Raw genomic sequence first — 57,671 nt, 5'->3', positions numbered from 1 at the left:
ATTTGGCCGGAATTGACAGCTTCTGCTGCATCTGCAGTATGAATTTTTTGTCTGCCCTGTGCTGCAGATAAGGCCCGGCTATAAAATAGACGGGAGAATCTGTCCCCGGCAGCCGCATTACCGTGTGATGACAGTTAAAGCAGTCTTTTGAAAAATACATCACATGCTCTCTGCTGTTCCTGATAAAATGCAGTGCATTATCCCTGGAGGTACTGTCAACCGCAATTTTTTTCCTCAGGCCCAAATCCAGATCTAAACTTTCAAGCTCATCTTCAGTTAGAATGCTGCTGTGAAAATTAAAATTTTTAAGTACCTTTTGAGTAAATTTTAAAACAGAGTCATATGACGCCATACATCTGCCTCCCCATACTATTTTTAATTATTATCATACAATTTTATGAAATGTTCAAGTCCTAAGTAAAAAAATGCGAATAAAGCTAAAAAAAGTGAGAATGCCGCCGGCAAAAAACTGTTAGAATCTAGCCATACAAGGTACGAGGAGGAAAAATAAATGTTACAGTATTCAATGTTATACCCAAGGCAGTCCGTATCCAGAAGAACCGTGAGCATGGATGGAATGTGGAAATTCCGTCTGGACCCGGAAGGAAAGGGAACAGAGAACGGATGGACAGACGGAATCCCGGAGGCGGATCTGATCCCGGTGCCGGCCAGCTTCCAGGATTTTTACACAGACAAGGATACAAGAGAGTATGCTGGAGATTTTTGGTATGAGACAGAAGTATTTGTCCCGGAAGAATATGCCGGTAAAAATGTGGCGATCCGTTTCGGCTGTGCAACCCACAGAGCAGAGGTGTATTTAAACGGCGTCCATGTGGCATCCCATGTGGGTGGATTCCTTCCCTTCATGGCAGACATTACAAGTGTGGCTAGATACAACGCAGTGAACCGGGTAGTTGTCAAGATCAACAATGAACTCAGTGAAACAAATATTCCGTGCGGCAAGACGAAAGTCCTGAGTAACGGAAAGAAGATGAATAATCCGTATTTTGATTTCTTTAACTACTCCGGACTGCAGCGTCCCGTAAAATTAGTTGCATTTCCTAAGGAATATGTGTTTGATCTGACTGTGGATCACAGTATTAATGGTTCGGACGCAGACGTGTCCTACAGTGTTGTGACAACAGGGAAACATCCTGTAGAGATCACAGTATACGACCAGGACGGTAGAGAGGCAGCGTCAGCCAAGGGCAAAGAGGGAACTCTTCATATTAAAAATGCCCATCTGTGGCAGGTGCGGAACGCATATCTCTATACCTTTACCGTGCGCATCAAAGATGAAGAGGAAGTGCTGGATGAATACAGCGAGGAAATCGGTATCCGTACAGTGGAGGTAAAAGGAAAGGACATTCTGGTGAACGGCTCTCCTGTTTACCTGAAGGGATTTGGAAAACACGAGGACAGTGACATTGTAGGACGTGGATTTAGCATTGGTATTATGAAGAGGGATTTTGAGTGTATGAAGTGGATCGGGGCCAACTCCTTCCGTACTTCCCATTATCCATACAGCGATGAGATTTACCAGATGGCAGACCGCGAAGGCTTTCTGGTCATTGATGAAGTTCCCGCTGTGGGGCTTTTTGAAAGTCTGATGAACTTTATGGAGGCATCCACCGGCAAAAAGACAGCGTTCTTTGCAAAAGATACGATCCCAGAACTTCTGGAAAACCATCTGCAGGCAGTGGAGGAGATGATCACCCGGGACAAGAATCATGCCTGTGTCATTGCCTGGTCCCTGCTGAATGAACCTGAGACTACAGATGAGGCAGCGGTTCCCTATTTTGAAAAAGTATTTGCCCGCGCCCATGAACTGGATGTACAGAAACGCCCCAGAACCTTTGCACTTATCATGAATTCCCTGCCGGATACCTGCAAATGCTATCACCTGGCAGACATCATCTGCATGAACCGGTACTATGGCTGGTATCTGATGGGCGGATATGAAATGTGCGACGCAGAGGCGACCTTCAGAGTAGAGATGGACAGATGGGCGGAGAAAAACCTGGACAGACCCTTTATCTTCACCGAATACGGCGCCGACACATATGCTGCGGAGCATAAACTGCCCTCTGTTATGTGGAGTCAGGAATATCAGAAGGAGTATCTGGAAATGTGTCACCGTGTATTTGATTCCTATGATTTCATCAGAGGCGAACAGGTATGGAACTTTGCTGATTTCCAGACCACAGAAGGAATCATGCGTGTAAATGGAAATAAAAAAGGAATCTTCACCAGACAGAGACAGCCCAAAGACGCAGCATTTTATTTCAAAGACCGCTGGGAAAAGCTTCCATTAGATCATAAAAGCAACTGAGGATAAAGGAAACTATTTTTGCATGGATTTTTACTCGTAACTGAAAGGGGACTGAACAGTTACGGATAAAGATAAATTTCAGGGAGATAATCATGAATGAGAATAACAAAGTAAGACCCTTTGGAATGCGGGATAAGATTGGCTATATGTTCGGGGATTTCGGGAATGATTTTACCTTTATATTTGCCAGCTCCTTCCTTATGGTGTTTTATACAAAAGTGCTTGGGATCAGCGGAGCCATGGTGGGAACCCTGTTCCTATTAGCCAGGGTGGTGGATGCATTTACTGATATCACCATGGGACGCATCGTTGACTCCGTCAAACCAGCAAGAGACGGAAGATTCCGCTGCTGGGTCAGAAGAATGTGCGGGCCTGTTGCCATAGCCAGCTTCCTTATGTATCAGAGTGCCATGGCAGGAGCGCCCATGGCGCTGAAGGTGGTCTATATGTATGTGACCTATCTGCTGTGGGGAAGTGTTTTTTACACATCCATCAATATTCCTTACGGTTCCATGGCGTCAGCTATCACAGACAAGCCGGATGAGAGGACTGCACTCTCAACATTCCGAACAGTAGGCGCAACACTGGCCGGACTGATCATCGGTACAGTCACACCGCTGCTGATCTATACAAAGGATGCAGACGGGAACCAGATAGTCAGAGGCGGTTCCACATTTACCATTATTGCCGGTGTGTTTGCTCTGTGTGCAGTGCTCTGCTATGTTATCTGTTACAAACTCACTACAGAGCGTGTCAAAGTAGAACCGGATCCGGATGCAAAAAAAGTCACACTGGGACAGACCTTTGCCGCTATTTTCAGAAGCCGTGCCCTGCTTGGGATCATCGGCGCAGCAATCTTTCTTTTGCTGAGTCAGCTCCTGATACAGGCTATGAACAATTATCTGTACACAGAATATTTCGGCTCCGCAGGCGCCATTTCCATTATGACCATCTTAAATACAGTTCTCATGCTGGTGGTGGTGGCCCCGCTCAGTGTACCGATCAGCCGCAGATTTGGTAAAAAAGAGGCATCCACAGTAGGAGCGCTTCTGGCCGGTACTGTCTTCCTTCTTCTGTTCTTCCTGAAAGTGAAGAATGTAGCGGTGTACATTGTGCTTGCCAATATCGGTATGCTGGGGCTTGGATTCTTCAACACAGTGATCTGGGCCAATATCACAGATGTTATAGACGACCAGGAGGTCAAGACAGGACAGAGAGAGGACGGCACCGTGTATGCGGTATATTCCTTTGCGAGAAAGCTTGGTCAGGCACTGGCCGGAGGCGCAGGCGGCTGGGCGCTGTCCATTATCGGATATGACCAGCTTGCAAAAGTTCAGACAGAAGCCGTGATCAATGGACTGTACACAACTTCCACTCTGATTCCAGCAGTATGCTTCTTCATTGTAGCCCTGTTCCTATGGTTCATTTACCCTCTTGGCAAAAAGAACGTGGAGGCAAATGTAGAGGAACTGAAACGCAGACGTGAGAATGCCTGATATTCTTCCACAACAAAAGCCATCGCCCGGACATATCCAAACCGGGCGATGGCTTTTTCTATAAATATTAAAGGAAGGAGAGCCGGTCTTGCGACCGACATATGAAAAAGAAAATATAAAAATAATGTTTGTTTTGAATTATTTTTATGATATAAGTATATTCCCCAAATATGTGCAAATCATGTTTAAGTTGTGAAGAATTCATGAACGAAAACCGAATCTTTTATGAATGTAAAAAATTATCGTAAATTGTCACTAAACGGCACCCGTATTTTCAAATGTTTGATGTCGAGAAAGCCCTCAGCGCTGAGGCGTATTCCTCCCATAAGCCCGGACGTATCCTGAAGCCGGGAGGGGATAATGCGGCAGTCCCTATTTTGATGGCGGGCCAGATAGGCTACGATCCTCTGGTTTATATCAGGGATATAGTTTGAGAAAGAGCTGTTTAATACGATCAGGTCAATGTTAAAGGTATTGATAATATTGTTAATGCCAATGGACATATATTTTACAAACAGATCCATCATTTCCAATGCCTCCGGTTTTTGTTCCTGATAGGCCCGAAGAAAGCTGTCGATGGTTACTGTGTCCTGTTGGGTGCGCGCAGCGTACTCTTTCAGAATGGCACGCTCTGAGGCATACAGCTCAAAACAGCCGTTATTGCCGCAGGGACAGGGTTTTCCGTCAGGAAACAGGATTGTGTGGCCGAACTCCCCGGCATAGCCGTCACGGCCCTTATAGAGCTGTTCATCAATGAGGATACCCATTCCCACACCGTCGTGTATATTCAGATGGATCATATTCCTGTAATTATAGTGAAAAGCGGATTCTCCCAGTACAGACAGGTTGGATTCATTTTCCACAGTGACGGGGATGCCGAATTCCTCAGCCAGGATTTTCCCCAGATGGGGCTGGGGAAGGGGGTAGTAAGGGGTAAATATGATTTCGTTCTCCCTCACAACACCATATATGCCGATGGAAATGCCCACGATTCCGTAGGGCGCATTCTGACACCGGGGAAGAGTCTCCTTTATAATACTGCGCAGAAGCTCCAGAAGGCAGTCCTCCTCCTGAAAGGGGTACTCCTTTAAGTGACAGTCCTCACCCTTCAGATCAGAGATCAGCGTGATGATCTGCCTGGGATGCACATCAATAGAAAAAGCATACCCGCATTTTTTCTGGAATTCCAGCAAAATCGGCTTTCTGCCCAGTGCGGTCTGGGCACTTCCTATTTCCGCCACAAGGTTCTGTTCCATAAGATCCTGTACAATATTGGATATGGTTGCCTTTGTCAGATGCAGCTCCTTTGCCAGCGCGGCGCGGGAGACGGGCGGATTGTTTACGATATATTCCAGGACCTGACGCCGGTTGTTGTCTCTTATCATTTCTTGGTTAGCGATTGCCATAAAAACCTCCGTGATACGGTATAGTATCTTTTCTGTAAAGTAATCATACCACTTTTTCGGTGTTGGGGGCAAGTTGTTTGTTTACCCGCTATACAAATTGTACTTCCCAAATTGTTAAGAGAAACTTTAGATGCAGGATTTGACGATTTGTGCTATTCTAATAGCAGGCAGGGGTATCCTGCGAGCTATAAGGGGATATAAGAAAGGAGTTATGATCATGATGAAAAGAGGACTTGCATTTCTCATTGCGGGAATCATGCTGCTGGCATCACCTGTCAGTGTACTGGCAGACCGTGAGGACGCAAAGCTGGAAAAACCATATGTATCATTGGGCGCGGATCTGAATGCTCAGGAGCGTGCCACTGTGCTGGAGCTTTTGGGTGTGACAGAAGAGGACCTGAAAAATTATACGGTAGCCACCATCACCAACCAGGATGAGCACGACTATCTGGACGCATACCTGGACAAGAGCGTCATCGGTTCCAGAGCGCTTTCCTCCGTACTGGTAGAAGGCAAGACGGACGGGAACGGGATCAAGGTTACCACCCATAACATTTCCTATTGTACCACAGGTATGTATCAGAATGCTCTGGTCACAGCAGGTATCAAGGATGCGGACATTGTAGTTGCGGGACCGTTTAAAATATCAGGAACAGCGGCGCTTGTAGGCGCCATCAAATCCTACGAAAACATGACCGGAGAGAAGGTAGAGCAGGAGAATGTGGATACTGCCACCAACGAGCTGGTCATCACAGGAAAGCTGGCCGAGAACGTGGGCAACAGTGAGAAGGCAGAGCAGCTTGTAGGCGCGGTCAAGGAGAAAGTAGTAGAAGCCCAGAACATGTCAGAGGAGGAAATCGGTGACGTGGTGGACCAGGCAGCGGATGAGATGGAAATCAAACTCTCGGCGGAGGACAGGCAGGCGATCGTGGATCTGATGGAGAAGATCAAAGGCTTGGACCTGGATGTTGACAGTTTGAAAGAGCAGGCAAAGGATTTGTATAATAAGATTGAGGACTTGGGGCTGAAGCTGGATATCAACCAGGAAAAGGTACAGGGATTCTTTGACAAGATCATCCAGTTCTTTAAAAATCTGTTCAGTTGATAATAAAATAACAGCAGTGGTTTCCGTTCCCCCCAAAGTTATGGATAAATCCATACAGAGCCGTTTGTGGCGGAAGGGACTGACTCCACAGTAAAAATAAGACCCCGAACGCACAGAATATCTGTAGTTCGGGGTCTATTCTCGTAATTCTCAATGGCCGGAATTTTATGTAAACCGGCTCGGACGTCTAATCTTTTTCATAACCGGCGCTGCATTTCTGGATTGCCTCGTTCAAAGACAACATGCGGCGGTCAAGCTGAGATGCTATTTTAGCACATTCCTGTAATTCACTGCTTATATATGCCGGAGCGTTTCCTTCAAATTTATAATAAATCTTGTGCTCCAGGCTTGCCCAGAAGTCCTGGGCAATGGTGCGTATCTGTATTTCTACTTTTGTTTCCACCACACCATCTGACAGGAAGATGGGTACGGTTACGATCATATGATAACTCTGATAACCGCTTTCCTTGGGGGTCTTAATATAATCCTTCAGGGAAAGTATCTTCAAATCAGTCTGTTTCGCAATCATATCGGCTATGCGGTAGATATCTGAAGTGAAAGAACAGATGATTCGGATACCCGCAATATCGTTGACATATTTGACCATATTTTCGATATTGGAATCATATCCGTTCTTTCTCAGCTTCTTTACAATACTCTCAGGTGTTTTAATCCTGGACTTCACATGTTCGATGGGATTATAACGGTGGATGTGCTGAAATTCTTCATTCAGAATATCAATTTTGGTCCCCACTTCCTTCAGTGCGGCATTGTACAGGAACATCAGGGTTTCCCAGCTATTTACGTCCTCGTAGTTGGTAATATGAAGGGCGCTGCTCATCTTTTTACATCCTCTTTCGTGATTCATGACAGTTTTCCAATACCCTATCAGGTGTGTTTTACTGCCGGCAGGAACATTTCCCACTTTTATCAAGTATATCACAAAAGCGATATATTGTCACATTTTTGACGATTGTTAATGAAAATTTTATAGGATTGCATATATTTGCCATTGTATGAAAGTTTTAAACTTCCAGCTTCATATCACCATTTTTGATCCAGTTTAGTTTCCGCATACAGTTGCAGAAGAACAGGGCTAAAAGTCCCGGCAGCAGAAAATGGAGCAGTATGATCTTCAGCATTACGATCACAGCGCCTTCTGCGGGGACCATGGTCTGCCAGGTCATGATCTGCCCTACCAGTCCGGCGGTTCCCATTCCGGAGCCAGTGGCATTGTTGGTCATCTTAAACACCATGGTGCCGATCGGTCCTAAAATCGCGCTGGACAGAATAACCGGCAGCCAGATGATGGGTTTTCTTACTATGTTGGGCACCTGAAGCATGGAAGTACCGATACCCTGAGCAAGAAGACCGGAAACTCCGTTTTCCTTAAAGCTTGCCACGGCAAATCCTACCATGTTGCAGCAGCATCCCACAGTTGCGGCACCGGCAGCAAGGCCGGACAGATTCAGGATCACACCCAGAGCAGCGGAACTTATGGGCAGTGTCAGGATCATTCCCATAAGTACGGATACTATGATTCCCATAAGAAAAGGCTGCTGTTCGGTTCCCCAGTTGATCAGAGAGCCTAATTGTGTCATCATGCGGCTGATGGGCGGACCCACCAGTATGCCCACGGCAGAGCCGGAAAGAATGCCTACAAGTGGTGCCAGGATGATATCCAGGCGTGTTTTTCCTGCGACCAGGCGTGCCAGTTCTATAGCCACATAAGCGGCAACAAAGGCACCGAGAGGTTCACCGGGGCCTGCCAGGACCACAGAGCCGTCCTGGACAAATACGGCGCCGGCAGTGATCTTGCCTGCGAAACCGCCTACCATACCTGCAGTGGCGGCAGAGAGCACAACCAACGGGGATTCCTTAAACCGGCAGGCCACTCCAACACCGATTCCGGCGCTTGTCATGGCAGCTGCCATCTTGCCGAACTGATACAGCAGAGTCCCCACGTTTCCGCCAATGAGATTTCCTATCTGCTGGATGATCGTGCCGATGATCAGTGTGGCAAAAAGTCCGGAAGCCATGCCGCTCAAACCGTCCACGAAAATCCGGTTCAGTAATTTTTTCAATGTTATGTACTCCTGTCTTAATCCAATTTGATATTTTTAAACAGGGAGCCAAGGGATGTTGTCAGCTCTTCGCTTTTGGGGATTTCGATATCCTCAAACTCGTCTTTTTCTTCAGGTACTTCCTGGAGTGCTTTCATGCTGAGGCTGATCTTTCCATCTTCGTTCTTGATGACTTTGACGTTTACCTTATCGCCTACAGATAATACAGCTTTCGGGGATTTGATCCTCTTCTGGCTGATCTGAGATACATGGACCAGGCCGGAGATGCCGTCACCCAGGTCAACGAAAGCGCCGTAGTTCTGCAGAGTCTCAACAGTACCTTCCAGAACTGTGCCCACTTTGATGTCAGCGATTTTTTCACGCCTTTCAGCGTCTCTTTTTTCTCTCAGGACTTCTCTTGCTGAGAGGACCAGATTGTTTTCCTCCTCGTTTACATCGAAGACACGGACCGTCAGAGTCTTTTTCAGGAACTCTTCAGGATCTTCCACGTACTGCAGGGACAGTTTAGATACCGGTATGAAAGCGCGGATGCCTTCCACGTAAGCGATAGCTCCGCCCTTTACGATACCTTCGATGGTCACTTCAAATTCGGTCTTGTCCTCTTTCATCTTCTCCAGTTTTTCCCAGATGTCCATATCCGCGTCTCTGAAGCTTTCAAAAGAAGCATCGATCTCTTTTGCGAAATCGTCCATAGTTTCCTGGTTTTTCATTTCTTCTGCCATTATTTTTCCCTCCTGTGTCGGTTAGCAAATTCTTTTGCCTTCGATTATATCACAGAAAGGGGAGGGTTCGCAATGTCCGTGTTTAGAAAATGGGGGATAGAATGGGGACGGAGAGGTATGGGAGAGGACCGGGGGAGAGAGCTGCGTGGGAGCGAAGAGTTCCGCTGCCATGGAGCTAACCTGCTCCCATTCACTAAATTCATCGGCAGAGGCCTCTTCATTAAGTGACTGGGGCAGGTGGATCTCCCCGGCGCTCCACCGAACATCGCTCCCACGCAGCTCTCTCCCCCGGTCCTCTCCCATACCTCTCCTGGTTTTCTCTGCCCGCAGGGGAGGAAGAAAAGCAAAAAAATAGAAAAAAGAAAGGTTACTGTTCACATATATTATCCCGCGAGGCGTTTTGCGTAGCAAAATCCCGAGTTAGCCAGCGCCAAAATGCAGTTCATTGCATTTTGTGTGCATCGCGAAGCGTGTTACTGTACAAAAACTACACTTTTAGTATACTATGAACAGTAACAAAGAAAGTAAAAAGGGAGGGAATGGAAGGAGGGGAAATTGATATTCTTTGGAAAGTATGGTAGGATGTAACTAGTCAGCGGGTCTGTGTATTTACTGCGCTGACTGGGAGATGACTGAATAGATGCGGGAAGATTTGCAGAAAATGATTATTATATAGAAGTAAGGGAAAGGACGCAGAGAATGGCAAAACAAGGGAAAATCTATATTATGGGCCATAAAAACCCGGATACGGATTCCATCTGCTCAGCTATTGCCTATGCGGATATCAAGAACCGCTCCGGTGACGGAAGAAGGTATATGGCGAAAAGGGCAGGACAGATCAACAGTGAGACGGAGTATGTGCTGAAGCGTTTCGGTATGGAGGCGCCTGGCTATCTGGCAGATGTGGGAACACAGGTGAAAGACATGGAGATCAGGGAGACGCCCGGCGTTTCCAGCAGTATTTCCATAAAGGACGCCTGGGCGATCATGAAAGAGAGTAATGCCGTGACACTGCCTATTACTAAAGAAGACGGTCAGTTAGAGGGGCTTATCACCACGGGAGATATTGCAAAATCCTATATGGATGCCCATGACAATTACTTTCTGTCAAACGCTAGAACACAGTACAGAAGTATTGCCAACACTGTGGATGGCACTGTTGTGACGGGAAATCCCCATGGATATTTTGTCAGGGGGAAAGTGGTGATCGGCGCGGCACATCCTGATAAGCTGGGTGAGTTTCTGGAGGAGGATGACTTGGTGATCCTGGGGGACAGGCATGAGGACCATCTGTGCGCCATACGGGAGAACGTGAGCTGTGTCATTGTCTGCAACAGCGCCGAGGTGGCGGAGAATATCAAGGACGCGGCTTTGAAAAATGATTGTGTGATCATCCGCTCACCTCTGGACACCTTTACTGTGGCAAGACTTATCAATCAGAGTATCCCTGTCAAACACATCATGAAGAAGGACAACCTGATCACCTTCCAGACGGATGATTTTACAGATGATATCAAGGATGTGATGGTCAAGAACAGGCACAGGGCATTCCCTGTAGTGAACAAGCATGGAAAGTATATCGGGACTGTGTCCAGACGTAACCTGCTGGGTATGAAGAAGAAAGAGCTGATCTTGGTGGATCACAATGAAAAGTCCCAGGCAGTGGACAATATTGACGCAGCGGATATTCTGGAGATCATTGACCATCACAGGCTGGGTTCGTTGGAAACCATCTCGCCGATCATGTTCCGAAATCAGCCTGTGGGATGTACAGCTACCATTATGTATCAGATTTATACGGAGAAAGCAATGGAAATACAGCCTAATATCGCAGGACTTCTCTGTGCGGCTATTATTTCCGATACCCTTATGTTCCGTTCTCCGACCTGTACCCATATGGATAAAATGGCGGCAGGGGCGCTGGCACTCATTGCCGGGGTCAATATAGAAGAGTTTGCAAAAGAGATGTTTACAGCGGGAAGCAATCTGAAAGGGAAGACCACAGAAGGTATTTTCTATCAGGATTTCAAACGTTTTACTGCAGACGATACCAATTTCGGTGTGGGACAGATTAGTTCCATGAATGAGGAAGAATTAAAAGATTTGAAAAAGCGCCTCATACCATTTATGAAGAAAGAATGCGGCAAGAACGGGATCACCATGGTATTTCTTATGCTTACCAATATACTGGACGAATCCTCAGAGATCATTTGTTACGGGGACGGAAGCGGGAAATTGGTGGAGGATGCCTTTGGCGTGACAGAGGAGGAAGACGGCTATATCCTTCAGGGAGTGGTGTCCAGGAAAAAACAGTTGATCCCTGCACTTATCGCCACGCTGCAGCAGAATAACTGAGGCCGTCCGCGGTCTTAAACAGGGAGGAATTTATATGGTATTTTCAATTTTGGAAAATGAATACTGGTATGGCGGATATGTGTACGGCTCACATGTGCAGCCCTATCATGCTGCCAGTGAAGCAGAGATCGACCTGCGCAGAAATGACAGCACAAATCAGGCAGTGCCTTTCTTTGTATCTACAAAAGGCCGCTATCTCTGGTGCGAAGAGGGATTTCTTCTTCATTTCGGAGCCGGGAATATTACCATTGACCGGGATGTAGAATTGAGGGAAGGTTATGTAAACTTAAAAGGGGCGTATCTTGCCGCCTGTAAGGAGCATTTTCCGTTCAGCGATGTCAGGTTGAGTGACGAATTTTTCAAAAACCCGGTCTATAATTCCTGGATAGAACTTACTTTTTGGCAGAATGAGAAGGATATCCTCAGCTATGCGGATCATATCCTGGAAAACGGCATGCCCGCAGGTGTGCTGATGATTGATGACGGATGGTCTGATTACTATGGAAAATGGGCTTTTAGCCGGGAAAAATTCCCTCATGCGGAGGAAATGTTAAAAACGCTCCACAGCAAAGGTTTTTCCGTAATGCTGTGGATCTGTCCGTATATCACACCGGATACCCTGCAGTACCGCCAGGCCAGGGATATGGATATCCTCATCAAAAATCCGGACGGAAAGCCGCTCATCACAGAGTGGTGGAACGGCTATTCTGCTGCCCTGGATCTGTCTGCTCCGGCGGCTGTAGAGTGGCTGGATGAGCAGTTGGAAGCTCTGAGAGCCATCGGGGTAGACGGTTTTAAGTTTGACGGAGCCGATGTGCTCTATTATCCCGACGATATTGTGACCTCTGGCGGTGTCACACCCAATGAGATGGCGCGTCTTTGGTGCGCTTATGCTGAGAAATACCCGTTTAATGAGCTGCGCGTGGCTTTTAAGGCCGGCGGAATGTCTCTGATGCAGAGGCTCTGCGATAAGCCCCATAACTGGGGGGAAGAGGGGATCATGGCACTTCTGCCCGACACTCTGATGCAGGGGATCACAGGGCATCCCTTTGGCAGCCCGGATATGATAGGCGGCGGAGAATATATGAATTTCCAGGAAAACAGCGACAATCTGGATCAGGAGCTGTTCAACCGCCACAGTGAGATCGCCTGTCTTCTGCCTGTCATGCAGTTTTCTGCTGCGCCGTGGAGGGTATTGGGGCAGGACAGCTATGAAAAGATATTAAAAAGTGTGAAGCTGAGGGAGCGGTATATGCCCCGTATCCTGGAACTTGCCCACCATGCGGCACAGACAGGGGAACCCATAGCCCGGTATATGGCTTATGAGTTTCCGGAGGGCGGATACGAAGACATCAATGACCAGTTTATGCTGGGAGAGGATATTTTGGTGGCACCTATCTGTGAAAAGGGCAGGACATCCAGGAATGTGGCTGTGCCAAAGGGAAAATGGCGTTTCCTCGGCACTGTGATCGAGAGTGAAGGCGCCGCCATGGAGCTTACTCCGGAGGATGGGGAACCGATCGTGCTCGAAAAATGCGATTAAAAACCTTTGAAGAAAGGAAGCAAAATGGCTAAAATAGAATGGAAGCCCGGAAATATGCTTTACCCGCTGCCCGCTGTGATGGTGACAGTGGCGGATGAAGAAGGGCATGACAATATCATCACCGTGGCATGGGCAGGGACGGTGTGCACCAACCCGCCCATGGTATCCATCTCCGTAAGGCCGGAGCGCTATTCTTATAAAATGCTCTGCAGCACAAGGGAGTTTGTTATAAATCTGACTACGGAAAAGCTGGCATATGCCACGGATTACTGCGGGGTAAGATCAGGCAGGGATGTGGACAAGTTCAAAATGGCACATCTCACCAGAGAGGAAGCATCCCATGTGGGCGCCCCAATGATAAAAGAGTCACCGGTTTCCATAGAGTGCCGGGTGAAGGAGATCATGGAGTACGGAAGCCACAGCATGTTCCTTGCAGACGTGCTGGCTGTACATGTGGATAAAGAATATATGGATGAGAAGGGCAAATTTGACCTGGCTCTTGCCAATCCCATTGTATACTCCCACGGGGAGTATTATGGCCTTGGGAAAAAGCTGGGAACCTTCGGATACAGTATTAAGAAGCGCAGAAAGAAGAAAAGCAAAAAATGAAGAGAAACATAGTATTGATCGGAATGCCCGGTGTGGGCAAAAGTACGGTTGGAGTCATTCTGGCAAAAGTGCTGGGCTATCAGTTCATAGACGCGGATCTGGTGATCCAGGAGAGGGAGAACCGGCTGCTGAGTGAGATCATTGCCCAGGATGGGCTGGAAGGATTTCTAAAGGCAGAAGAAAATGCCAATATCCAGGTTGCGAAAGAGGCAAAAAAAGCAGTTATTGCCACAGGTGGGAGCGTGGTGTACTGCGGACAGGCCATGGAGCGGCTGTCAGAGACGGGTCAGATCGTCTATCTGAAGCTGGATTATGATACCCTTGACAAACGCCTCAGTAATTTGAAGGGACGGGGCGTTGTCTTAAAGGACGGTCAGGACTTGAGAGGACTTTACGATGAGCGCATACCTCTGTACGAAAAGTATGCGGATATTACAGTTGATGAGAAAAATCTGGACGTGGAGGAAACTTTACAGAAAATAGTAGAAAGACTGAAGCGGTGACAGAGAATAAAATTTGTCGGTTTATGAAGAAAAAATGAAAATATTAATTTTTGTTTACAAATTGCTTTATCTGTTATAATATAATATTTAAGTCGTAGACTATCTTAGCAGGAAGCTATTGAAATAACCTGCCGGAAAGTCTGTCTTTTATTCGATCAGATGAATTGGTAAAGTATATGTTGCGGAGCATTGCCCGTAACTGTGAGGAAACTGAACCATTATAAGTAAATTTGAAGACGAGATTATGTTTTCTGGAACCGAATATACCGGCAGGGAGCATAAATAAAATATAGAGGTGTGAATATGGAACAATATGTTATCAAAGGCGGTAACCCGTTAGTCGGCGAAGTAGAGATCGGCGGCGCTAAGAATGCGGCACTGGCCATCCTTGCGGCGGCTATCATGACGGATGAAATGGTTTACATCGAGAACTTACCGGACGTACGTGACATCAATGTTTTATTAGAGGCAATCAGAGAGATCGGCGCATCTGTTGAGAGAGTCAGTCCTACAGAGGTGAAGATCACAGGTTCCACCATAGCCAACATCAGTGTGGAATACGAATATATCAAGAAGATCAGAGCGTCCTACTATCTTCTGGGCGCGCTGCTTGGAAAATACAAGACAGCGGAAGTTCCCCTTCCCGGAGGCTGTAATATTGGAAGCAGGCCTATAGACCAGCATCTGAAAGGTTTCCGGGCTCTTGGTGCATCCGTTGATATTCTGCATGGTGCCGTTGTAGCCAAAGCGGAGAAGCTGACAGGAAAGCATATATTCCTGGACATGGTATCTGTAGGCGCGACTATCAATATCATGATGGCAGCAGCCATGGCAGAGGGCAATACCACCATCGAGAACGCAGCCAGAGAGCCGCACGTGGTGGACGTGGCCAACTTCCTGAACAGTATGGGAGCCAATATCAAAGGCGCCGGTACGGATGTGATCCGTATCAAAGGCGTAGAGAAGCTTCACGGAACCAGTTATTCTATCATCCCGGATCAGATCGAGGCGGGTACTTTCATGTGCGCTGCAGCGGCTACCATGGGAGACATCATGGTGAAGAATGTGATTCCAAAGCATCTTGAGGCGACCACAGCCAAATTAGAGGAGATTGGATGTGAGGTAGAGGAATTTGACGACGCGGTCCGTGTTGTGGCTTCCAAACGCCTGAAACGCACCCATGTGAAGACTATGCCCTATCCGGGCTATCCCACTGACATGCAGCCCCAGTTTACCGTGGCGCTGACACTGGCAGAAGGGACAAGTATTGTGACAGAGTCCATTTTTGAAAACAGGTTTAAATACGCAGACGAGCTTTCACGTATGGGAGCCAACATTAAAGTGGAGGGCAATACAGCTATCATTGACGGCGTGCACAAGCTGACTGGTGCCAGGGTAAGTGCGCCTGATCTGCGCGCAGGAGCTGCTCTTGTGATTGCAGGGCTTGCTGCGGAGGGAATCACCATTGTGGACGATATCGTTTATATCCAGAGGGGATATGAGCGCTTTGAAGAGAAATTGAGATGTCTGGGAGCGGAGATTGAGAAAGTTTCCAGTGAGAAAGATATACAGAAATTCCAGCTTCGTGTGGGCTGACAGCACAGGAGATATCAGAAGATACCGCGTGTGGTGCGTGGTGTCTTCTTTTTTGAGCCAGTAAATCGGCGGGGAGAGAAGATGCAGCGTATACGTGAGCCGCAGAGAAATCATTGACAGCAAGTCAGCAGTATGCTAATGTATATGTGTGTATAAATTCCATATCAGCTTAACAAGTGCACCAGGATTAAGTTTTGCCCTCTTTTAAAATTCTGGTGAAAAGGGAATCAGGTGAAAGTCCTGGACGATCCGGTCACTGTAAACAGGGAGTGAAGCGCGGGAATCCATTGTATAAGAAATTATATGAGAAGGAGCGCTGAGCGAAGATCTGTGAGTCAGGAAACCTGCTTGGATAAGTAAAAGGTTGAAGCTTCCGATGAAAGTTTTCCATCCATTAAGACATTTGATATGGAATGCCTGCTTAGAACGTGAACGAAACAGGAACCTGTGTGAGGAATTTATGCATCCATAAAAGCAGGAGGGGCACCAGAGGCGGTCTTGTCTCTATATGCTTATCCTCCGCACCCCAAAAGTAATGTATAGATTGGTCTGACATATCCGCCATGGGCCTCCTGCAGGTAAAGAAAATAGTGTATTGAGCTGCTGCGGGATTTCTGCCTGACAGCAGCTTTTCTTTTCGGTAAAGCCTTTGGAGGTGTCCGAACCGGGAACAGGCCAGGGGTATCAGAAGGGAGAATCAGTGATATGCGGGAAGTGGATTTGATTGCAGCAGCTGAGAAAGCGGGATTTGCTAAAGCCGCCGTGATGAGTACAGAGGATTTGGAATTTGAACATGAGTTCCGTATGTTTTGTGAGCAGAATGCCTGCGGAAATTACGGGAATAACTACGGATGCCCTCCTTACTGCGGTACTCCTCAGGAGATGGAGGATAAAGTCATGAATTACCGCCGGGCGGTAGTTTTCCAGTCCAGAACACCGGTAAATAATATCTTTGATGACGCAGAGACAAAACAGATCAAAAAAATGCACACCCGGATGACCCTGCGTACAGTGGAAGAACTGAAAGAGAAAGGGCTTGATGACAATGGCATGTTTGTCATGTGCGGCCCTTGTAATATGTGCGAAGAATGTAAAATGCCTGAGGGAAAACCCTGTGTTCAGGAACAGAAGAGATTTTCCTGTCTGTCTGCATATTGTATAGATGCGGCTAAAATGGCAAAGCATTGCGACATGGATATGCAGTGGAATGGGGATATTGTTTCGTTTTTTAGTATGTATCTCTTTGATAAGAAGTAAGGACTTGATCTAAAGCGTCCAATACGATTGATCTATTCTAAATAATTTAATGATTTTTCATGGCACTTCATGACACGTTGTATTCGTAAATGAAGTGCCATTTTCTGTTGTGAAATATTCCACAGGATAGAGTACAGATAATATATAGATCATAAGTATTCAGCGAGTTGTTAAATATTCACAAAATTCCACATGGTATTTCGCATATTTTAGACAATTGCGCAAACCAACTTTTTAGTTTATAATACAATTAATGAACGTGCACGGACACGGTTGAGGAGAATCTATGAAAGTTACAATCCGAGAAGTTGCAGAGGCAGCGAAGGTATCAAGGGGAACCGTTGACAGGGCGTTGAACCACAGACCCGGTGTGAATCCACAAGTGGCTGAAAGAATTATAAAGATAGCAGATGAATTGGGCTATAAGCCCGATATGGCGGCCAGGACACTGGCGAATAAAAAATATACAAAGACAATAGGTGTCATTCTCTGTTCGGAAGGAAACCCGTTTTTCAACGATGTGATCAATGGTGTGAACAACGCGCTGGAGGAGATGGGACATTTCGGAATACAGAATATTGTAAAGAAAATAAAGGGATTTGATGCAGACCTGCTGCTGGAGAAGATGGATGAGTTACTGGAAGAAAAGATTTCCGGCCTTGTTATCACTCCTGTCAATTCCAAAAGTGTTGCAAAGAAAATCCGGGAACTGGAAGATGCCAATATTCCCGTGGTGACCATCAATACAGATATATCAAGTGTCAGGCATCTTGCGTATGTGGGATGTGATTACATTACCAGCGGATGTGTAGCGGCTGAACTTCTGGGTATGATGAGTAACGGGGCTGAGGAGCATATTGCACTGATTATCGGTTCCAGAATGGTCATGGCTCAGGAACAGCGCCTCAGGGGAATCGAGGAAACGCTGAAAAGTGATTACAGTAACATAATTGTAGATGCCGTTATGGAGAATGACGATGATGACCAGAAATGTTATGAACTGGTGAAAAATCTGCTCAGAGAGAAGCCGGAACTGACTACCATCTGTTTTGCCTCGGCAGGTGTGGAGGGCGGCATCAAGGCTGTCTGTGAGACGGACTGTAAAAGAAAGCTCCGCATAGTAACCTATGACTTAACGGACGTGGTCCGGGAGAATCTCAGGTCAGGCATTGTTTCGGCTACTATCTGCCAGGAACCTTTCAGGCAGGGATTTTTGGGGGTTGAAATCTTAGGGCGCTATCTTCTGTATGGTACCCGACCTGAAGAATCTACAGTGAAGACACATATTTTTATCGCAACTAAATATAACATATAAAATCCTTCTCTTTACTCCGGAAAAAGGGTAAAGAGAAAAAAATTAGCCAAATCGTGCACGGACACGATAAAGGGCAGTTAGTTTTAAGCGCGCACTTTTACTATATAAAAACCGGCTGATCTTACAAACTCGAGATTGTAAGGCTGGCTGAGAAACCGGTAACTATCCAGCAAGTCTGCGCATTTACTAATCCGCATGGTTTTTTACTTGTGACGGTGAAGTTGGAGGAACAGTTACAAAAAATCAATATGGAGGAGGAAACAAATGGCAACCAGCAGAGAAAGGCTTGATCAGACACTAAATCATATGGAACCGGAGGAAGTGGTGGTGGATATGGGGTCAACACCTATCACCGGCATTAATGCAAATGCCCTTGACCGGTTGAGAAAAGCGCTTGGCCTTGAAGAAAAAAAGGTAAAGATCAATGAACCACTTCAGCTTTTGGGGGAAGTTGAAGAGGATGTGCGTCAGAAACTGCACTTGGACTGTGTGGAGATATCAACAGGCATGAATATGTTTGGTTTTTCCAATTCGGGCCGTAAGCCCTGGATCATGCAGTCGGGACTTGAAGTGGATGTCCCTTTGGATTTTAACACAACAGTTGACGAGGGAGGGCGTACCTATCTGTATCCTCAGGGGGATCTGAGCGTGCCGCCGTCAGGTATGATGCCCAATGGTGGATTTTTCTTTGATAACATAACCCGGGGTAATATTGAGTTTGATGAGGATACAGACAGCGCGCGGGAGGACTTTAAAGACGACTTTGCCATCTTTACAGATGCACATCTGGACGAGCTGAAGAGACAATGTGATTATTATTATAACAATACGGATTATGGAATTGTCTACAGCGGCGCCATTGCCTCAATAGGAGACTTTGCGACGGTTCCGGGACCAAATGTAAAATATCCGAAAGGCATCCGGAACCTGTCTGACTTTATGATGGCGCATCATGTCTGTCCTGATTACATCCATGAGATATTTGAGATGCAGGTGGAGACTGGACTGAAAAACGCAGAGCTGATCCGTCAGGCCTGCGGGGACAAAATACAGGTAGTCTACATATCAGGAACAGACTTCGGAACGCAGAACGGGCCGTTTATGTCATTGGATTCTTTCAGGGAATTTTATAAGCCGTACTATAAGAGGATCAATGACTGGGTTCATAAAAACACAAACTGGAAAACTTTTTATCACACCTGTGGCGCAGTCATGGCCTTTCTGCAGGATTTTTATGAGGCTGGAATGGATATTTTGAATCCGGTGCAGCTTTCTGCAAAAGGCATGGACGGTAAGATACTGAAAGAAAAGTGGGGTGATAAATTTGTTTTCTGGGGCGGGGGAATTGACACACAGCACACCCTGCCTTTTGGAACACCGGATGATGTATATAGGGAAGTGAGAGAGCGCCTGGAATTGTTTGCAAGGGGAGGGGGATTTGTCTTTAACACAACGCATAATATCCAGAGTCCTACAAGCGCGGAGAATCTTATGGCAATGTTTCAGGCAATTGAAGATTTTAAAAATGCAAAATAGAATCTCGTATTGGAGAAGAAAGTAGGGAATACTATGAAGAAAATGGCAGTGTTATTGGGAAGCGTTATGTTACTTTCATCTATTTTAACAGGATGCGGCGGAAACGATGGAAAAGGGGATACAGAGGAAAAACAGACAGAGAAAAAGCAGACAGAGGACACGGCAGAGGCTCAGGAGGAAAAAAATCCTGATGATATTGTTATCTGGGCATTTGCAGAGCCGCATGCGGAATATTTCAGGTGGGTGACAGAGGAGTATAAAAAGGAACATCCGGACGTGAGCTTCACAATTGAAATCATGACAACAGATGCGCTGGCGGAACGGTTAGCAGTGATCAATGCGTCGGGAGGGGAAGGGGCTCCCGATTTGGTGGATCAGGAACAGGGATATTTTTCACGTTTTATGTCAGAGGAGCAGATGTGCTATTATCCCCTTGATGAATTTATGGAGCGGGATAGCGTAACGGAGAAGATGGTTAAGAGTCGTCTGGATCTGTATGCTTATGACGGCCATTACTATGGTCTGGAACATGCGCTCTGTCCGGTAACTATGGCATACAGGAAAGATTTGTTTGAGGAATATAATATCAGCATTCCAACTACATGGGATGAGTATAAGGCTGCTGCAGAAGAATTTGCCAAACATGATATTTATATTTCAGCCACCAAGGATATGTCAATGGGCGGAGAGTTGGACGATATAGCACTGATGCTGCGCGCTGCCGGTGTGGATTATGTGGATGAGAACGGAAACCTCAATATATCTGATGAGTTTAAAGAGATCGTTGAGGATTACATTGATCTGCAACAAAAAGGGATGATGTACGCCTGGGAGACTCAGGATGAGGCTTGGCCTGTGATAGCAGAGGATAAGGTTGCAACCTATTTTACAGCGGATTGGGCTGCAGGATGGCTTAGGGATAATGTACCGGAACAGAGCGGTAAATGGCAGATGGCACCGCTGCCCAAACTGACAGAATCTGCTGCGGCAGTTTCTGTAAAAGGCGGTACAGGGCTCTGCATGACAAAATATACGAACAAGGACAAAGAAGTGTTGTGGGATTTCATGAAATTCGCGCAGTTGGATAAAGACAACTGTGTTAAAAAATATGAAATGATTGCTCTTTATCCACCGGTGTATGACGCCATGCCGGAGTGCAACAGCCCGGTTGAGTATTATAATAACCAGAATTTGGGAGAACTTTATGAAAGTCTTGCAGATGAAATCCCAGTACAATACCAGGCTGACTGGAGAAATACTTTTATAGAGACCTTCAGCTCAAATGCGTATGATTTGGTGGAAGGCAACATCAGTATGGAAGAATTGGCAGAAACATTGACAGAGGCGGTGAATGATTATAATGAATCCAAATAACGCATAGGAGGATATAAATATGAAGAGAAATAAACGGAAATTAATGCCATATCTTTTCATATCACCGTTTTTTATCCTGTATGCAATTTTTGGACTGTACCCTGCCCTCTCAGGTTTGATGCTGTCTTTACAGACGAAAGCAGGACATCTTACATTTGTTAATTATCAGACCGTTCTGACAGATGCCAGGTTTTGGAAATCTATATTCAATGCGTCTGCTTATATGCTGGGAAGTATATTTATTATACTTCCCGTGGCATTGATGGCCGCGCTGATGCTGAACAGCAGATTTATGGGGAAGAAAAGCGGATTTGTTTCCACCGCGTTCTTTATTCCGAATGTGACATCGGTAATTGTGGTAGGCATTGTTTTTAAATTGATCCTCAGAACAAACAATGGGCTGATCAATACAGCTTTACAGGATTTAGGTGTGATCGGAAGAGCGGTCAAGTTTCTAAGTGATCCGGTGTGGGCCATTCCGTCTGTGATCTTGATCGGGTGCTGGAGGTATTTTGGAATCAACAGTCTGTATTTCCTTAGCGGTCTGCAGGGAATACCTGCTGAACTTGGAGAAGCCGCCAGAATAGACGGCGCGGGCAGATGGAAGGAATTCCGGTATATAACGCTGCCGCTGCTGAAACCTATAATGACCTACATAATCTTTATTGCTATAACGGGTTCCTTTGCCATGTTCGGTGAGGTCATAACTCTAGTACAGAATGGCTCCTCCGTGGGGTCAAGAGATTCCATGCTGTATCCGGTCATTTATCTGTATAATACGATGTTCAAAAATAACCAAGTGAACCGTGCGGCAACAATGGGCTATGTTATAGCCGTTATCCTGTTTATTATTACAACCGTACAGAGATATCTGTTTCGTGAGAAAGAATGAGGTATCCGTATGAAGAAAAAAAGAATGCTCACTGGGGTCGTATTCCATATAGTTTTATTGGCAGCAGTGTTGTTTATCCTGTATCCGTTTGCTTTCATGATATCAGGAGCCCTCAAGACCGATTTGGAGATGAACCGGTATATACTGCGTCTGATACCGCGGGAGATTACCCTGGATAATTTCAAAACTCTTTTTGAGACTATTCCGTTCTGGAAACAGTTTATGAACAGCTTCCTTGTGGCTGCTGCCGCTGCGTTGTCCGCTATGCTGGTCGACGGACTGGTAGCATATGGATTTACACGGTTTGAGTTCAGGGGGAAAAGTTTTCTTATGAGCATGATCCTGGCGACTATGCTGATTCCGCCACAGGTTCTTATGGTGCCGCAGTTCCAGATGTATAAGAGTATGGGCCTGTTTGGAACCTATATACCTCTTATCGTACCGGCTCTTATAAATGCCTTTGGCATCTTTCTGCTCTGCCAGATCATGGGGCAGATACCCATGGACCTGTATGAGAGCGCAATGATAGACGGATACGGAGAGCTTAAAATATTTTTAAAAATAGCAATACCCCTCAGCAAGGCGGGAATCGGCATACAAGGTGTTTTAACATTTATGAACACATGGAACGATTTTATGACGCCTCTGATCTATCTCAACGCAGAGGAAAAATACACGCTGCCTATTGGACTCATGAGGCTTCAGAGCTTTTATAAGATATCCTATGGAGCACCTCTTGCGGGAGCGTTGCTGTCATGTGTTCCGGTTATTGTGATCCTGGCTGTGGTGGGTCAGAAGTATTTTGTAAAAGGTTTGATGGCGGGGGCTGTTAAAGGGTGATTTTTACAGAAGGGATAAGGGTAAAATCAGATGAAAAACTATATAGTGACAGATTATGGGGATGGACCGCTGACAGGATTGGCGGCAAAAGAGTTAAGACGTTATCTTTATGTGCTGGGAGAGGAGCTGCCTCTTGTTGTAAATGAAGTTCCGGAACACGGGAATGTCATACTTGTAGCACGGAAAGGAAGCTGTCTATTAAAACAATATGAGGATGTTCTGGATTATTCAGAACTTGGCGGTGAAGGATATCTGCTGTACAGCGCAGGGACAGAAAAGGAACCGGTGATACTTACAGGAAACACACAGATTTCTTTACTCTATGCAGTATATGATTTCCTGGAACTTCTGGGTATTAAATTTTATCTCCACGGTGACACCATCCCCGATGAGAGGGATTCCCATGATATATGGAATCAGAAGATAAATAAAAAAGAAATACCTCTGTTTAAAGAGCGGGGAATTCATCCCTTCCACGATTTCCCCGAGGGACCTGACTGGTGGAACAAGGATGATTATTATGCAGCTCTGACTCAGCTGCCAAAAATGCGGGCAAATTTTTTCGCTCTGCACACCTATCCCGAAAATATGGACGCGCCTAAGGCAATGACAGCGGAACCCCTTGTCTGGATTGGGAAACAGGAAGACTGTAATGGGGATGGCACAGTGAAAAACAGCTATCCGGTGCAGCATTTTAAGACAAACGGAAATAGCTGGGGATATGGTCCCATGATGACAAAAGATTATCCCTGCGGAACGGGAAATATTTTTGAAAAGGATTGTTACGGCGCAGATTACATGCAGGGGTATGAGGAGGACATATACAGCCGGGATATTCATGATACAGAGATACCGGCAGATAAATACAACCGCATGTTTAATGCCTGCGGGAAAATGCTGGAGGAGACATTTTCATATGCAAAAAAATTAGCGGTTCAGACATGTATAGGCACAGAGGCACCGCTTACCGTGCCAAAAGCGGTGAAGAAACGTTTGAATATTACAGGAGAACCGGATAAAGAGACTATTGAAAGCCTGTATGAGGGTATGTTTGAAAGGATAAAGAGAACACATCCCCTGGACTACTATTGGCTGTGGACACCGGAAGACTGGACCTGGCTTGGAAATACAAAAGAAGACACAGAAAAAACCATAAAAGATTTTGCATGTGCGTTGGAGGCAAAGGAAAAGACAGAGGCGCCGTTTGAGCTGGCTGTCTGCGGATGGACACTGGGTCCCCAGGAAGACAGGGCGGCATTCCATAATTACCTGCCAAAAAGTGTACCCTTTTCATGCATCAACAGAAATGTGGGATTTGATCCCATTGAACCCAAATTCCGGGATTTGAAAAAGGAGAGGCCCTCCTGGGCGATTCCGTGGCTGGAGGATGATCCGGCTATGATCTCACCTCAGTTATGGGTGGGAAGAGTGCGGCGGGACGCGTTTGACGCAAAACGCTATGGGTGTGACGGACTGCTGGGGATTCACTGGAGGACAAGCAGTATTGCCCCTAACATCAAAGCGCTGATGGAAGCGGCCTGGGAACAGCCCTGGAACAGACGGCTGCCGGAGGAGGTCTGCCTGGAGGGATATATGGGGGAAGATTCATATATTGAAGAATATCCTCAATTTAAAGGTATCCACGGCACTGCTAGAAAAGGCTGTACGGGATATGAGTTAAAGCTTCCGCCGGGGAATTATACAGTCTGTATGGATTTCTGGGAGTCCTGTACAAAACTTGATATTAAGGTGAAAAACCTGCTTTTAAGAAATGTGTCAGTGAGTGATGGAAACTTTCAGATTCGCGTTCCTAATGTAGAAGTGGAACAGGATACCTGTCTGGTGATCAGTTTTTCAGTGAGGGAGGGAGACCCGGCGCTGTCAGCCATAACAATAGAAGGTGCAACGAAGAACAATCAATTGGCCGGCAATGATTATTCCAGGAAAATTAACTGTGGGGGTGTGCAGTGGGAGGACTATGAGGCTGACTTAGGTCTTTACAGAGAAAATGGGCGTTATGCACCTGCGGATGATTTTTACATATCATTTGCAGAATCAGAGTTTGGCAGGGCAGCAGGCAGAAAAGCAGCCGCTGTTTTTTCCAGCGAAGATGGAAATCTGCCAAGGCCCAGCAGATGGGAGGATGGTCCCGGAAATATCTATTGTAATGAGATTCCCTGGGAGGACATGAAAAGCCAGTATGATTTTACAGATGAATTTCATAGTCTGGGAACTTTAATAAGCGGTATAGGTGAAAAAAACCGTTACGATTACTGGGACCATACATTTCAGGCCATGAAAAGAACTGCTGAAATGGGATGCCTGTGGGGAAGTATTGAAAAACACTGCAGAACAGGAAACCATGGATCCGCGTTGTCAGATTACAGAGAACTATTAAGAACAGTGGAGGAGCTGGAATATCATCTGCTGATGTCTGTGGAGACAAACGGAGATATGGGAGTTATGGCTAATATACAGCAAAGGGCGGTTGTTCCCATACTGAAGCAGTGTGAAGATAAGCTGAAAGCATGGTATCCCCGATTGCCAAAGCTCAAAGAAAAGGTCATAGAAAAAGCTTCCCGTCTGGTGGTTCCCACCGTGAGAACTGCCCTGCAAAAGGGTGAAGACTTAAGGGTAAAGGTAATTGTGGTTGGCGGCTGTGACGGCACCCCAGTTATGAACATACGGCCAATTGGCGGCAGGGATTATAAAATATATAATGCTGAGAGCTGTGGGCGGTGGGTATACTTTTTCAGGATTCCCGGGGCAGAGCTGCAGGAAGATTTTGAGTATCATATTTCTCTTGAGGAGGACGGCAGATTGTTGAAATATCCCAAAAGCGCTATGCATAGAGATCAGACAGTGATACTTATGGATTGATCTTACCCCATGGTATCTGCCATGTAATCAAAGACAGGGTATATTCTGCGGATTTCCGCAGAATATACCCTGTTCTATTATGAATCATGAAAGTGTAATGTGAACTACACAACGGTCCGGCAGGTCAGTCTACCTTCCAAAGTCCCAGAGCAGGAGTTTTTACAAAGTAGATCTCTTCCCCATTGTCCAGAGTATTCCAGCCGTCATGCAGGGTATCCGGGTTATACAGGGATGCGGCTTCCTCATAATCCATCCACTGATATCCCACACTCTCAATTTCTTCCTTAGAAAGATTCTCCGGTCTGGTGCAGTATGTGATATGAAAACGTCCGTCAGAGGAGCCCTGGATCAGATGGGCCGCGGCCATGATCCTGTTCTCAAAAGCGCCTTCATTGAACAGTTTCAGCACGTAGTCACGTCCCTTGTATCCGTAAGTTCTGGTCATATTGTCCATCTCTTCATTCTCACCAAAGGCTTTAACGCCTGGAGCCAGAATGATCAAATCGCCTCCGTCAGCCACAGCCATTCTTGTGCGGTAGATGCCTTTGTTCCCCACCCATGTAGTTTTCAGCTCGTATGGGTCAAGATAGGTGACAAGCTTCTTCGCCCTGCGCTCCACATGGCAGATATTCAGTCTGCCGGAAAGCTCCACTGCAAGCTCAAACGGTTTTCTGGAAGGCCCTGTGTAAAGACCGTTCAGGCAGATTTCCTCATCCTTTAAAGTGGTGACGGTCTGGATGTAAACCAGGGGGAGTTTTCCGTCCAGGAAATGCTGCTGGGCATAGTCAAAGACTTTTCGTGCAGGGGAGTCTGCAACACCCAGGGCCTTCTCCATGCCGCATATGGCGCTGAGCATATGAGATTTGTTGATCATCTGCCGTCCGCCAACTCCTACAAAGATGTTTTTGCTGTAATTGGCCATGCCCACAACCTCATGAGGAACCACCTGTCCTATGGAGAGAATCAAGTCGTAGCCCCCATGGATGAGCTTTTCATTGACTTCCACTTCAATATCTGTAGAATACAGTCCGCCGGAAATTTCCTCAATGACTTCCCTGGGCACTTTTCCTATGGAGATAGTATCTGTCTGCCAGTGGTGTACTAAAAACGCCTCTTCAGGTATAACCCCTCCGAACATTTTTTCTTTTTCCTCCGCATCCATTGCCATGTGGGTGCCCAGGGCGGGCATCACATGAACAATGGCGGAAGGGGAAAGCTTTTTATAGAGAACCTGTGTAAGTTCGCCGGCATAGGAATAACAGCGGGTGAAGTCCGGCGGTATGATCAGGACTTTTTTTAATCCGGGATACTGGGCCAGTAGTTCGTCCATGCATTTCTCCACTTCAGCAGGGGAGATACCGGAAGTCTCGTTTGTCAGGTATATCTCGTTCATAGATTCCTCCTGTTTTCCATCAATGGGTTTGTCTAGTCTTCAAACTTCAGGACCAGCTTCAGTACATCCTGGGGATGTTCTGTGATCATGGTCAGAGCTTCCATCACGTCTTTGTAATTATAAGACTTTGTCATGAGCTGTTCCGGATGCAGAGTGCCGTCCTCAAAGCCTGCGATAACTTCGTCGAAACAGTTGTTGTTCAGACGGGAGCCTGCGATGGTCAGCTCTTTTTTAGTGATATCAGCCATTGTGATCTGGGATGGAACATTTTTCAGTCCGAGAACTACAATACGTCCGGCCGGGCAGGCAAGCTGTACGCTCTGTTCAAAGGAAGAAGGAATGCAGACAGTATCCACGATCACGGGAATGCCCTCTCCGTCTGTGAATTTCAGGAGACGTTCCTCCAGATTTTCCTCAGATACCAAGACCACCTCATCAGCGCCCATGGAAAGTGCTTTGTCCAGACGTTCCTTTACAAGGTCTGTCATGATGACTTCTGCGCCGTTTCTTTTTGCAACCTGCATGGCGGCAATGCCGATGGGACCGGAACCCATGATGAGAACTTTGTCTCCCTTTGTGATCTGTCCTCTTCTGTTAATCTCCACACCGATGGTAAACGGTTCAACCAGACCCAGGAAGGATTCATCAAAATCCTTGTGGAATTTGTGGATATTGGATTCAGGCGCACAGACGAACTCAGCAAATCCGCCGTCTCTGTGGACTCCCATGACTTCCAGAGTGGAGCACACATTGTGGCGTCCAATCTTGCAGGCATAGCAGTGGCCGCAGCTTACAACCGGATCAACGGCAACCTTGTCGCCAACTTTTACAGAAGTCACTTCACTGCCGATCTCTGTCACGATCCCGCCGAACTCATGTCCGATCAGGCGAGGATAAGTTGCCAGTGAATTGGTGCCGTTATATATGCCGATATCGGATCCGCAGATACCGCCGGAAGTGATGCGGACGATCACATCCTTACTATTTTTGATCTCCGGTTTGGGAACATCGACGATTTCAACCTTGAATGGTTCGATTACTTTTATAGCTTTCATTTGATGAGAACACTCCTTTTTGTTTGAAAAATATTTAGTTTGCAACAGTGAGAATCGTAAGAATCCTGAATAGTTACAATAAAATATTGATAGAAAGTATATCTTGCATATTGCTGTATAACTGATATATTAATTGTCGGCTGTTTCTTTTATAGAATTTAAGAAAATAAGCCAAAATGGAATGGATGAATGAAAAAAATTGATATATCAGTTGGCTTGAGATTACTATAACAAATGCGGAACCAAAGTACAATATGTAAAAGTGCCAACATATAAATGGAATTTCTGTATACATTTCACAAAACGTATGACGTCCTTTGTCGTACGGCATCGCTGAAGTTGACGTGGTGCCCAGGGTGTGTTACGCTTCAATAAAGATAGGGAACAGTTACACAGAATATATAAATATAGAGGGCGGAATATGAGCATTAAAATATCAGAGAAGAGAGAAAAGGAAAATAACCGGGAATATGCATACAGACTGTTGAGAAGCAACATCATGACACTGCAGCTCATGCCTGGAACCACATTAAATGAGGGGGAGCTGACAGAACTGCTGGGGATCAGCAGGACACCGATCCATGAAGCTATCATTATGCTGAAGGAGGAATCCCTTGTGGATGTTTTCCCTCAAAGCGGTTCCAGGGTCTCCATGATACATATAGATATATTGAAGGAAGGGTATTTTGTCAGGTCTGTCATCGAACCGGAAATTATCCGTCAGATAGCCGGTAATATCCCGGAGGATGGAATGCAGGCTCTGAGGGATAACCTGGACAGACAGAAAGCAGCACTGGAGAATGAGGAGAAGATTGACCCGTTTTTTAAGCTTGACGATGAATTTCATCATCAGATCTATACCATGGCAGGGAAACAGAAGACCTGGTATGCCATGAAAAAGGTCAGCTCCCATTATGACAGAGTGAGATATCTGGACGCGATCATGAATAAGACAGATCTGGCAATGATACATCAGGAGCACAGGGATATCTTCCATATACTGCTTCTGGGACTCTCCGTGGACTTTGATCTGAAAAAATTTTATGACAGGCATCTGGGAACTTACAGGAAGCATTTCCAGGAGATACTTGAAAAATACCCGGAGTATTTCTGCTAGCAGAGTGATAAAGTAAATATAGATATAAAAAATGCACAAAAAGTTTATTGAAAATTTATAATAATCTTACATAATTAATATTTACTCTTGACGTGTGACGTCTGATTTGTTATAGTCGGTTTATGGAATGGATGAGAGGTCATACGTGTTATTACTTGCAAAAAGTGACAGGGATAACAGGAAAAGGGTAAAAGGAGGAAAACGTATATGTTTTCAGGAGAAGTGGTTACAGGGCCATTGCTGATAGGTATTTTTATTCTGGCGATCGCCGTATTATTGTTGCTGATCATTAAATTTAAGCTGAATGCTTTTGTCGCATTGCTCATCACTGCATTTGGTACAGGTGTGCTGGTGAATATGCCTCTGGCAGATGTGGCGCAGACCGTAACAGACGGTTTTGGCGGTACCCTGGGCGGTATCGGTATGGTAACAGGCCTGGGCGTTATGCTGGGTAAGTTCATGTTCGAGTCCGGAGGTATTGATTCAATTTCCAATAAGATCCTGGGCGCGTTTGGTGAGAAAAAATCACCTATTGCAGTTGCACTTTCAGGGTTTATCACAGGTATTCCGGTATTCGGTGATGTTGTGTATATCATGTTTGCCCCAATGCTTCGTGTGCTTTCCAAAAAAACAAAGATTTCCATGGTAACTTTCGCATGTGCGATTTCTGTTGCCACCACATGTACTTTTGCATTGGTACTTCCTACAGCACCACCTCTGGCTGTGGCTGAGGAGCTGAATATTGAAATCGGTATTTTCTTCTTCTATGCATTGATCTCCGCATTTGTGGGAATGATCGTGGGCGGTATTTTCTATGGTTCTATCCTGAACAAGCAGGACCACAAGAATAACCATTTCTATACCTTTGAAGATTTGGATGAAGAAGAAGCAGAATTATCCAAGAGCGGAAAAGGAAAGGGAAAAGAGCAGGCAAAGATGGGCGCCGGCAAGGCTCTGTCTATTCTCCTTGTTCCCATTATCCTGATTCTGCTGGGCAGCTTTGTTCCCCTGGCAGTGGGCAAGGATGCGGCAATTGTTCCGTTTGTAACATTTATCGGAAATAAAAACTTTGCTATGATGGCAGGCGTTATCTACGCTGCAGTCATCTCCAGAAAATACATCACAAAGACAGCCACTGACATTATGACAGAAGCTGCTGACCAGGTTGGTCTGATCCTGCTGATCACAGGTGCGGGCGGGGCGTTCGGTAAAGTTCTGCAGGCTACAGGTATCGCTGATTATGTAGCAGGTTCTCTGTCTCAGTTCAGTATTCCGATCCTGGTGCTCTGCTTCCTGATCGCACAGATCATCCGTTGTGCACAGGGTTCCACAACAGTAGCGCTTATGACAACGGCAGCCATTATGTCCAGCACCATTGCATCTGGCGGTGTATCACCTATTTTATGTGCGATCGCCATCTGTGCAGGCGGTATCGGACTTTCACTGCCCAATGACTCAGGATTCTGGGCTATCAGCCGGTTCTTTAAGATTTCTGTTACAGATACCATCCGTGGATGGAGTATCGGCGGTTTCGTTGCCGGCGTGGCAATTCTGATATTTGTATCTATACTTTCTCTGTTCCAGGGCTTCCTGCCGGGACTTATGATGTAAGTGTAAGAGCATAAGGTTAAAACAGCCGTCCGGGGGATCAGTTCCCTCCGGGCGGCATTTTTTACACGGATAGGAAAGTGCAGGCCCTTCAGGCGTTACTGTTCACATAACTTTTAGCAAACTATGAACAGTAACCTTCAGGCAGGACTCTTTTGAAATTTATGCTGTGTCTGGTAGACTTTCTTTAAACGAACATGCTATAATATGTAAACAAATGCTGAAAAATGATAACTATTCAGTAGGTCTGTGTATTTTTCACGCTGACCGCAGGAAAACCTTCGGTAAAAAGTGTCCGGTACAGGACTCCGTCTGTTTGGGGTCCCCGGTGAGACGGTGTGTATGAAGGTACAGAATTATTATAAATAAGCAAAGAGGTAATTATATATGTTGGAATCGTTGAATGAGAGTAAAAAATTGCTGCCTGAGAGAGTGGCAGAGCAGATCATCAGCCTGATAGCGGACAGGGCGCTGAAGACAGGGGATAAGCTTCCAAATGAGTTTGATATGGCACAGCAGTTATCCGTGGGCAGAGGAACCATCCGGGAGGCGGTGAAGATCCTTGTGTCCAGGAATATACTGGAGATCCGCCGGGGCTGCGGGACTTTTGTCTGTGAGAATCCGGGAGTGGTAGATGATCCCCTGGGATTTGCTTTTGTGGATGATAAGAAAAGACTGGGCCTTGATCTGTGTGAAGTCCGTATGATCATTGAACCGGAAATAGCCGCGCTGGCTGCAGAGCGCGCTGTACCGGAAGAAATAGAAGAACTCCAGAGGATCCAGGATGAGGTGAAAGAGCTTTGTGACAAAGAGGAGCCTCATATGCACAAGGACATTGAGTTTCATGAAATGCTGGCAAAGATGAGCAAGAATCTGATCATGCCGAATATCATTCCTGTCATCCAGTCGGGTATCTCCCTTTTTATAAATATCACGGATTATTCCCTGACAAAAGAAACCGTGCGGACCCACCAGATGATCGTAGATGCGATCAGGGAGCGGGATCCCAAAGCGGCAAAGGCTGCCATGATAGAGCATCTTGCAAGTAATCAGGAAAAGATAGAAAGACTTTCCGGGCTGTAAAAGGCCCGGATTTTTTTATGCGGGTCCGGCGGTGCAGGACAAGGCATAGGTTTCCTTTTTGTGAAATATGCATAAAACCGAAAGGGTAAAAATAAGCAAAAGGGATAAAATCAGCGAGCCTCTTGACCATGGGAGAAAGAAGTGTTACTATACTAACAGATACGACGTATGATGTCTTGAAAAAAGAAAACCAATCCATTCCAAACCAAGCAGCAATTTATCAGATTCAGTTAGTCAAAGGAGAACGATTATGAAGTTAAGAAGCCAGGAATTAAGAAAAATAGCACCGGAATTAGATCCGCTCCGTCTGGGAACAGGATGGAAGCTGGAGGATCTGTCGAAACCCCAGATTATGATCGAGAGTACATTTGGTGACAGCCACCCGGGCAGCGGACACCTGCTGGAGCTTGTGGAAGAGGCAAGGGCCGGAATCGCAGAGGCAGGCGGACACGGGGCAAGGTATTTTACCACCGATATCTGTGACGGTGAAGCGCAGGGACACGATGGGATCAATTATTCCCTGGCTTCCAGAGATATGATCGCCAACATGATCGAGATCCATGCCAATGCAACACCATTTGACGGCGGTGTCTTTGTTGCAAGCTGTGATAAGGGAATGCCGGCACATCTGATGGGAGTGGGAAGAGTCAATATCCCTTCCATCATTGTGACAGGCGGAGTTATGGATGCAGGTCCTGATCTTCTCACACTGGAACAGATCGGTATGTATAATGCCATGTGTGAGCGGGGGGAGATCACGGAGGAAAAGCTGACTTTCTACAAACATAACGCATGTCCCTCCTGCGGCGCCTGCTCCTTCATGGGAACAGCATCCACCATGCAGATCATGGCAGAGGCCCTGGGCCTGATGCTGCCGGGCAGCGCTCTCATGCCTGCCACTAGCAAGGATCTGCGGACAGTGGCAAGAGAAGCGGGAAAACAGTCCGTATGGCTGGCAGAGCATGACCTGACGCCGGATAAGATCGTGACTATGAAGTCTTTTGAGAATGCGATCATGGTGCACGCAGCTATCTCCGGCTCCACTAATTCCCTGCTTCACCTTCCGGCTATCGCAAGGGAGTTCGGTATTGAGATTGACGGGGATACCTTTGACAGACTGCACAGAGGCGCACATTATCTGCTGAACATCCGTCCGGCAGGGGAGTGGCCGGCACAGTTCTTCTATTATGCAGGCGGTGTTCCTACGATCATGGAAGAGATCAAAGATATGCTGCATCTGGATGTGATGACTGTCACAGGCAAAACTCTGGGTGAGAACCTGGAAGAACTGAAAAAGAACGGCTTTTATGATAAATGCGACAGCTATCTGGAGAAGGTGGGCCTGAAGAGAGAGGATGTGATCCGTCCCTTTGACAAACCCTTCGGAACAGACGGAAGTATTGGAATCCTCTATGGCAATCTGGCTCCTGACGGGGCAGTGGTAAAACATACTGTAGTGCCAAAGGAGATGTTTGAGGCAACCCTGAAAGCACGTCCCTTTGACTGTGAAGAGGATGCCATCCATGCAGTGCTGACTCATGAGATCAAGCCCGGTGATGCGGTGATCATCCGTTATGAGGGGCCAAAAGGCAGCGGTATGCCGGAGATGTTCTATACCACAGAGGCTATTGCTTCTGATGCGGAGCTGGGCGCCTCCATCGCCCTTCTCACAGACGGAAGATTTTCAGGAGCATCCAAGGGACCGGCGATCGGACATATCTCTCCGGAGGCGGCAGAAGGCGGCCCCATCGCTCTGGTTGAAGAGGGTGACCTGATCGAGGTGAACATTCCCAATCGTGTCCTGCGCATAGTGGGAATTGCAGGTGAGAAGAAGACGCAGGAAGAGATTGAGGCTGTTTTGAAGGAGCGCAGAAGCAAATGGCAGCCTAAACCGGTGAAATATGAAAAAGGTGTATTAAAAATCTTCTCAGAAAGGGCCGTCTCTCCTATGAAGGGCGGATACATGGAGTAAGGCAGATGCATGCACAGAATTTATTTGATATCAGCGGAAAAAAGGCTATTGTGACAGGCGGGACAAGAGGTCTGGGCTATGGAATGGCAGAAGGTTATATGGAGGCAGGCTGCGAGGTGGCTATAGTGGGTACCTCTGACAGCGTGTACCGGGTGGCAGAGGAATTTAAGAGCCGCGGGTTTAAATGCTATGGAGTCAAAGGAAATCTTGGGGACAGGCAGGATATTTACCGTGTCTTCCGGGAATGCCTTGAAAAGCTGGGCGGTGAAGTGGATATACTCCTGACTGCCCATGGCATCCAGAGGCGTCACAGCGCGGAAGAATTTCCAATGGAAGAGTGGGATGAGGTGATCCGTGTGAACCTGACAAGCATTTTTATCCTATGCCAGGAGGCGGCAAAGGTCATGCTGAAAAAGGGATACGGAAAGATCATCAATATTGCGTCCATGAATTCTTTCTTCGGCGGCCAGACCATACCTGCATATGCAGCATCCAAGGGCGGTGTGGCACAGCTTACCAAGGAGCTTACCAATGACTGGCTGGCAAGAGGAATCAATGTAAATGCCATCGCACCGGGATATATGGCAACCGAGATGAACAAAGCACTAATGGACCCGGAAAATCCCAGGTTTGCCTCCATCTCCGAGAGAATCCCGGCACACCGCTGGGGAACCGGTGATGATATGAAGGGTGCGGCTATTTTCCTGGCTTCCCATGCAAGTGATTATGTGAGCGGTGCTGTGATCCCCGTGGACGGCGGGTATCTGGTGAAATAAATCCCGGAATTACCCATTGACAAACAATCAAAAAAGCGTTATCGTATATGAGACAAGTGAATAGGTTATAATTTCTCTTATTCAGAGTGATGGAGATACATAGGATCTGTGAAGTCACGGCAACCCCTTGCAGAAGGAAGGTGCCAACCTGAGCGAAATAGTCGAACAATAAGAGGATTCATTTATGTATGATATGGGTCCGCTTATGCGGACCCTTTTTATTGCATACGGCGCGCAAGAGGAAAATAACCACAGGCGGCTGTGCCTTGGCGCAGGGATCCGCCCCAGGATAAATGAGTCGTAACTGTCCAGTTTTTTTAACAGTTACAAGCAGTCTTATAAAAGGAGAAAAACATGGAAAAAAGATTATTTACATCTGAATCTGTAACCGAAGGCCATCCGGATAAAATGTGTGATGCCATTTCCGATGCCATTCTCGACGCATTGATGGAAAAAGACCCTATGAGCCGTGTGGCCTGCGAGACCTGTACCACAACAGGTATGGTCATGGTAATGGGCGAGATCACTACAAACGCCTATGTAGATATTCCGAAGATCGTAAGGGAAACCGTACGGGAAATCGGATATACCAGAGCAAAGTATGGTTTTGATGCGGAGACCTGCGGCGTTATCACAACCATTGACGAGCAGTCAAAGGATATTGCTCTGGGTGTGGACAAGGCTCTGGAGGCCAAGGAAAACACCATGTCCGAGGCAGAGATTGACGCCATCGGTGCCGGTGACCAGGGTATGATGTATGGCTTTGCCTCAGATGAGACAGAGGAGTTTATGCCTTATCCGATTTCTCTGGCACATAAACTGTCACGCCAGCTGACTAAGATCAGAAAAGACGGGACACTGAATTATTTAAGGCCGGACGGTAAGACACAGGTGACGGTTGAATATGATGAGAATGACCGCCCCATCCGCCTGGACGCAGTGGTACTCTCCACACAGCATGATCCGGATGTGACACAGGAGCAGATTCATGAGGATATTAAAAAATATGTGTTTGACCCCATTCTTCCGGCAGATATGGTGGATGCTGAGACAAAATTTTTCATCAACCCCACAGGTCGTTTTGTTATCGGCGGACCTCACGGGGACAGCGGCCTGACAGGACGTAAGATCATTGTGGACACATACGGCGGATATGCGCGTCACGGCGGCGGTGCTTTTTCCGGTAAGGACTGCACAAAAGTGGACCGTTCCGCAGCATACGCAGCGCGTTATGTGGCCAAGAATATGGTTGCAGCAGGCCTGGCAAGGAAATGTGAAATCCAGCTCTCCTATGCCATCGGCGTGGCTCATCCCACATCCATCCAGGTGGAGACTTTTGGTACGGGAAAACTTTCAGACCAGAAGCTGACAGAGATCGTACGTGAGAACTTTGATCTGAGACCCGCAGGAATTATCAAAATGCTGGATCTGAGACGTCCAATCTACAAACAGACTGCAGCTTACGGACATTTCGGAAGAAATGATCTGAATCTGCCTTGGGAGAAACTGGACAAAGCAGAGGACTTGAAGAAATATTTATAGGAAATAAAAAGGTTCCGCATTCGTTATAGAAAAGAATGCGGAACCTTTTTTACTGCTGCTGCTGTTCACGAAAATTGAACAGATCCCGGGGCTGGATGTCCAGGGCATCTGCAATATCAAACAGGCTTTCCAGTGAAAGGGATGTTTTGATCCTGGGAGCCTCGATATTACTGATGTGCGTACGGCTCAGACCAACGGCATTTGCAAGCTGTAATTGTGTGAGCCCTTTCAGTTTCCGGTAATACGATATAGTCAGTCCCAGCTCCCGAAACTGGCGTTCTCTTTTTTCGTCCATTTCTGCCGTGTCTCCTTTTTTCTTTTTAGTATATCCAAAAGGAAACTTGATAAAAACGAACCGATACTTGACAAATATAAAACAATGGTTAACATGTGCACCTATTTTACCAAATTTAGCAGATATCAGGTGTGCAGACTGCGGCATCTCCGCAGGTACACATCTGCTCCAGAGTAAAGACCTTTACTGTGTCCCCATAGATGGTTTCCATGCCTGAGACAAAATCAGATTTTGCAAAAAGATAGTACCATATTGTACTGTGGGGAAAGAGGCTGGCGTGTTTCTGGAGACCCTGCAGGCCTTCCAGGTCGATCCATTCATCTGTCCAGAAGCAGTCCCCAAGCAGTATGTTATGGTCATCAGCGGCGGCAATGGGGACGTATTCTGTACGTTTTCTGGTGGGATGCTGCCCCCACCAGCTACCGGCGTGGTCATAAGAAAAGGGAGCATCCCCCCTCTGGGCCAGCAGATCCAGATACTGTCTGCAGATATCCTCAAAGGTCTCCTTGGAATACCTGTCCAGAGACGGAAGGACTTCTTTTTCAAATATTTCTCTGCCGCATCCAAGTTCAATGGCACTTCGGTTAGGTGCTGCGAAGGTATACCAGAAGCGGAACACGCCGTCAGATATCCGGTAGAGCGTTCTGCGGCTTCCCGCATCCTCGGTAACGGGAATGATCTTGTCCACCAGTCCAAGCAGATCCAAGGTGTTCATAAGACTGCCGGCAGCGCTGGGCGTCAGTTCTGTCCGCTCACAGATTTCGTGGAGCTTGCGTCTTTTGGCTCCAAGACACAGAAGGGCAGAATGGGCCAGCTCCGGCTCAGACAGATGTACCTTTAAAAATTTGGTGGGCCGGCGGTAAAATTCTCCCTTATCAGTAAAGAATAACTGATACAGGTTTTCACGGAAAGGTGTCTCATTGACAAAGTAGGACAGGTATCCTGGGACACCTCCCGTAATGCCGAATATGCAGATCTGCTGTTCTACGGGCAGATGGCGGAAAAGCTGGCGTGTCTCAAAAAAGGTAAAAGGCTTCAGGAGCAGTGGATTGGCTGTCTGTGCGGCCTCTTTCTCGTACAGGGATGCGGGTTTACATAAAATTAAAAAGAGACGGGAATTTTTCCACTCTTTCGACATATAAGACTGTACTAATGTGGATAGTCTCCGGTTTTTATTTATCATATGTGGATAATCGTCAATAATAAAGAGCAGGGACTGTTCTCTTGCTGCTTTGCCGATCGTGCGGAACAGTTCAGCGAACCTTTTGGCGGCTTTTAGCTTTTCCAAAGGACCCAGTATTCGGATGGCCTCTTTTTTTAGAGCTAGAAAATTCTCGGCGTCCGTAGTCTCCAGGGGCTTAAAATACAGAGTCCGTCTGCCCGCAGAAAACTGTCTGAGAAGTGTGGTCTTTCCCATACCGGCGTCACAGTAGAGGGAAACAGACTGAAAGCAGTTCTGCCCATACAGTTCATTTAATTTTGCAAGATGGTTATCTTTATCTAAAAACATAATTTCTCCTCGGTAAATTCTGCGGTCTGGCCGCGGTAGTTTCACATATCAATTAGAAAGCCTGTGAAGCGTTCTTCTATTGTTTATATTTTAGAAGGTGTTTCAGGTAAAGTCAAAGCATTTTGTATGGTTTTTTATAGAAAGTTTAGATTTGGTTCACTTTTGTTTAGAAGAAAACACAGTAAATTATGCTATAATATTTACCAGAAGACATTATGCCCGTTTTTAGGCATTTGTATTTAGCCTTATAAGGCAGAGTCGGGGGATCACAGATATCTGTCCTGACTAAAAAGCAATTGCATTGACAGAAAGGTGCCGGAACATGAAATTAAAGACAAGGATCATCGTTTCTTTTTTTATCATTATACTGGAGCCTCTGCTGTTTACCGGTATGGCATTCTGGGGATTCAGCCAGTACCAGCTCAAGGCCATAGAGAAAAAGTACGGGATTGAGAATGCCACATACGAAAGCTTGACCAACACAGCAGAAGTGATCAACAGCATGACCAGCGGTACCATAGGCCGTTTGGCAGAGGCAGCCAGGAATTCTCCTAAGGAATTGGAAAATATTGAATATCTGGATTCCGTTAATAAGGAATTGGAACAGGTGCACTCCTATCTTATTGTGCGGGAAGATGATAAGATAAGGTATACAGGGTGTGATCCCTATCCGTCGGAGCTTATCAGCAGACTGCCGGATTACAAGGATGACAGCAGTGACAGCAGCGACGGATTTTATCTGGGGGGCAAAATAAAAGCACTGGTAAAGCAGATTGATTTTGAGACCAGTGAACACGGAAAGGGCAGTCTTTTTGTGGTCTCCAGTGTGTTCAAAACAATGCCGCAGATAGAGGAACTGATCCGTAATATGGTGGTGGCTGTGGTCATCATCCTCACCGGTACGGCGCTGGGGCTTACCTGGTGGATCTATCGGGGCGTCATTTCTCCTCTTGATAAGCTGCGGACAGCTACACAGAAGATCAAGGAGGGGAACCTGGATTTCTCCATTGCCAGCGAGGGGGTTAATGAGATCTCCGATCTATGCCAGGATTTTGAGGCCATGAGGCAGAGACTGAAGGAAAACGCAGAGGAGAAGCTGGAGTTCGACAAAGACAACAAGGAACTGATCAGCAACATTTCCCATGACCTGAAGACACCTATAACGGCTATTAAAGGATATGTGGAAGGTATTATGGATGGTGTGGCGAATACACCGGAAAAGATGGACAGATATATCCATACAATCTATAATAAGGCTAACGATATGGACAGGCTGATCAACGAACTGACTTTTTATTCCAAGATGGACACAAACAGGATACCATACACATTCAATAAGATTTCCGTGACAGAATTTTTTGATGACTGTGCGGAGGAGCTGGATTCTGAGCTGGAATCCAAGTCAGTGCAGTTCCAGTATTCCAATTATGCAGGACCTGAGGTGCTTGTCATTGCCGACGCGGAGCAGATCAAAAGGGTTATAAATAATATCGTGAGCAACTCTCTCAAATACATGGATAGCAGCAGAGATCGGAGGATCAATCTGCGGGTGAAGGACGTAGGAGATTTTGTCCAGGTAGAGATTGAGGACAACGGAAAAGGAATCGCAGCTAAAGATCTGCCCAATATTTTTGACAGATTTTACCGCACGGATGCCTCCAGGAATTCTTCCAAGGGGGGAAGCGGTATTGGTCTTTCCATAGTGAAGAAAATAATGGAGGACCACGGCGGCAAGGTCTGGGCAACAAGTAAGGAGAATATCGGAACGGTTATGTACTTCGTTCTTAGAAAATACCAGGAGGTACCAATGAATGAGTAAGATTTTGATTATTGAGGATGAGGAGGCAATTGCCGACCTTGAGAAAGACTATCTGGAGCTGAGCGGCTTTGAAGTGGAGATTGAAAACAGAGGTGATGTGGGGCTTAAAAAAGCACTGGAGGGAAATTATGATCTGTTTATCCTGGATCTGATGCTGCCGGAAGTGGACGGCTTTGAGATCTGCCGGGAGATCAGAAATGTAAAGAATAATCCGGTGATTATGGTTTCCGCCAAAAAGGATGACATTGATAAGATCCGCGGCCTGGGCCTGGGGGCAGATGACTATATGACAAAACCATTCAGTCCAAGCGAACTGGTTGCCAGGGTAAAAGCTCATTTGGCCAGATATGAGAGACTTATTGGTACCGGTGTGCAGGAGAATGATATTATTGAAATCCGGGGTCTGAAGATTGATAAGACGGCAAGGCGTGTATGGATCAATGGGGAGGAGAAGAATTTTACAACCAAAGAGTTTGACCTGCTCACTTTCCTGGCACAGAATCCTAACAGGGTGTTCACAAAAGATGAACTGTTCAAGGAAATCTGGGCTATGGAGTCCATCGGAGATATTGCCACCGTAACGGTGCATATTAAGAAGATTCGTGAGAAGATCGAGTTCAACACAGCGAAGCCCCAGTATATTGAGACTATATGGGGTGTGGGGTACCGGTTTAAGGTGTAAGGTGACTTTCTTGTGGGCATAGAGGTTAATGTGCAGACCTAAGGAATAGTTATAAAGTTTATTAGATATTGTCATTATAAGCCATAGTAAATGCATTCGTGGATTAAATTCCACGGGTGCATTTACAAGGCAGTCCCGAGGCAGACACGCACCAGACTGGGTATTGCTATAATTACCGGCCCGCTTGTTGAATTAGAGTTTTTTCTGTGCTATACTGGATACATTCATGAATCGCAATTTCATGATTTCTGCTTTTCAGCCGAAAGGCTGTCAAATGGGGAGTTCCCCCGATTTTACCAAATCAAAACCAATTAAATAAGTGGTCATATTTCAAGAGAAAGTCTTGAATAATCTATAGTTCTTTTCTATACTTAGATATAGAAAGGGCCGTTACGGTTCAGTGCCTTTACAAAAACGTGAAGGCCTGCTGATTGGTTCCCAAAAGCCTTCCTTTTGTCATATGATATGCAAAAGGAGGGCATTTATGGCATGAGGAGCCGCTTCCGGCGGGAACAAAGGTCCGGAAGATCAGAGTGGAAGATGTACTCTACATGAATTTCTGCAATGACATATCTTTTGGCATTGAAGATAAGGTTATGGTGTTCGGAGAGCATCAGTCAACGATCAATGAAAATATGCCGCTGAGGGATCTTCTGTATATCGGCCGTGCATTGGAGCAGATCGTCCCGGTGCGTGACCGGTACAGGAAAAAAGCAGTAAGGCTCCCAACTCCGGAGTTTTATACCTTTTATAATGGGAAGGAGCCATGGGCTAGAGTGTGTTTGAAAATTCACTCCGACAATCTGCACACCCCACTTTGCGGCATATTTGGCTACAAATGCCATAGAAGAATGTATGAAAGCAGGAATACTGGCCGATTATCTGAAGAAGAAAGGCAGTGAGGTGGTAAATATGCTGATAGCGGAATATGATTATGATCTGAATGTGGAAGTACAGCGTGAGGAAGCCTATGCGGCGGGAAGGGAAGAAGGGCAGAAGGAGAAACTGCAGGAACAGGTAAATAGGAAACTGGAAAAGGGAAAATCCATAGATACCATTGCGGAGGAACTGGAGGAAAGTCGCGAAGTAATTGCCGAAATTGTTATAAAATTACAGAGCACCTGAAGTTTACGTACATGGAAACTGTTTGCTTTGCAGCATTGATTTTTTCAAAATAATAATTTATCCTAATGCGTCATTATTTCCATAAAACAGTCGCTTACCGAAGACATTGATAAATTCTATTGGCAGAAATCTGCTTTGGATAATGGTGAATAGCAGTATTGGTATATGGTGAATAAGAATGTCAATATCAGGAACATATAAGTCAATATAAGCTCTTGCTCCCTGAAAGAAGGCGGGATAAGATGGAAAAAAGATTAAAAGGAATCCCGTTCAAACAGGCGGGAGACGGATTAGGAGGGTTTTTATTTATGAAAAGATGGGCACGTGCACTGTATCAGCCATGTCTGCCTCTGGGCAGGGACGGACAGAGAGTCACAGGATGCGAAGAGCATATTCAATTATCCAGGAGAGCAGCCGCAGAGGGAATGGTGCTGCTGAAAAATGAAAAGAATATTCTGCCCTTTGAAAGAGGAACCAGACTGGCTCTGTTTGGAAAAGGCAGTGTGGATTATGTGAAAGGCGGCGGAGGCAGCGGGGATGTGACCACAGCCTATGCGCGCAGTCTGCAGGATGGTTTGGAAATTAAGGAGAAAGAGGAAAAGGTACAGATCCTTGCGCCTCTGGGTGAATTTTACAGAGAAAATGTAAAGGCGCAGTATGCCCGGGGCGTAGAGCCCGGTATGACTGCAGAACCTGAGATTCCATGTGATCTTCTTGAAAAAACAAAAGCATGGGCTGATATTGCCGTGATATCTATCTGCAGGTTTTCAGGAGAAGGATGGGACAGGAAAGGAGTTCCGGGGGACGGAGACTTTTATCTTACAAAGGAAGAACAGAAGATGGTGGAGGCTGTGACAGCCAGCTTTGACAAAGTTGTGGTGGTGCTGAATGTGGGCGGTATGGCAGATACCTCCTGGTTCTGCTGTTCCGATAAGATACAGGGTGTTCTTCTGGCCTGGCAGGGCGGTATGGAGGGCGGCCTGGCGGCTGCAGACCTGCTGTGCGGTGATGTGAACCCATCAGGAAAACTGACAGACACCTTTGCCGGGACCTTTGACGACTATCCCTCATCTGCCGGTTTCAATGAGTCTGAGGAGTATGTGGATTATACAGAAGATATTTATGTGGGATACCGGTATTTTGAAACTATTCCGGGTGCCGCTAAAAAGGTGAATTATCCCTTCGGGTTCGGTCTCTCCTATACGGAGTTTGAGATTGAGCCTGTCAGGGCAGGGGAATCAGGCGGTGTCATACGTGTGGATGTGAAGGTCACAAATATGGGGAACAGATCCGGTAAAGAGGTGGTACAGCTTTATTACCGTGCCCCACAGGGCCTCTTGGGAAAACCGCTGGAGGTACTGGGCGCTTTCGGCAAGACGGGCCTTCTGGCTGCCGGACAGTCCCAGATCCTCAGACTGGAGCTGCCCGCTGCGGACATGGCATCCTATGATGATCTGGGAAAGGTACAGGCGTCTGCTTATGTGCTGGAAGCGGGAAGTTATTCTTTCAAAGTCGGCAATTCCGTGCGAAATACAGTAAAACTGGATTATGAATACCAGGTAGAAGAGACCACAGTGACAGAGCAGCTTACCAGGAAGTGCGCACCTACAGCACTGAAGACACGTCTTCTGTCGGATGGGTCTTTTGAATCACTGACCTTGTATGAGAACAGATATGAAAAGAACGGGCTTGTTCCCCAGGATATTGAAACCTTGGAGGGTGTAGAGCCTGATGTGCAGGAGATCACCTGGCAGGAGAAAAAAGAGTGGACAGATGAAGGCAGGATCACCCTGGAGGATGTTGCGGAGGGAAAATCCAGCCTGGATCAGCTCCTGGAGCAGCTCAGCGATAGGGAAGTGGCCCGGCTGCTGGGCGGACAGGCCAATACAGGTGTTGCGAATACATATGGAATGGGCAGTCTGCCGGCATACGGGATTCCCAATATAATGACTGCTGACGGTCCTGCAGGACTGAGGATCAGGGAAGAGTGCGGCGTGTATACCACTGCATGGCCCTGTGCTACACTGCTTGCCTGTACCTGGAATCCGGAGCTTGTGTTTGAAGTGGGAGCGGCAGGCGCGGCAGAAGTCAAGGAGAACAATATAGGTATCTGGCTTACACCTGCCATGAATATTCACAGAAGTCCTCTGTGCGGTAGAAACTTTGAGTATTATTCAGAAGATCCCCTGGTATCAGGGAAGATGGGATCAGCCATGATCCGCGGAATCCAGTCCCGGCATGTGGGGGCATCCATGAAACATTTTTGCTGTAATAATAAGGAAACCAACAGAAAGGACAGCGATTCCAGGGTATCGGAGAGAGCGCTGAGAGAGATTTATCTGAAAGGCTTTGAGATTGCGGTAAAGGAAGCCCAGCCCTGGACGGTGATGTCATCCTATAACCTTATGAATGGATATCCTACATCCTGCAACCCGGAACTGCTTCAGGGAATCCTAAGAGATGAATGGGGATTTGAAGGGATGGTGACTACGGACTGGTGGAATCACGCTGAGCATTATTTAGAGGTGAAGGCGGGCGGAGATATCAAGATGGGTTGCGGTTATCCTGAAAGGATCCTGGAAGCAAAGGAAAAGGGATTGGTAAGCCGGGAAGAAATGGAGAGGTGCGCAAAGAGAATTCTGCAGATGATACTGAAAATAGATTGATCTGGCTGCAGCAGTTCAGCCTTTCATACCGTTGACATAGAAGACATTTTGTGATAAGATTCGGAATCAAGAGAAAGGCGTTGAGAAGAGATAGTAAGCGTGTCTGTACGTTCCAGAGAGAAGCCGGGTGGTGCGAGGCTTTATGAAGGGGCGCTGAACCGGTCTTTGAGCTGCGGGCTGAAAGGTGACGAGTAGGTTTTGACGGGTATCCTCCGTTATGGGGATGGAGTATCGGATGGCTGATGAAGATGGATCAAAGGGGCATCCTGTACTTATGGAGCGCAGAATGAGAATTCTGAAATCAGGTGGTAACACGGATATTTGTTTATTCGCCCTGAACCGGCTAGGCTGGTTCAGGGCTTTTGTTGTATTTACAAAAAAAGCCTGCAAATAAAAAGTCAAGGCTAAATTGAAGAACATTGAAAATTTTATACAGGTTGAAAATTAGGTATCAAAATAAGACCACCACACCAGTGCTGGTCTGAGAATTATAATGATGATTAGGATTCTGGAAGAGATGAAAGATATTCTTTCACTCGTCCGTAATAGATTCTTAGAAACTTGTTGGCACCTGCAGTCATATAGACATAATAAGGCTTGCCTTGTGCCCGTTTCTTATCTATGAACTGATACACAGGATCATCCTGTGGGTGTGTTTTTATTAAGACATCCATTACCTGAAATAAAGTCTTTCTAAGATCAGATGAGCCTCGTTTTGAAGTTGGAACACTTTTTTGTTCATAACTTCCCGATTCATTAACACCGGGATCTACACCGGCAAAAGCAGTAATAGCACCTTTATGGGTAAAACGGGAAACATCACCAATCTCAGCCATCAATTGAGGACCAAGCGAAGCACCAACCCCTTTCATCGCCATAACAATAGGATACTCTGGGAGTTTGGATGCAGTTTCATTCATAAGTGTGCGTAGTGATTCAACGGTTGTAGAAGCACTGTTAAGCTGGTTTACAGCCTGCTTGATAATAAGCTTTGTAATGTCATCCTTAGGAAGTACAGGAACAAGTTCCTTTGCTTTTCCATAGATTTCCTCAGCTTTGGATTGGCTGAAGTTGTACTTCTTACGTTTGCACCAGTTTTGATAATGGTCGATAAAGGCATTCAGAGACATTTTACGGACACAGTCCACATGCCAGTATGTAGATGCAAAATCAACCCATTTCTGGCTGCCGTCACTGCGTGCAGGACTGTCAAAGTAAGTATTAACACCAGGATAGGTTTGGTCAAGGATGCCGATAAGATTATTTTTCATAGCCGTCTTGTGCTTCATGTAAAAGCCGAACTGACGGTTCATGGTTTTGAGCTGATTGCGTAATTCATCCATAACATTATACTGTTTAAGATTTTGCCATTTGTCAAGAGCATATCGGGCAATCTTAACAGCATCCGCTTTATCAGATTTCACTTTACGAAGAGAATCATTATCAAAGTCTTTGATAAGTTTTGGGTTAATGGCACTGACGAAAAGATTTGCCTTTGAAAGCTGATGGGCGAGGACTTCATAATAACGTCCTGTGTGCTCCATCACGATTCGGGACTCCCCTTCAACAGAGTTGATGAGTTCTACAAGTGAATGGATATCACTGGCTGTGTGTTTGATTTCGAAAGGTGCGGAAACAATTTCACCGAAAGGTCGCATGATAGCAACCATACTCTTACCTTTTGAAACATCGATACCTACTGCGTTCATAAATTGTCACTCCTTAAGATTATTGCAATGGATAAATACCAGTTTTACTCATTGCCTATTCAATCTACTGTGGTGTGACGCGAATGCACCTATGGCGATTCAACCTGCATAAAACGAACGCTGCGAATGAGGAGCTGGTTATCAGTCTAATTTACGGACGCGAAGTCCAAGATTGGAAGACGATATACCGATTGCTCCATCATTATACAGCTTAAGCAACAAGATGGATAATTCCTTACTGGCTGTAAGGGATATTAACCATAAACATATTGTAGTAGAATGGAGGAAATGTATAATGAAAATGGAAAAGGTTGTGGGAGAGAGATTTCGGGAGAGGCCTTCGGACTGCGTGATCGACAGCCATGCTTTAATGGTGAGAGGCGGATATATGAAGTATGTTGGAAATGGGATCTATTCGCAGTTTGGGCCTTTGAGGAGGATCTGCAGAAAAATTGAGCGTATCATCAGGGAGGAGATGGATAGGATCGAAGGGCAGGAGGTGCAGTTTCCTGTGGCTATGCCGGCCTCTCTTTGGGAGGAATCCGGGCGTTACGAGACCGTGGGAAGTGAGCTTCTGCGTTTTAGTGACAGGAATGGGAGTAAGATGGTTCTGGGGATGACGCATGAGGAGGCTTCGGTGCAGCTTGTGCGGGAGTATGGGAAGAGTTATGCCAAGTATCCGTTTATGATCTATCAGATCCAGACAAAATTCAGGGATGAGGCAAGACCGAGAGCAGGACTGATCCGGGTGCGGGAATTTACTATGAAGGATGCTTATTCCTTCCATACTTCTCAGGAGGACCTGGAGGAATATTACCAGAAGTGTTATCATGCTTATGAGAGGATCTTTGCCAGAGCCGGGATTCCTGAGACGATTGCCTTGGCTTCGGATTCGGGGATGATGGGGGGCAGCCTGTCTCATGAATTTATGCTGCTGACTCCTGTGGGGGAGGATTCTATAGCTGTCTGTCCGGAATGTGGATACAGGGCAAATGTGGAGATGGCTGAGAGCATCACTGAAAATGTACAGGATAATATGCAGGAGGAGTTAAAACTGGTATATACCCCGGATATGCATACGATTGAGGATGTCTGTGAATATTTGCATATGCCCAAGGAGAGATCCTGTAAGGCTGTGGTGTATCAGAAGAATTCCGATGACGGGTTTGTGGTGTTGTTTATCCGTGGGGATCTGGATGTAAATGAGACAAAGGTTACTAATTTTTTAAAGAGTGAGATACGTCCCGCAGAGATTACACAGGAGTCCGGACTGCATCCCGGATTTATCGGTCCTTGTGATCTGCAGGGGGATTTTACGATTCTCTATGATAACTCCCTGAAGGGCGGAATGAATCTTTCCTGCGGCGGAAATGTGGAGGAGCATCATTATACGGGGCTTTGCATGGAGAGAGACTGTCCGGAGGCGGAGTATCATGATTTTGCCAAGATCACGGAGGGCGGTGTTTGTCCGGAATGCGGCAGGCATTCTATTCAGGTGTCCAGAGGCATTGAAGTGGGAAATATATTCCAGCTTGGCACAAAGTATACGGAGAGTATGGGGATGCAGTACCTGGATAAGGATGGTAAGGAAAAATATCCTCTTATGGGCTGTTACGGAATCGGTATCGGAAGGCTGGCGGCGTCCGTCTGTGAGGCACATCACGATGAGTACGGACCAATTTGGCCTATGGCCATTGCCCCCTGGCAGGTGCATTTGTGCTGTGTGAGACCGGATGATCAGGAAGTGAAAGTGTTTGCGGATAAGCTCTATGAGGAACTTCAGGGACACGGTGTGGAAGTGCTTTATGATGACAGAAAGGTGAGCGCCGGGGTTATGTTCTCGGACGCAGATTTGATGGGAGTGCCCGTACGGGTCATCGCAAGTCCAAGAAATATGAAGGAAGGATGCTGTGAGATCGTGACCAGAGATAAGAAGGTTCAGAAAAAGACGGTACTCCAGAATGCCGGCAGTGAGATCATGGATCTGATAGAAGAGCTGTCCGGGAAAGGACGGGAGAATGGAAAAGCAGATATGGCTTGATGAGGCTTTGTATGAATATGGCGGAAAGGATTATTATCCTTTCCATATGCCGGGGCATAAGCGGGTATTTTGCCCGGAGACGCTTAAAAAGCCTTATATGGTTGACATAACTGAAATTGATGGCTTTGATGATCTGCATCATGCGGAAGGTATTTTGCTGGAAGCGCAGGGGCGGGCCGCGTCCCTTTACGGAGCACTTGAAACCCGGTATCTGGTGAATGGCAGCACATCCGGGATACTGGCCGCTGTGTCTGCGGGCACCTCCAGGGGCGGTGAGATCCTAATGGCAAGGAATTGTCATAAGGCAGCTTACCATGCCGCTTATCTGAGGGGGCTGAAAACCCATTATGTCTTTCCGAAGACGGACAGAGTGATGGGGCTGAACGGTGGGATTTCTCCTGCGGATGTCAGAAAGATGCTGGAGAATTATCCGGGGATCGAGGCTGTCCTTATTACTTCACCCACCTATGACGGTGTGGTTTCAGATGTGAAAGAGATTGCGGAGACAGCTCACGCATTTCAGGTGCCTCTGATCGTGGATGAGGCCCATGGGGCACATTTTCCGTTTTCAGATGATTTTCCAAAGTCGGCACTGGACTGTGGGGCGGATGTGGTGATCCATAGTTTACATAAAACACTCCCATCCCTGACACAGACAGCACTTCTGCACAGGAACAGTGAGCGTGTGAGGCCGGATAAGCTTAAGCGTTTTCTGGGAATATACCAGAGCAGCAGCCCCTCTTATCTGTTTATGGCCGGAATGGATGCATGCGTCAGGCTGATCCGGGAAGAGGGCAGAGAGCGTTTCGGAGAATATGTAAAAAGGCTGAAGGTATGCAGAGAGCGGTTGAAGGCTCTTAAAAATATGCATCTGGTGAGTAAGGATGAGATCCTGGGGCTTGGATCTGTGTATGATCTGGATGAGTCCAAGCTTGTGATCTCTGCGGCAGGTACTGCTGTGGATGGGGCAGGACTGTATAGGATCCTGCTGGAACGGTACCATCTGCAGATGGAAATGGCGGCAAGCCGGTATGTGATCGCACTTACCAGTGTGATGGATACAGAGGAAGGGTTTTCAAGACTGGAACAGGCACTTCTGGATATTGACAAAGATCTGGGAAATGCAGGTTCAGGAAGAACAGGGCTAAGCTTTGAGGATATGAGGAAGGATATGTCAGGAGAGGTATGCACTGCCATCGCGGAAGCCGTGGAAGGCGTGCAGGAGGAGATCGATCTGGCAGACAGTGAGGGGAGGATTTCCTCGGAATACGCCTATCTGTATCCCCCGGGGATTCCGTTTCTGGTGCCCGGGGAGAGAATCAGCAGTCATGTTTTGAGGCAGCTTTGTATCTGGAAGGAACAGGGGCTGGACATTCAGGGCTTAAATGACTATACTCTAAAGAAGATTCACGTACTCAGGAGATAGGGGAAGAAAATAATGGGCAGAATTTTTTATATTATGGGCAAAAGCTCTTCCGGTAAAGATACCATTTACAGCAGGCTTCTTCATGACAGGGAGCTGGGGCTTTTGAATATTTTGTTATATACTACGCGGCCTATCCGCCAGGGAGAAAGTGACGGGCGGGAGTATTATTTTGTGGATGAAAAGCGTTTTGGACAGCTCAGGGATGCGGGAAAGGTGATCGAGTATAGGACTTATGAGACTGTGCACGGACCTTGGACTTATTTTACGGCGGATGACGGGCAGGTGGATCTGAAAGCCCATAACTATCTGGCAATCGGAACGCTGGAATCCTATGAAAATATGAAGAGATACTATGGGGAGGATAACGTGTGCCCCATTTATGTGGAGGTTGAGGACGGGGAGCGTTTAAAACGCGCCCTTGCAAGGGAAGAATTACAGGAGAACCCCCGCTATGCGGAAATGTGCAGGCGTTTTCTGGCTGACACAGAGGATTTTTCCCAGGAGAATCTGGAGAGAGCAGGGATCAGAAGACGATTTCAGAATGTGGAGCTGGAAAGCTGTATGGAGGAGATCAGGGAATATATCCGGAGCCGGAACGCTTAACATTTTATCCGATTATTTAACAGAAGCTTAATAGAAAAGTAAGCGTACCAAACGTTGCAGGACCCGGAAAACCTGTGCTATAATGATAGAAACGAGCCGGTGCAGACCAGCTCTGAATATAAATGCCCTTATTGCAGGGCGGAAGGATAGAGGTGATTGCAATGCAGGAAGTTGAAAAGGTACTAGGACATGAGGAGGTTATCCGCCATTTACAAAACGCGGTTGCCATGGATCAGGTTTCCCATTCCTACATTTTTGCAGGGGAGAAAGGGAGCGGAAAAAAACTTCTGGCGAAGCTGTTTGCCATGACATTGCAATGTGAGAAGCACGGAAAAGAGCCGTGTCTGCAGTGCGGCTCATGTAAAAAGGCCATGAACAGGAATCATCCGGACATTATCTATGTCAGCCATCTGAAGCCCAATTCCATTGGTATTGAGGATATCAGGGAACAGCTCATTGCAGATGTGGAGATCAAACCCTATACAGGGCCTTATAAAATATATATTGTAGATGAAGCAGAGAAGATGACTGTTCAGGCACAGAACGCTCTTTTGAAGACCATTGAGGAGCCGCCTGCCTATGCAGTGATCCTGCTCCTGGCAAATAATAATACCAGTCTGCTTCCAACCATCACATCCAGGTGTGTGACCCTGAACTTCAAACCGGTCAGGGATGATCTGATCAAGAGCTATCTCATGGAGGAGCTGCATGTACCGGATTACCAGGCAGAGGTCAGCGTGGCGTTTGCCCAGGGAAATGTAGGGAAGGCAAAGCAGATCGCAACTGCCGAGGATTTTGCCGACATGATGGATGCTGCCCTGAAGATCCTGAAAAAGGGTGACGGCATGGAAGTCTATGAGATGGTAGATGCCATCAAGACGCTCTCAGAGGAGAAGCACACGGTGTATGAGTATCTGGACCTGTTTTTAGTGTGGTTCCGGGACGTGCTGATGTTCAAAGCTACAAAAGAAGTGGACGGACTTGTGTTCCGCCAGGAATATAATGCGATCAAGGATCGGGCAGACAAAAGCTCCTATGAAGGACTGGAGAAGATCATCCAGGCCATTGAGACAGCTAAGACACGTCTGCAGGCAAACGTTAATTTTGACTTAACAATGGAACTTCTGTTCCTTACCATCAGGGAGAACTAAAATGACAAGAGTGATTGGAGTCAGATTCCGGAATGTGGGAAAAATCTATTACTTTTCCCCTAAGAATCTGGAAATAAAATCAGGAGACCATGTAATTGTGGAGACCGCGAGAGGCGTAGAATACGGGAACGTGGTCCTGCCGCCCAGAGACGTGGAGGACGAGAAGGTGGTTCAGCCTTTAAAGGAGGTCATCAGAATCGCCAATGCCCAGGATGACAAGAAAGAAGAGAGCAACAGAAAGCGGGAAAAAGAGGCATATCAGATCTGTCTGAAAAAGATCAAAGAGCATGGACTTGAGATGAAGCTCATTGATGTGGAATACACATTTGACAACAATAAGGTGCTCTTTTACTTTACCGCGGACGGAAGGATTGATTTCCGTGAACTGGTAAAGGATTTGGCGGCCATATTTAAGACACGTATTGAACTGCGTCAGATCGGCGTCAGGGATGAGACAAAGATTTTGGGAGGTATCGGTATCTGCGGAAGGGCACTGTGCTGCCATACTTATCTGTCAGAATTTGCTCCTGTTTCCATCAAAATGGCAAAGGAACAGAACCTCTCCCTGAATCCAACTAAGATTTCAGGGGTTTGCGGAAGACTTATGTGCTGCCTGAAGAATGAGGAGGAGACATACGAGGAGCTGAACCGGAAGCTTCCGGTGGTGGGAGACAGAGTGAACACACCGGATGGACTCAGAGGTGAGGTACAGAGTGTAAATGTGCTTCGCCAGCTGGTCAAAGTCATTGTGGATGTGGATGATGAGAAAGAGATCAGGGAATATGCTGTGGAGGATTTAAAATTCAAACCGCGGCAAAAGAAAGAAAAGATAAAGCTGTCCGATGAGGAATTCAAGGCATTGAAGGAACTGGAGAAATGAAATCTCTGATTATGGAAAATGAACGTCTGGATGATCTTCAGAACGGCTATATGCTGATCCAAGATCCTAAACAGTTTTGTTTCGGTATAGATGCAGTGCTTCTTGCCTGGTTTGCCAGGGTTAAGCCGGGTGAGAATGCGCTTGATATGGGGACGGGGACGGGTATCGTCCCTGTTTTGCTGAAAGCCAGGTATCCCCGGGGACATTTTACGGGACTGGAGATCCAGGAGGAAAGTGCTGCGCTGGCCAGACGGAGCGTAGCCTACAACAAACTGGAGAAGGACATTGCGATCGAGACGGGTGATATCAGGGAGGCAGTGAAGATTTTTGGTGCCTCTTCTTTTGACGTAGTTACCACCAATCCCCCCTATATGATCGGAAAGCATGGTCTGGTAGGGGAGAACACAGCAAAGACCATTGCCCGCCACGAAACCCTCTGCACACTGGAAGATGTGATCTCTCAGGCAGCGTCTGTTCTGGTACCAAAAGGCAGATTTTATATGGTGCACAGACCGTTCCGGCTGGCAGAGATCATGTCGGCTATGGTGAGATATAAACTTGAGCCTAAGAGAATGCGCCTTGTGTATCCGTATGTGGATAAGGAACCGAATCTTGTACTCATAGAGGGGATGAGAGGCGGAAATTCCAGGATAACAGTGGAGAAGCCGCTGATCGTCTATGAAAAACCAGGCGTTTATACAGACGAGATACTGGAGATCTATGGCAGGAACCGGCAGGGTTTGGCAGCAGGAGAAGAGAAAAAATGAGCGGAAAATTGTATTTATGTGCCACGCCTATCGGAAATCTTGAGGACATGACTTACCGGGTAGTGCGCATTTTAAAAGAGGCGGACCTGATCGCGGCGGAGGATACCAGAAATAGTATCAAGCTGCTGAATCATTTTGACATTAAAACACCCATGACCAGTTATCACGAATATAATAAGATCGATAAGGGAAGATATCTGGTAGAACAGATGCTGGCAGGCAAAAATATCGCGCTTGTCACAGATGCGGGGACCCCGGGAATTTCGGATCCCGGGGAGGAGCTGGTAGCCATGTGCTGGGATGCCGGGATCACAGTGACTGCGCTTCCGGGAGCCGCGGCCTGTATCACAGCGCTGACGTTATCGGGGCTTTCTACAAGGCGGTTTGCCTTTGAAGCTTTTCTGCCGTCAGATAAAAAAGAAAAAAGAAAAGTTCTCGAAGAGCTGAAAAATGAGACCAGAACCATTGTACTGTATGAGGCACCTCACAGACTCGTGAGGACACTCCAGGAACTGTTGGAAGCCCTTGGTGAGCGTAGAATCTCAGTGTGCAGAGAACTTACCAAAAGGCATGAAACCATATTCCGAACTACGCTCACAGAAGCGGTCTCTTATTATGAGGCAAACACTCCCAAGGGAGAATGTGTTCTGGTCCTGGAGGGAAGAAGCCGGAGTGAAATGGAGGCTGAGGAACAGCAGCGCTGGGGTGAGATGCCCATAAAAGAGCATATGGAGTATTATGTAAAACAGGGGATGGACAGAAAAGAGGCCATGAAGAGAGTGGCAAAGGACAGAGGAGTCAGTAAAAGGGATATTTATCAGGCCCTCCTGGAAGAAGAATAGAGGTAACAGTTCAGCCTTCCACTTAGAGGGATACAGAGGTACTGGGCAGTGTGCTGTCCGAAAGAGAAGGGGATAATAAATGGCGTACCATTACAGGAAAAAAGAACAGGAAAGAAGACAAAGAGAACGAGAGAGAAAAGTCAGACGGATCAAACTTATTTTTGGGATTGATGCGGCTCTGGTGCTGGTACTGCTCCTTATCCTGGCTGTGAGCAAGGGTATGTCTGCCGGTTCCGGGGAAAAAGAGACAAGTGCAAAGGCCGGGGCTGCCGGCACGGAGGCAGGTCAGGATAAGGACATGGTCCAAAATAAAACAGAGGACAAAACAGAGAAGAAAGATAGTGCCGGGGATGCAGATAAGGCTTCGGACACAGGCGGCGGGGAGAAGGCAGATGAACCTGTGACTATCACTGTCAGCGCGGCAGGGGACTGTACCCTTGGAACGGATGAATTTTTTGACTGGAGTGACAGCCTTCCCGCCAAGTATGAGGAGGTGGGGGACCCAGCCTATTTTTTCCGGAATGTCCAGCCTATTTTTGCACAGGATGATCTGACCATCGTGAATTTCGAGGGAACTCTCACGGAAAGTGAGGAGCGTGAAGATAAGCAGTTTGCATTCAAGGCAGCGCCTGCCTATGCGGAAATACTCACTGCCGGGAGCGTGGAGGCTGCCAATATGGCAAACAACCACAGCAAGGATTACGGCGAACAGAGCTATACAGATACCATCAAGGCCTTGGAGGACCGGGGAATCACCACATTTGGTTATGACCGTCTTGCCGTGATGGATATCAAGGGCGTGAAAGTGGGCTTGTTGGGTACATATGTGCTGAGGGAGGGGTTAGGAATCAAAGATTCCATGATCGCCAACCTGGAATCCCTGAAAGAACAGGGGGCGCAGATCATTATTGCCAGCTTTCACTGGGGTTCAGAAAAGGCATACGAACCGGACTCCACACAGATAGAACTGGCACATGCGGCCATAGACAACGGTGCGGATTTAGTCCTGGGGCATCATCCTCATGTGCTGGAGGGAATAGAGGAATATCAGGGTAAGAACATTGTGTACAGCCTGGGCAATTTCTGTTTTGGGGGCAATGCTTATCCGTCTGATATGAACACCATGATTTTTCAGCAGACATTTACCATCAAGGATGGGGAGCTGCAGCAGGATAATGTGAAGAATATCATACCTTGCAGAATTTCCTCTGAGGATGGGTATAATAATTATCAGCCTACCCCTGCAGAGGGTGAGCAGAAGGATGATATATTACAGAAAATCGAAGAGTATAGTTCCTGGATACAGGGATAAATGTATGGATAGAATTCCCCGGAGGCTGCGGCCGCCGGGGGATTTTTAGTACAGATCTTTCCGCATATGATCAAGGGCAGGTACCAGGTGTCTGGCTTTGACGCTGTCGTCCGGATTTACGGGGACAAGGATCATCTGTGATGTCTCATCTCCCTTAGCAAGCACCCTGCCGAAGGGGTCGCAGGCAAAGCTCTGACCAATAAAAATGTCTTCCGCATATTGACTGCATCCGATGACTGTCATGCCGTTTTCCACAGCTCTTGCTGCCAGCAGAGTCTTCCATTGGACCGCTTTCATGTGGCCCTGTACCCAGGCGGAGGGATAAATGAAAATCTCGGCGCCCCGTAAAGCGGCACTGCGTGCCAGCTCAGGAAAACGCAGATCATAGCAGGTGCCCAGACCAAGTCTGCCGAAGGGCGTACTGACAGGGGTGAAAAGAGCATTACCGGCAGCCGTGTGGTCAGATTCCCGCCAGTCAAAGGCATCAAACAGATGTGTTTTTTGGTATGTACCCCGCAGGATACCTCTGTTATCCAGAAGAACTAAAGTGTTAAAACATTTTTTTGCTTTGAGAAGGGGGGCGGCTTCATTCATCCCAAAGAGTATCCATATGCCGTATTTTGCGGCAAGCTCTTTCATAGCGGAGACAAAAGGGCCGTCTATGCTCTGCGCGTGTCCGACGTAGAGTTCGGAATTCTTATGACATGGATACATAAAGTATTCAGGAAAAACTATAAGGGCTGCCCGGGCATCAGCAGCCTGACGGATGTAACACTCTGCGGTTTTCAGGTTTTGCGCTGTATCCGGAAGAGAGCCGCATTGGGCCAGTGCGATTATATGGGACATGTCAAATACCTCCTGGAGAAGTTTTTGGTTTTCAGAGATTGGGAATTTATGGCGGGCTTTTTGCCATTGTAGCAGATACACAGGGAAAGTCAAGAGTGTACAGGCCGCAGGCCGGAATAAAATAATCCCCAAAAGCATATAGTAGAAAAAAAGTCTGTGAGGCATAAACATGCTGAATATTCTCTGGGGAGCTATGATGCTCATAGGAATTACATACGGCGCCATGACGGGGCGCATGGGCGAGATCACGGATGCAGCGCTGTCGTCTGCAAAGGAGGCAGTTATGCTGTGCATTACCATGGCGGGGATCGTTGCCATGTGGATGGGTGTGATGGAAATAGCCAGATCTTCCGGCATGATAGAAAAGATGACAGAGAAAATGCAGCCTCTGCTGCGCTTTTTGTTTCCAAACCTGCCGAAAGACCATCCCGCTGTGGAGTATATATCAGCCAATATAATCGCCAATTTCCTTGGACTTGGATGGGGGGCGACTCCGTTTGGGCTGAAGGCAATGGAAAAACTGGCAGAACTGGAAGAAGAGCGGCGGCTGGAGACGGGAGATGAGAGAGAGAAGAAACGGTTTCACATATTTCCGCAGGGTACAGCCAGCAATGAGATGTGCACATTTCTGATCCTGAATATCTCTTCCCTGCAGTTGATCCCGGTAAATATTATCGCTTACAGAAGCCAGTACGGCAGCACAAATCCTGCCGGTATTGTTGGTCCGGGGATTGTGGCTACACTGATCAGTACGGTGGTGGCGGTTATCTTCTGTAAATTTAAGGACAGAAAAAGAAGAAGGTAAAATCACCTGCTAAATCTGGCACAGCTATTTCTCTCGGCAATATAGTAGGGCAGCTCCACCTTCAATTCCAGTTTATGCCCGCCCTGTATCCGGTCCAATAAGACCTTCAGGGCAATATTGCCCAATTCTTCCACAGGAACATGAATGGTAGTGAGCATAGGTTCGGTGCGCTGGGCATGGGGAATATCACCGATTCCGATGACTGAGATATCTTTGGGGATTTTTATTTTATATTCCCGGTAACACTGCATGGCACCTATGGCTGTTAAGTCATCTGCACAGACAATGGCGGTGATATCAGCTCCCCGTTCCAAAAGCAGCCTTGCGCCGTGATATCCCCCTTCTATGGTCTGTTTGACATTGACAGTATTTGTTATATGGAAAGACAGGCCAAGCTCTTTAAGTGCCTGCTTATATCCCTGAAAGCAGGAATTGTCTTTCTGTTCTCCCAGAAATCCAATCTTTTTATGTTTCAGGCAGTGAAGATGTTTTACGGCTGTCATGGATGCTTGGCAGCCATTGCATAGGACCTGATCACAGCTTAGACCAAAAGGAGTGATCCCCACGTACACAAAATGCCTGTAAGTGGTCTCGAGAAGCTCAAACTGCCGCTGTGTCAGGCTCCGCTTACCAAATAAGACGGCGCCGTCTGCTCTTGTGTTTCGTGTTTTTGGGGGAGTTGGGGGAAAGGAAAATTCTTCCAGAAAGAAAGAGCGGCGTATGGTACATTGCTGGCGGAGGGCGGTCTGTTCGATCGCCCGTTCTAATTCCCGGTAAAGAGGGCTGATGTTTGTTTTGGAA

Annotated in this window: 46 protein-coding genes, 2 pseudogenes, 2 riboswitches and 1 other annotated feature (2 of these 51 only partly in view); of the genes and pseudogenes, 35 read left to right on the top strand and 13 right to left on the bottom strand. The window is 46.8% G+C overall.

All coding sequences use genetic code 11. The features are described from left to right. Positions 1–352 carry the start of a helix-turn-helix transcriptional regulator gene (locus BLCOC_RS26580; protein WP_115623889.1) on the bottom strand. It extends 869 nt beyond the left edge of the window, so only the first 352 of its 1,221 coding nucleotides appear in the window; the start codon lies at positions 350–352; its stop codon lies off the left edge, out of view. 159 nt (positions 353–511) lie between these two features. Between BLCOC_RS26580 and uidA the strand changes: the two genes are divergently transcribed. After that, positions 512–2,332 carry a beta-glucuronidase gene (gene uidA / locus BLCOC_RS26575; RefSeq protein ID WP_115623888.1) on the top strand — a complete coding sequence of 607 codons (1,821 nt, stop codon included), beginning with the start codon at positions 512–514 and terminating at the stop codon, positions 2,330–2,332. Positions 2,333–2,424: 92 nt separating this feature from the next. Further along, on the top strand, positions 2,425–3,828 hold the full coding sequence (locus BLCOC_RS26570) for an MFS transporter (protein WP_115623887.1): 1,404 nt from the start codon (positions 2,425–2,427) through the stop codon (positions 3,826–3,828). Between the two features lie 239 nt (positions 3,829–4,067). Here BLCOC_RS26570 and BLCOC_RS26565 read toward each other — a convergent pair whose 3' ends face one another. After that, complete coding sequence (locus tag BLCOC_RS26565; RefSeq protein WP_029471550.1) at positions 4,068–5,234, bottom strand: ROK family transcriptional regulator; 1,167 nt, start codon at positions 5,232–5,234, stop codon at positions 4,068–4,070. 217 nt (positions 5,235–5,451) lie between these two features. Here BLCOC_RS26565 and BLCOC_RS26560 point away from each other — a divergent pair, with 217 nt between their 5' ends. Beyond that, the gene (locus BLCOC_RS26560; protein WP_029471549.1) at positions 5,452–6,339 is read left to right on the top strand and encodes a DUF1002 domain-containing protein; all 888 of its coding nucleotides are present in this window, start codon (positions 5,452–5,454) and stop codon (positions 6,337–6,339) included. A 187-nt stretch (positions 6,340–6,526) separates the two neighbouring features. Here the strand turns inward: BLCOC_RS26560 and BLCOC_RS26555 are convergent, their stop codons facing one another. The 3 genes from BLCOC_RS26555 to BLCOC_RS26545 all read right to left on the bottom strand — a co-directional run bounded on the left by BLCOC_RS26555 (position 6,527) and on the right by BLCOC_RS26545 (position 9,145). Continuing rightward, a complete protein-coding gene (locus tag BLCOC_RS26555; protein WP_226826266.1) occupies positions 6,527–7,207 on the bottom strand; it encodes a GTP pyrophosphokinase in 681 nt (226 codons plus the stop codon). Between the two features lie 157 nt (positions 7,208–7,364). Then, positions 7,365–8,423 carry a PTS sugar transporter subunit IIC gene (locus BLCOC_RS26550; protein ID WP_018595341.1) on the bottom strand — a complete coding sequence of 353 codons (1,059 nt, stop codon included), beginning with the start codon at positions 8,421–8,423 and terminating at the stop codon, positions 7,365–7,367. Positions 8,424–8,440: 17 nt separating this feature from the next. Continuing rightward, a complete protein-coding gene (locus BLCOC_RS26545; protein ID WP_018595342.1) occupies positions 8,441–9,145 on the bottom strand; it encodes a S1 RNA-binding domain-containing protein in 705 nt (234 codons plus the stop codon). A 699-nt stretch (positions 9,146–9,844) separates the two neighbouring features. Between BLCOC_RS26545 and BLCOC_RS26540 the strand changes: the two genes are divergently transcribed. The 12 genes from BLCOC_RS26540 (at position 9,845) to BLCOC_RS26485 (ending at position 25,845) form a co-directional block, all read left to right on the top strand. After that, positions 9,845–11,500 carry a putative manganese-dependent inorganic diphosphatase gene (locus BLCOC_RS26540; RefSeq protein ID WP_018595345.1) on the top strand — a complete coding sequence of 552 codons (1,656 nt, stop codon included), beginning with the start codon at positions 9,845–9,847 and terminating at the stop codon, positions 11,498–11,500. Between the two features lie 34 nt (positions 11,501–11,534). Next, positions 11,535–13,043: a glycoside hydrolase family 31 protein gene (locus BLCOC_RS26535; RefSeq protein WP_115623884.1), complete on the top strand. Its 1,509-nt coding sequence runs from the start codon at positions 11,535–11,537 to the stop codon at positions 13,041–13,043. A 24-nt stretch (positions 13,044–13,067) separates the two neighbouring features. Continuing rightward, positions 13,068–13,652: a flavin reductase family protein gene (locus BLCOC_RS26530; RefSeq protein ID WP_029471546.1), complete on the top strand. Its 585-nt coding sequence runs from the start codon at positions 13,068–13,070 to the stop codon at positions 13,650–13,652. Then, on the top strand, positions 13,649–14,155 hold the full coding sequence (locus BLCOC_RS26525) for a shikimate kinase (protein ID WP_018595348.1): 507 nt from the start codon (positions 13,649–13,651) through the stop codon (positions 14,153–14,155). Before BLCOC_RS26530 ends, BLCOC_RS26525 begins: the two co-directional genes overlap by 4 nt. Positions 14,156–14,458: 303 nt before the next feature. Beyond that, on the top strand, positions 14,459–15,751 hold the full coding sequence (locus BLCOC_RS26520) for a UDP-N-acetylglucosamine 1-carboxyvinyltransferase (RefSeq protein ID WP_018595349.1): 1,293 nt from the start codon (positions 14,459–14,461) through the stop codon (positions 15,749–15,751). A 177-nt stretch (positions 15,752–15,928) separates the two neighbouring features. Further along, positions 15,929–16,117, top strand: a riboswitch (cobalamin riboswitch). A gap of 339 nt (positions 16,118–16,456) precedes the next feature. Next, positions 16,457–17,008: a DUF2284 domain-containing protein gene (locus BLCOC_RS26515; RefSeq protein ID WP_115623883.1), complete on the top strand. Its 552-nt coding sequence runs from the start codon at positions 16,457–16,459 to the stop codon at positions 17,006–17,008. 286 nt (positions 17,009–17,294) lie between these two features. Then, a complete protein-coding gene (locus BLCOC_RS26510; RefSeq protein WP_029471535.1) occupies positions 17,295–18,323 on the top strand; it encodes a LacI family DNA-binding transcriptional regulator in 1,029 nt (342 codons plus the stop codon). A 264-nt stretch (positions 18,324–18,587) separates the two neighbouring features. After that, positions 18,588–19,859, top strand: coding sequence for a uroporphyrinogen decarboxylase family protein (locus BLCOC_RS26505; RefSeq protein ID WP_115623882.1), 1,272 nt, complete (start codon positions 18,588–18,590; stop codon positions 19,857–19,859). Between the two features lie 33 nt (positions 19,860–19,892). Continuing rightward, positions 19,893–21,233 carry an ABC transporter substrate-binding protein gene (locus tag BLCOC_RS26500; protein ID WP_115623881.1) on the top strand — a complete coding sequence of 447 codons (1,341 nt, stop codon included), beginning with the start codon at positions 19,893–19,895 and terminating at the stop codon, positions 21,231–21,233. Positions 21,234–21,252: 19 nt separating this feature from the next. Then, positions 21,253–22,125, top strand: coding sequence for a carbohydrate ABC transporter permease (locus BLCOC_RS26495; protein WP_115623880.1), 873 nt, complete (start codon positions 21,253–21,255; stop codon positions 22,123–22,125). Positions 22,126–22,134: 9 nt separating this feature from the next. Then, positions 22,135–22,965, top strand: coding sequence for a carbohydrate ABC transporter permease (locus BLCOC_RS26490; protein WP_115623879.1), 831 nt, complete (start codon positions 22,135–22,137; stop codon positions 22,963–22,965). Positions 22,966–22,995: 30 nt separating this feature from the next. Continuing rightward, a complete protein-coding gene (locus BLCOC_RS26485; protein WP_115623878.1) occupies positions 22,996–25,845 on the top strand; it encodes an alpha-glucuronidase family glycosyl hydrolase in 2,850 nt (949 codons plus the stop codon). Between the two features lie 124 nt (positions 25,846–25,969). Here the strand turns inward: BLCOC_RS26485 and BLCOC_RS26480 are convergent, their stop codons facing one another. After that, on the bottom strand, positions 25,970–27,238 hold the full coding sequence (locus BLCOC_RS26480; RefSeq protein WP_115623877.1) for a nickel-dependent putative hexonate epimerase: 1,269 nt from the start codon (positions 27,236–27,238) through the stop codon (positions 25,970–25,972). 32 nt (positions 27,239–27,270) lie between these two features. Further along, positions 27,271–28,293 carry a zinc-binding alcohol dehydrogenase family protein gene (locus BLCOC_RS26475; protein WP_018595370.1) on the bottom strand — a complete coding sequence of 341 codons (1,023 nt, stop codon included), beginning with the start codon at positions 28,291–28,293 and terminating at the stop codon, positions 27,271–27,273. Between the two features lie 421 nt (positions 28,294–28,714). On the opposite strand from BLCOC_RS26475, the gene BLCOC_RS26470 reads away from it, so the two are divergent. The 6 genes from BLCOC_RS26470 (at position 28,715) to metK (ending at position 36,391) form a co-directional block, all read left to right on the top strand. Then, positions 28,715–29,410, top strand: coding sequence for a GntR family transcriptional regulator (locus tag BLCOC_RS26470; RefSeq protein ID WP_018595371.1), 696 nt, complete (start codon positions 28,715–28,717; stop codon positions 29,408–29,410). Between the two features lie 207 nt (positions 29,411–29,617). After that, positions 29,618–31,021 (top strand): GntP family permease, encoded by a 1,404-nt coding sequence (locus BLCOC_RS26465; protein WP_115623876.1) that lies wholly within the window; start codon positions 29,618–29,620, stop codon positions 31,019–31,021. 384 nt (positions 31,022–31,405) lie between these two features. Continuing rightward, a complete protein-coding gene (locus BLCOC_RS26460; RefSeq protein WP_018595373.1) occupies positions 31,406–32,101 on the top strand; it encodes a FadR/GntR family transcriptional regulator in 696 nt (231 codons plus the stop codon). Positions 32,102–32,351: 250 nt separating this feature from the next. After that, positions 32,352–34,073, top strand: a complete 1,722-nt coding sequence (ilvD, locus tag BLCOC_RS26455; protein WP_018595374.1) for a dihydroxy-acid dehydratase — start codon at positions 32,352–32,354, stop codon at positions 34,071–34,073. Positions 34,074–34,078: 5 nt separating this feature from the next. Next, complete coding sequence (locus BLCOC_RS26450; RefSeq protein WP_029471526.1) at positions 34,079–34,849, top strand: SDR family NAD(P)-dependent oxidoreductase; 771 nt, start codon at positions 34,079–34,081, stop codon at positions 34,847–34,849. A gap of 74 nt (positions 34,850–34,923) precedes the next feature. Then, a riboswitch (SAM riboswitch) is annotated at positions 34,924–35,024 on the top strand. 179 nt (positions 35,025–35,203) lie between these two features. Then, complete coding sequence (gene metK, locus BLCOC_RS26445; RefSeq protein ID WP_029471525.1) at positions 35,204–36,391, top strand: methionine adenosyltransferase; 1,188 nt, start codon at positions 35,204–35,206, stop codon at positions 36,389–36,391. 49 nt (positions 36,392–36,440) lie between these two features. Here metK and BLCOC_RS26440 read toward each other — a convergent pair whose 3' ends face one another. Then, complete coding sequence (locus BLCOC_RS26440) at positions 36,441–36,686, bottom strand: helix-turn-helix transcriptional regulator (protein WP_026255486.1); 246 nt, start codon at positions 36,684–36,686, stop codon at positions 36,441–36,443. Positions 36,687–36,801: 115 nt separating this feature from the next. Then, positions 36,802–38,196, bottom strand: a complete 1,395-nt coding sequence (locus tag BLCOC_RS26435; RefSeq protein ID WP_115623875.1) for an ATP-binding protein — start codon at positions 38,194–38,196, stop codon at positions 36,802–36,804. Positions 38,197–38,518: 322 nt separating this feature from the next. Between BLCOC_RS26435 and BLCOC_RS26430 the strand changes: the two genes are divergently transcribed. The 3 genes and pseudogenes from BLCOC_RS26430 to BLCOC_RS27855 all read left to right on the top strand — a co-directional run. Next, positions 38,519–40,015 carry a sensor histidine kinase gene (locus tag BLCOC_RS26430; RefSeq protein WP_115623874.1) on the top strand — a complete coding sequence of 499 codons (1,497 nt, stop codon included), beginning with the start codon at positions 38,519–38,521 and terminating at the stop codon, positions 40,013–40,015. Next, complete coding sequence (locus BLCOC_RS26425; RefSeq protein WP_018595382.1) at positions 40,008–40,697, top strand: response regulator transcription factor; 690 nt, start codon at positions 40,008–40,010, stop codon at positions 40,695–40,697. The genes BLCOC_RS26430 and BLCOC_RS26425 overlap by 8 nt, the downstream gene beginning before the upstream one ends. Positions 40,698–41,185: 488 nt before the next feature. Further along, positions 41,186–41,467, top strand: a pseudogene (locus tag BLCOC_RS27855) (hypothetical protein); the annotation flags it as partial. 27 nt (positions 41,468–41,494) lie between these two features. Here the strand turns inward: BLCOC_RS27855 and BLCOC_RS27850 are convergent. Beyond that, positions 41,495–41,542 (bottom strand): annotated as a pseudogene (locus tag BLCOC_RS27850) (hypothetical protein); the annotation flags it as partial. 10 nt (positions 41,543–41,552) lie between these two features. On the opposite strand from BLCOC_RS27850, the gene BLCOC_RS26420 reads away from it, so the two are divergent. Both BLCOC_RS26420 and BLCOC_RS26415 read left to right on the top strand, forming a co-directional pair. Then, the gene (locus BLCOC_RS26420) at positions 41,553–41,822 is read left to right on the top strand and encodes a hypothetical protein (protein ID WP_256162249.1); all 270 of its coding nucleotides are present in this window, start codon (positions 41,553–41,555) and stop codon (positions 41,820–41,822) included. Positions 41,823–42,130: 308 nt separating this feature from the next. Continuing rightward, positions 42,131–44,488 (top strand): glycoside hydrolase family 3 protein, encoded by a 2,358-nt coding sequence (locus tag BLCOC_RS26415; RefSeq protein WP_115625501.1) that lies wholly within the window; start codon positions 42,131–42,133, stop codon positions 44,486–44,488. A gap of 71 nt (positions 44,489–44,559) precedes the next feature. After that, positions 44,560–44,828: a binding site (T-box leader), on the top strand. A 160-nt stretch (positions 44,829–44,988) separates the two neighbouring features. Here BLCOC_RS26415 and BLCOC_RS26410 read toward each other — a convergent pair. Then, positions 44,989–46,197 (bottom strand): IS110 family RNA-guided transposase, encoded by a 1,209-nt coding sequence (locus BLCOC_RS26410; protein ID WP_115622407.1) that lies wholly within the window; start codon positions 46,195–46,197, stop codon positions 44,989–44,991. 295 nt (positions 46,198–46,492) lie between these two features. Between BLCOC_RS26410 and BLCOC_RS26405 the strand changes: the two genes are divergently transcribed. The 8 genes from BLCOC_RS26405 to BLCOC_RS26370 all read left to right on the top strand — a co-directional run bounded on the left by BLCOC_RS26405 (position 46,493) and on the right by BLCOC_RS26370 (position 55,219). Continuing rightward, complete coding sequence (locus BLCOC_RS26405) at positions 46,493–48,238, top strand: proline--tRNA ligase (protein ID WP_115623873.1); 1,746 nt, start codon at positions 46,493–46,495, stop codon at positions 48,236–48,238. Next, a complete protein-coding gene (locus tag BLCOC_RS26400) occupies positions 48,216–49,664 on the top strand; it encodes an aminotransferase class I/II-fold pyridoxal phosphate-dependent enzyme (RefSeq protein WP_115623872.1) in 1,449 nt (482 codons plus the stop codon). Before BLCOC_RS26405 ends, BLCOC_RS26400 begins: the two co-directional genes overlap by 23 nt. Positions 49,665–49,676: 12 nt before the next feature. Further along, positions 49,677–50,267: a nucleoside/nucleotide kinase family protein gene (locus BLCOC_RS26395; protein ID WP_029471501.1), complete on the top strand. Its 591-nt coding sequence runs from the start codon at positions 49,677–49,679 to the stop codon at positions 50,265–50,267. A gap of 161 nt (positions 50,268–50,428) precedes the next feature. Continuing rightward, the gene (gene holB, locus BLCOC_RS26390; RefSeq protein WP_018595388.1) at positions 50,429–51,418 is read left to right on the top strand and encodes a DNA polymerase III subunit delta'; all 990 of its coding nucleotides are present in this window, start codon (positions 50,429–50,431) and stop codon (positions 51,416–51,418) included. A 1-nt stretch (position 51,419) separates the two neighbouring features. Further along, on the top strand, positions 51,420–52,298 hold the full coding sequence (locus BLCOC_RS26385) for a PSP1 domain-containing protein (protein ID WP_018595389.1): 879 nt from the start codon (positions 51,420–51,422) through the stop codon (positions 52,296–52,298). Next, positions 52,295–53,065, top strand: a complete 771-nt coding sequence (locus BLCOC_RS26380) for a tRNA1(Val) (adenine(37)-N6)-methyltransferase (protein WP_029471500.1) — start codon at positions 52,295–52,297, stop codon at positions 53,063–53,065. The genes BLCOC_RS26385 and BLCOC_RS26380 overlap by 4 nt, the downstream gene beginning before the upstream one ends. Next, complete coding sequence (rsmI, locus tag BLCOC_RS26375) at positions 53,062–53,907, top strand: 16S rRNA (cytidine(1402)-2'-O)-methyltransferase (RefSeq protein ID WP_018595391.1); 846 nt, start codon at positions 53,062–53,064, stop codon at positions 53,905–53,907. Before BLCOC_RS26380 ends, rsmI begins: the two co-directional genes overlap by 4 nt. A gap of 79 nt (positions 53,908–53,986) precedes the next feature. Further along, positions 53,987–55,219 carry a CapA family protein gene (locus tag BLCOC_RS26370; RefSeq protein ID WP_018595392.1) on the top strand — a complete coding sequence of 411 codons (1,233 nt, stop codon included), beginning with the start codon at positions 53,987–53,989 and terminating at the stop codon, positions 55,217–55,219. A 45-nt stretch (positions 55,220–55,264) separates the two neighbouring features. On the opposite strand, the gene BLCOC_RS26365 is transcribed toward BLCOC_RS26370, so the two are convergent. Further along, positions 55,265–56,065 (bottom strand): carbon-nitrogen hydrolase family protein, encoded by an 801-nt coding sequence (locus BLCOC_RS26365; protein WP_115625500.1) that lies wholly within the window; start codon positions 56,063–56,065, stop codon positions 55,265–55,267. Between the two features lie 169 nt (positions 56,066–56,234). Here BLCOC_RS26365 and BLCOC_RS26360 point away from each other — a divergent pair, with 169 nt between their 5' ends. Continuing rightward, positions 56,235–56,870 carry a hypothetical protein gene (locus BLCOC_RS26360; RefSeq protein WP_018595394.1) on the top strand — a complete coding sequence of 212 codons (636 nt, stop codon included), beginning with the start codon at positions 56,235–56,237 and terminating at the stop codon, positions 56,868–56,870. A 2-nt stretch (positions 56,871–56,872) separates the two neighbouring features. On the opposite strand, the gene BLCOC_RS26355 is transcribed toward BLCOC_RS26360, so the two are convergent. Then, on the bottom strand, positions 56,873–57,671 hold the 3' portion of the coding sequence (locus BLCOC_RS26355) for a LacI family DNA-binding transcriptional regulator (RefSeq protein ID WP_115623871.1). 233 nt of this gene lie beyond the right edge of the window; the window shows 799 of its 1,032 coding nt (coding positions 234–1,032); its start codon lies off the right edge, out of view — the gene reads right to left on this strand; it ends in the stop codon at positions 56,873–56,875.

It is taken from the genome of Blautia coccoides, from assembly GCF_034355335.1.
Taxonomy (GTDB): domain Bacteria; phylum Bacillota; class Clostridia; order Lachnospirales; family Lachnospiraceae; genus Blautia; species Blautia producta.
The sequence above is the reverse complement of the archived record's forward strand: the minus strand, read 5'-3'. Positions and strand labels throughout refer to the sequence as shown.

Excerpts from the sequence above, each read along its gene's own strand:
- uidA (WP_115623888.1), top strand. The coding sequence starts at position 512 with ATGTTACAGTATTCAATGTTATACCCAAGGCAGTCCGTATCCAGAAGA.
- BLCOC_RS26570 (WP_115623887.1), top strand. The coding sequence starts at position 2,425 with ATGAATGAGAATAACAAAGTAAGACCCTTTGGAATGCGGGATAAGATT.
- BLCOC_RS26565 (WP_029471550.1), bottom strand. The coding sequence starts at position 5,234 with ATGGCAATCGCTAACCAAGAAATGATAAGAGACAACAACCGGCGTCAG.
- BLCOC_RS26560 (WP_029471549.1), top strand. The coding sequence starts at position 5,452 with ATGATGAAAAGAGGACTTGCATTTCTCATTGCGGGAATCATGCTGCTG.
- BLCOC_RS26555 (WP_226826266.1), bottom strand. The coding sequence starts at position 7,207 with ATGAATCACGAAAGAGGATGTAAAAAGATGAGCAGCGCCCTTCATATT.
- BLCOC_RS26545 (WP_018595342.1), bottom strand. The coding sequence starts at position 9,145 with ATGGCAGAAGAAATGAAAAACCAGGAAACTATGGACGATTTCGCAAAA.
- BLCOC_RS26540 (WP_018595345.1), top strand. The coding sequence starts at position 9,845 with ATGGCAAAACAAGGGAAAATCTATATTATGGGCCATAAAAACCCGGAT.
- BLCOC_RS26535 (WP_115623884.1), top strand. The coding sequence starts at position 11,535 with ATGGTATTTTCAATTTTGGAAAATGAATACTGGTATGGCGGATATGTG.
- BLCOC_RS26530 (WP_029471546.1), top strand. The coding sequence starts at position 13,068 with ATGGCTAAAATAGAATGGAAGCCCGGAAATATGCTTTACCCGCTGCCC.
- BLCOC_RS26525 (WP_018595348.1), top strand. The coding sequence starts at position 13,649 with ATGAAGAGAAACATAGTATTGATCGGAATGCCCGGTGTGGGCAAAAGT.
- BLCOC_RS26520 (WP_018595349.1), top strand. The coding sequence starts at position 14,459 with ATGGAACAATATGTTATCAAAGGCGGTAACCCGTTAGTCGGCGAAGTA.
- BLCOC_RS26515 (WP_115623883.1), top strand. The coding sequence starts at position 16,457 with ATGCGGGAAGTGGATTTGATTGCAGCAGCTGAGAAAGCGGGATTTGCT.
- BLCOC_RS26510 (WP_029471535.1), top strand. The coding sequence starts at position 17,295 with ATGAAAGTTACAATCCGAGAAGTTGCAGAGGCAGCGAAGGTATCAAGG.
- BLCOC_RS26505 (WP_115623882.1), top strand. The coding sequence starts at position 18,588 with ATGGCAACCAGCAGAGAAAGGCTTGATCAGACACTAAATCATATGGAA.
- BLCOC_RS26500 (WP_115623881.1), top strand. The coding sequence starts at position 19,893 with ATGAAGAAAATGGCAGTGTTATTGGGAAGCGTTATGTTACTTTCATCT.
- BLCOC_RS26495 (WP_115623880.1), top strand. The coding sequence starts at position 21,253 with ATGAAGAGAAATAAACGGAAATTAATGCCATATCTTTTCATATCACCG.
- BLCOC_RS26490 (WP_115623879.1), top strand. The coding sequence starts at position 22,135 with ATGAAGAAAAAAAGAATGCTCACTGGGGTCGTATTCCATATAGTTTTA.
- BLCOC_RS26485 (WP_115623878.1), top strand. The coding sequence starts at position 22,996 with ATGAAAAACTATATAGTGACAGATTATGGGGATGGACCGCTGACAGGA.
- BLCOC_RS26480 (WP_115623877.1), bottom strand. The coding sequence starts at position 27,238 with ATGAACGAGATATACCTGACAAACGAGACTTCCGGTATCTCCCCTGCT.
- BLCOC_RS26475 (WP_018595370.1), bottom strand. The coding sequence starts at position 28,293 with ATGAAAGCTATAAAAGTAATCGAACCATTCAAGGTTGAAATCGTCGAT.
- BLCOC_RS26470 (WP_018595371.1), top strand. The coding sequence starts at position 28,715 with ATGAGCATTAAAATATCAGAGAAGAGAGAAAAGGAAAATAACCGGGAA.
- BLCOC_RS26465 (WP_115623876.1), top strand. The coding sequence starts at position 29,618 with ATGTTTTCAGGAGAAGTGGTTACAGGGCCATTGCTGATAGGTATTTTT.
- BLCOC_RS26460 (WP_018595373.1), top strand. The coding sequence starts at position 31,406 with ATGTTGGAATCGTTGAATGAGAGTAAAAAATTGCTGCCTGAGAGAGTG.
- ilvD (WP_018595374.1), top strand. The coding sequence starts at position 32,352 with ATGAAGTTAAGAAGCCAGGAATTAAGAAAAATAGCACCGGAATTAGAT.
- BLCOC_RS26450 (WP_029471526.1), top strand. The coding sequence starts at position 34,079 with ATGCATGCACAGAATTTATTTGATATCAGCGGAAAAAAGGCTATTGTG.
- metK (WP_029471525.1), top strand. The coding sequence starts at position 35,204 with ATGGAAAAAAGATTATTTACATCTGAATCTGTAACCGAAGGCCATCCG.
- BLCOC_RS26440 (WP_026255486.1), bottom strand. The coding sequence starts at position 36,686 with ATGGACGAAAAAAGAGAACGCCAGTTTCGGGAGCTGGGACTGACTATA.
- BLCOC_RS26435 (WP_115623875.1), bottom strand. The coding sequence starts at position 38,196 with ATGTTTTTAGATAAAGATAACCATCTTGCAAAATTAAATGAACTGTAT.
- BLCOC_RS26430 (WP_115623874.1), top strand. The coding sequence starts at position 38,519 with ATGAAATTAAAGACAAGGATCATCGTTTCTTTTTTTATCATTATACTG.
- BLCOC_RS26425 (WP_018595382.1), top strand. The coding sequence starts at position 40,008 with ATGAGTAAGATTTTGATTATTGAGGATGAGGAGGCAATTGCCGACCTT.
- BLCOC_RS26420 (WP_256162249.1), top strand. The coding sequence starts at position 41,553 with ATGAAAGCAGGAATACTGGCCGATTATCTGAAGAAGAAAGGCAGTGAG.
- BLCOC_RS26415 (WP_115625501.1), top strand. The coding sequence starts at position 42,131 with ATGAAAAGATGGGCACGTGCACTGTATCAGCCATGTCTGCCTCTGGGC.
- BLCOC_RS26410 (WP_115622407.1), bottom strand. The coding sequence starts at position 46,197 with ATGAACGCAGTAGGTATCGATGTTTCAAAAGGTAAGAGTATGGTTGCT.
- BLCOC_RS26405 (WP_115623873.1), top strand. The coding sequence starts at position 46,493 with ATGAAAATGGAAAAGGTTGTGGGAGAGAGATTTCGGGAGAGGCCTTCG.
- BLCOC_RS26400 (WP_115623872.1), top strand. The coding sequence starts at position 48,216 with ATGGAAAAGCAGATATGGCTTGATGAGGCTTTGTATGAATATGGCGGA.
- BLCOC_RS26395 (WP_029471501.1), top strand. The coding sequence starts at position 49,677 with ATGGGCAGAATTTTTTATATTATGGGCAAAAGCTCTTCCGGTAAAGAT.
- holB (WP_018595388.1), top strand. The coding sequence starts at position 50,429 with ATGCAGGAAGTTGAAAAGGTACTAGGACATGAGGAGGTTATCCGCCAT.
- BLCOC_RS26385 (WP_018595389.1), top strand. The coding sequence starts at position 51,420 with ATGACAAGAGTGATTGGAGTCAGATTCCGGAATGTGGGAAAAATCTAT.
- BLCOC_RS26380 (WP_029471500.1), top strand. The coding sequence starts at position 52,295 with ATGAAATCTCTGATTATGGAAAATGAACGTCTGGATGATCTTCAGAAC.
- rsmI (WP_018595391.1), top strand. The coding sequence starts at position 53,062 with ATGAGCGGAAAATTGTATTTATGTGCCACGCCTATCGGAAATCTTGAG.
- BLCOC_RS26370 (WP_018595392.1), top strand. The coding sequence starts at position 53,987 with ATGGCGTACCATTACAGGAAAAAAGAACAGGAAAGAAGACAAAGAGAA.
- BLCOC_RS26365 (WP_115625500.1), bottom strand. The coding sequence starts at position 56,065 with ATGTCCCATATAATCGCACTGGCCCAATGCGGCTCTCTTCCGGATACA.
- BLCOC_RS26360 (WP_018595394.1), top strand. The coding sequence starts at position 56,235 with ATGCTGAATATTCTCTGGGGAGCTATGATGCTCATAGGAATTACATAC.